Raw genomic sequence first — 57,671 nt, 5'->3', positions numbered from 1 at the left:
CCAAGATTGCAGAGGCAGAGATAAAGCCTGTGAACGAGAGCGGGGAAATCGTCTTAAGCCGCGTGGTGGTCCCCCAGACCGTGGTGGTCCATGACGGGGCGCCCACGGACCGGACGGCAAAGGATTACTATGTGCCCTACAGGGATTACATTAAAAATGTGGCCTCCAGTGAAATCTACTCCACCTGGCCCAGGGCCACCATCACGGCCAACGTGCTGGCCATCATGTCATTTACCCTGAACCGCGTTTATACGGAGTGGTACAGGAACCAGGGGTATGATTTTACCATCACATCCTCCACTGCCTTTGACCATAAATGGATATACGGCAGGAACATATTTGAGAGCATTTCCCTGATTGTAGATGAGATATTTGACAATTACCTGTCCAGGCCAGGCGTGCGCCAGCCCATCCTGACCCAGTACTGTGACGGGCGCCAGGTACAGTGTCCAAACTGGATGACACAGTGGGGGTCATGCTCCCTGGGGGAGCAGGGTTACAGTCCAATTGAAATCCTGCGGTATTTTTATGGGGACAGCATCTATGTCAACACGGCAGAGCAGATATCCGGTATCCCGGCATCCTGGCCCGGCAATGACCTGACCCTTGGCAGCACAGGCGACAAGGTCCGCCAGATGCAGGAACAGCTGGATATGATTGCAACTGTTTATACTGCCATCCCAAGGGTGACCCCTGACGGGATTTACGGCCCAAGGACAGCGGATGCGGTGCGGGAATTCCAGTCCATTTTCGGGCTTCCCCAGACCGGCGTGGTGGATTTTGCCACATGGTATCGGATATCCCATATCTATGTGGGGATTACCAGGATTGCAGAGCTGGTGTAGCAGGGATAACAGACAGATGGGCATCAGGCCGCTTATGCCGGGCGGTCTGATGCTGTTTTTAGGCCCTGCTTGCGGCCCGGCCTGTTCTAAAAAACTATTAGATTGAAACAAAAAAATTTAGCCCTTAAAGCTATTGAATAATAAATCGAAATACAGTATAATCTTTACAATTTGGGCTGAGATAACGTAGAGCATGTTTGAAAATTCATTCCCGCCATCTGCACGCCCCACATCGCGGCATATTTGGTCCCAATTCGGTCAACGTAGCCCGCTACGCCTCCCTCATCGGGACCAAATCTCCCACGAAGTGGGACGCACAGCTGACGGAAAGCAATTTTCAAACATGCTCCGGCCCATGAGCAAACACATAAGAAAGGACAGGTACCCCCATATGAAAGCATACCTCATACTGGAAGATGGAACTGTATTCACCGGGACAAGTATTGGTTCAGAACGTGAAGTTATCAGTGAAATCGTGTTTAACACATCAATGACCGGTTATCTGGAAGTGCTGACCGATCCGTCTTACGCGGGACAGGCAGTTGTCATGACATATCCCCTTATTGGCAATTACGGAATCTGCCATGAAGACATGGAATCAGCAAAACCCTGGCCGGACGGCTATATTGTTAGAGAATTATCAAGAATCCCCAGCAACTTCCGTAGCGAGGATACCATCCAGAACTTCTTAAAACGCCACGACATTCCCGGCATCTGCGGTATCGATACAAGAGCCCTTACCAAAATCTTAAGAGAAAAAGGCACCATGAACGGTATGATCACCACCAGTGAATATACCGATTTAAGCGGACCCATAAAGCGCATGAAAGAGTACGGCGTCACCGGCGTGGTCATGAAGACCACCACGAAGGAGAAGTATGTGCTTCCTGGAAAAAGCCTTGCTGACAGCGGTCCTTCAGACAACAGCAGGCTTTCCGGCAAAGACGGCCTTCCGGCTGGCAGCTTCCCGGGCGCGGGCAAGAAGGTGGCCCTTATGGATTACGGCGCAAAGAAGAACATTGCGCGTTCCCTGAACAGCCTTGGCTGTGAGGTTACCGTATATCCCGCAGACACCCCGGCAGAGGAAGTGCTGGCAGCCTGCCCTGACGGCATCATGCTCAGCAACGGCCCCGGGGACCCCAAGGAGAATACGGCTGTCATAGAAGAAATAAAGAAACTTTATGCATCGGACGTGCCGATTTTTGCCATCTGCCTGGGACACCAGCTCATGGCCCTGGCCAACGGCATGGATACTTATAAGTTAAAATACGGACACAGGGGAGGCAACCATCCGGTTAAGGATTTAGAAACAGGAAGGGTATATATCTCATCCCAGAACCACGGCTATGTGGTTGATATGGAGACAGTGACCCCGGATATCGCGGTTCCCGCTTTTGTGAATGTAAATGACGGCACCAATGAGGGGCTTAAATATGTGGGCAAGAATATTTTCACGGTGCAGTACCACCCCGAGGCCTGCCCCGGACCACTGGATTCCGGTTACCTGTTTGACCGTTTCCTGAAAATGATGGAGGTGAATGACTGATGCCAAAGAATCCTGATATTAAGAAAGTCCTTGTACTTGGCTCCGGCCCGATCATCATCGGACAGGCCGCTGAATTTGACTATGCGGGCACACAGGCCTGCCGTTCCTTAAAGGAAGAGGGCGTGGAGGTGGTGCTTTTAAACTCCAACCCGGCCACCATCATGACGGATAAGGATATTGCGGACCGGGTTTACATTGAACCCCTGACCGTGGAAGTGGTGGAACAGCTTATATTAAAGGAAAAGCCGGACAGCGTGCTGCCCACCCTGGGCGGACAGGCAGGCCTTAACCTGGCCATGGAGCTGGAGGACGCAGGCTTTTTTAAGGAACACAATGTACGCCTGATCGGCACCACGGCCCTGACCATCAAGAAGGCGGAAGACCGCGAGATGTTCAAGGAGACCATGGAGAAAATCGGCGAGCCTGTGGCTCCTTCCGATATTGTGGAGGATGTGAAGCACGGCCTGGAGATTGCGGCCCAGATCGGCTATCCAGTGGTACTCCGTCCGGCCTATACCCTGGGCGGCTCCGGCGGCGGTATTGCAGCGAACCCGGAACAGTGCGCCGAGATTCTGGAAAACGGACTCAGGCTTTCCCGCGTGGGACAGGTCCTGGTGGAGCGCTGCATCGCGGGCTGGAAGGAAATCGAGTACGAGGTCATGCGTGACGGCGCAGGCAATGTCATCACGGTATGTAATATGGAAAACATCGACCCGGTGGGCGTCCATACAGGCGACAGCATCGTGGTGGCGCCATCCCAGACCCTGGGCGACAAGGAATACCAGATGCTGCGCACCTCAGCCTTAAACATCATAAGCGAGCTGGGCATTACCGGGGGCTGCAACGTGCAGTATGCCCTGAACCCGGACAGCTTTGAATACTGTGTCATCGAGGTAAACCCCCGTGTAAGCCGTTCCTCGGCCCTGGCCAGCAAGGCAACCGGATACCCCATTGCCAAGGTGGCAGCCAAGATTGCCCTGGGTTATACCCTGGATGAGATTAAGAACGCGGTCACAAAGAAGACATACGCAAGCTTTGAGCCAATGCTGGACTACTGCGTGGTCAAGATGCCAAGGCTTCCATTTGATAAATTCATCAGCGCCAAGCGTACCCTGGGAACCCAGATGAAGGCAACGGGCGAGGTCATGAGTATCTGCACCAACTTTGAAGGAGGCCTGATGAAGGCAATCCGCTCCCTGGAGCAGCATGTGGACTGCCTGCTGTCCTATGATTTTACCGGGCTTACGGACAGTGAGCTGAGGGAACAGCTGGAAAAAGTGGACGACATGAGGATCTGGAGGATTGCCGAGGCCCTGCGCAGAGGCATTTCCTATGAAGAAATCCACGAAATCACACGGATTGACCTGTGGTTCATTGACAAGCTTTCCATCCTGGTGGAAATGGAACAGGCCCTTAAGGCGGTTGGGGAAGGCAAGGCCCGTCTGACCACGGAGCTTCTTGCAGAGGCCAAGAGGATTGAATTCCCGGACAACGTGATTGCAAGGCTTACCGGGATTGCCCAGGAAGAAATCAAGAAGCAGCGCTATGACAATGATATCCGGGCGGCATTCAAGATGGTGGACACCTGCGCGGCTGAGTTTGCGGCTGAGACGCCTTATTATTACTCCTGTTTCGGAAGCATGAACGAGGCAGAGAAGACAGAAGGGCGCAAAAAGGTCCTGGTCCTTGGTTCAGGCCCCATCCGTATCGGACAGGGGATTGAATTTGACTTCTGCTCCGTGCACAGCACCTGGGCATTCAGCCGGGAAGGCTATGAGACCATCATCGTAAATAACAATCCGGAGACGGTGAGCACGGATTTTGATATTGCGGACAAGCTGTACTTCGAGCCCCTGACCCCGGAGGATGTGGAGAGCATCGTGGACATCGAGAAGCCGGACGGGGCAGTGGTGCAGTTCGGCGGGCAGACAGCCATCAAGCTGACAGAGGCCCTGATGAAGATGGGGGTTCCCATCCTCGGCACTGCGGCAGAGGATGTGGACGCGGCAGAGGACAGGGAACGTTTTGACGAAATCCTGGAGCAGTGTAACATCCCAAGACCCGCGGGCCACACCGTATTCACGGCAGAAGAGGCCAAAAAGGCTGCCCATGAGCTGGGCTACCCCGTACTGGTAAGGCCCTCCTACGTGCTGGGCGGACAGGGCATGCAGATTGCCATCAGCGACGAGGACATTGACGAGTTCATCGGCATCATCAACATGATTGCCCAGGAACACCCAATCCTTGTGGACAAATATATCATGGGCAAGGAAATCGAGGTGGACGCCATCTGCGACGGCACGGATATCCTGATTCCTGGCATCATGCAGCATATTGAGCGTACCGGAATCCATTCCGGCGACAGTATATCCGTGTATCCGGCCATGGATATCACCCAGCACAACATTGACACCATCGTGGACTACACCGAGAAGCTGGCAAGGGCCCTTCATGTAAAGGGAATGATTAACATCCAGTTCATTGTGGACGGGGACGATGTGTATATCATCGAGGTGAATCCCCGTTCCTCGCGTACCGTGCCCTACATCAGCAAGGTGACAGGCATACCCATCGTGCCGCTGGCAACCCAGATCATCTGCGGACACACCATAAGGGAGCTGGGCTACAGGCCCGGACTGCAGCCGGCAGCGGATTACATTGCCATCAAGATGCCCGTGTTCTCCTTTGAGAAGATCAGGGGCGCGGACATCAGCCTTGGGCCGGAGATGAAGTCCACAGGCGAGTGCCTGGGCATTGCAAAGACCTTCAACGAAGCGCTGTACAAGGCCTTTGAGGGAGCCGGGATCCGTCTGCCAAAGTATAAGAAAATGATCATGAGCGTACGCCACAGCGACCAGGAGGAGGCAGTGGACATTGCCCGCAGGTTCGCGGCAGTGGGCTATCAGATATTTGCCACACGGGGAACCGCAAGGACCCTGAACAAAAACGGCGTAAAGGCATACGAAATCCGCAAGCTGGAGCAGGAATCACCCAATGTCCTGGACCTGGTGCTGGGCCATCAGATTGACCTGATCATCGACATCCCGGCCCAGGGGGCAGAGCGCAGCCGCGACGGCTTCATCATCCGCCGCAATGCAATCGAGACAGGTGTGAACGTGCTGACTTCCCTGGATACGGCGGCAGCCCTTGTGACCAGCCTGGAGAACCGGGCCAAGGAGCTGACGCTGATTGATATCGCCACGGTGAAGAACGCGTAGACAGCAGGGGCCGGAGGGAAAAACAGGGCCGTGTCCGTGAATCTAAGCACAGGAATAACCTGCACTTTTGATTCACGGACACGGCCCTGGCCCGCTTCGTGGACAGTCCGCTCCGCTATAATCCCAGATGCTCCAGCAGTATCTTGATTCCCATGAGGATGAGGATGATGCCTCCGGTCAGTTCCGCTTTTGACTTATACCTGCAGCCGAAGACATTTCCAACCTTTACGCCAACCATGGACAGGGTAAATGTGACCGCGCCGATAAAGGACACGGCGGGGACAATGTCCACGTCCAGGAATGCAAAGGTGACGCCCACGGCCAGGGCGTCGATGCTGGTCGCCACGGAGAGCAGGACCATTTCCCGGACACCCAGGGAGGCGTCGGCACATTCTGCATCTTTTTCAAGGGATTCCTTTATCATGCCGGCACCTATGAGGGCCAGAAGGATAAACGCAATCCAATGGTCATATGCCTTGATGGCCATGCTGAACCTGGATCCAAGGAAGTACCCGAACAATGGCATGGCGGCCTGGAACCCCACGAAATACAGGCCCACGATAAATGCGCCTTTCCAGTTCATCCTCGGCATGGCCAGTCCCTTACAGACAGAGACTGCGAATGCATCCATGGACAGCCCCACGGCAATGATAAACAGCTCAGTTAACGACATAGTGAATCCTCCCGTACTTGTTTAATATATGGAACGGTGTATAAAAAAAGACCCACCTACGGCCATGTACGGTATCCTCCGGGAGCCCTGTCTTCACAGACTGCCGGAATCATGGTTTCCATGCCGTAGATAAGTCTCATTATTTGAAATAAAGCCAGATAGAAACTATCAGTATGTTGACTTTATTACATGCGCCGCATGCCAACTACTCCCTTATCACTTGCTACATTTTAAGTGACCAGGAAGAAAATGTCAAGAAAAATTCTCAATTCATTGTAAAAAAACAGCCCTTGTGCTAAACTGAAAAACGTACGCATGCCTGGCGTTCCATGGATTCTTCACGCAGACACGCCCCGGTTCCTTAACCGGCAGAAGGCCACGGCGGCAGGGCGCCCTGGTTAAGATAAAAAACAGAATATACGGAGATAGTATGTGAGATGAAAAAGTCATATGAGATTGATATGTGCAATGGCCCGCTTCTGAGCAAGATCCTTTTATTTTCCGTTCCTTTGATGATGTCAGGCATCCTGCAGCTTCTGTTCAATGCAGCGGATATCATCGTGGTGGGCCGGTTTGCCGGCAGCAGCGCCCTTGCGGCGGTGGGCTCCACCTCCTCCCTTATCAATCTGCTTATCAATGTGTTTGTGGGCCTTTCCGTGGGCGTCAATGTCCTGGTGGCCAAGTATTATGGCGGCCAGAGGGAAAAGGACATGAGCGAGACCGTCCACACGGCCGTGCTGACAAGCCTGCTAAGCGGGCTTTTCCTGGTAATCCTGGGAGGGGTTGCAGCCAGGCCCCTGCTCCACCTGATGGGGACGCCGGATGACGTGCTGGACCAGGCCGTGCTTTATATGAGGATTTATTTCCTGGGCATGCCGGTGCTGATGGTCTATAACTTCGGCGCGGCCATCCTGAGGGCAATCGGGGATACCAGACGGCCCCTGTATTTCCTGTTCATGGCAGGCGTGGTCAATGTGGCGCTGAACCTGTTCTTTGTCATAGGTCTTGGAATGGGCGTGGACGGGGTTGGCTGGGCAACCGTCATATCCGAGCATGTGTCAGCCCTTCTGGTGCTGAAAAGCCTGATGGAAGCCCCGGGCGCCCTGAAGCTGAACCTCAGGGAACTGCGGATTTATCCAAAGAAGCTGAAACGGATTGTGAAGATTGGGCTTCCGGCCGGCATGCAGGGCGCCATCTTCTCCATTTCCAATGTGCTGATCCAGTCCTCGGTCAACTCCTTTGGCTCCATTGCCATGGCTGGCAATACCGCTTCCGCCAATATCGAAGGGTTTGTGTATACAGCCATGAACGCGGTGTACCAGACCAATCTCAGCTTTACCAGCCAGAATCTCGGCGGCAGGAAATACAGCCGTATTAACAGGATCATGTATATCTGCCTGGCTGTGGTGACCATTGTGGGCATCACGCTGGGGATAACAGCCGTGCTGGCAGGCGATTTGCTGCTGGGAATCTATTCCTCGGATGCCCAGGTGCTCCACTACGGCATGCTGAGGCTGGAAATCATCTGCGGCACTTATTTCCTCTGCGGCATCATGGACTGTATGGTGGGCAGCCTGCGCGGCCTTGGATATTCCATCATTCCCATGTTCGTGTCCCTGACAGGGGCCTGCGGATTCCGTGTGCTCTGGGTATTTACCGTGTTTGCGGTATACCGTTCCCTGGACGTGCTCTATCTGTCCTATCCGGTGTCCTGGGCCATCACGGCCGTTGCCCATATGATTACCTTCCGCAAGATACGCAGGAAGATACCGCGGCAGGATTCGATGCCTTTGGCGTAGGAGATGGCGCCAGGTTTCCTGATGGCGTTATCTGCGATTGGGGGCCGTTTACCCATGATGGAGGCCGTTTACCCATGATGGAGGCCGTTTACCCACAATAGAATACCGTTTTCCCATGATAGAATACGATACATAAGAAAGGTAGCAGAACCATATGCTTTTTAGTTCACTTACATTTGTATGGTTTTTCCTTCCTGCATTGGCCCTTGTCTATTACCTGGCGCCGGGCAGGAAGCTTAAAAATGCAGTCCTGCTCATTGCCAGCCTTCTGTTTTACAGCTGGGGCGAGCCAAGGTATGTAGCGCTGGTCATCTTATCCATCCTGTTCAACTACCTCTTCGGCCTTGCAATCGGAAGGCTTGGGGACAGGACGGGCCTTAAGCGGGCAGCGCTGGCCCTGTGCATCGGGGCCAACCTGTGCCTTCTGGGATATTTCAAATACTTTAACTTCTTCCTGGAGCTTGCCTATACCGTAATGGGAAAGGAGGGCTTCATACCCAGGAACATTGCGCTGCCAATCGGCATTTCCTTTTATACCTTCCAGGCTGTTTCCTATATTGCTGATATATACCGGGGCGTAAAGCCAATCCAGAAAAATATATTCCGGCTGGCCCTGTACATTTCCCTGTTCCCGCAGATCCTTTCAGGCCCCATTGTGAAATACAACGAACTGGAGCCGCAGATAGGGGAGCGCAGGGAAAGCATTTCCATGCACGCATATGGCATCCGCAGGTTTGTTTACGGCCTTGCCAAGAAAATGGTGTTTGCAAATATGTTCGGTCAGGTGGTGGACCGGATATGGGGCCTTCCCCTGGAACAGCTGGGAACGGCCGTTGTCTGGTTTACGATCCTGCTCTACAGCCTCCAGATTTATTATGACTTTTCCGGTTATTCGGATATGGCAATCGGGCTGGGGCGGATGTTTGGGTTTACCTACCAGGAGAATTTCAACTATCCGTATCTGTCCGCCTCCATCAGCGAGTTCTGGCGCAGGTGGCATATATCGCTGTCCACCTGGTTTAAGCAGTATCTCTACATTCCCCTGGGCGGCAACCGCAAGGGGCTTACAAGGACCTGCATCAACCTGTCCGTGGTGTTCTTGGCAACCGGGCTGTGGCATGGGGCCAGCATGAACTTCATCTGCTGGGGGATTTATTATGGAATCTTCATTGTGGCGGAGCGGCTGTGGCTTGGCAAGGTTCTGGAAAAGAATCCCTGCAAGGCGCTGAATCATGTGTATACCCTGCTTGTGGTCATGTTCGGCTGGCTGCTGTTCCGGGTTGGGAGCCTGCATCAGGCCAAGGTGCTGGTGACGGCCATGCTGTCGCCCAGGGCTGGGCTGTGGAACCTGAGGATTTTCATGGATAACAGGATTATTTTCCTGCTGGTCCTGGCGGTCTGCTTTTGCGGGCCTGTGCAGAAACTGTTTCCGGGGCTTACAAAGCGTCTGTATGACGAGGAACGGACGGGGGCTTTGGATGTGGCTGTCATGGCGGCCCTGCTCCTGCTCTGCACCGTCCTGATGGTCAGCAGCACCTACCAGGCGTTCATCTACTTCAGGTTCTGATACATGATTCCGATACATATAAGGGAGTACATTTATGATAAAGAAAATAATGATTGGGGGCTTCTGGGCTATCCTGCTTCTCCCGAACCTTCTGTTCCCGCTGGTAAAAGGAAATGGGGACAGCGGCAGTGCGGAGAACCGGAGCCTGGCTGAATTCCCGGTCTTTGAGGCAAAAGACTTTGAGGCATATCCTTCGGAAGTGGACAGCTATATCAATGACCATGCCGCGTTCAGGAACCGTTTCCTGAGCATTAACTCCGTGCTTAACCTGAAGCTGTTCGGTTATGCGGATTCCCAGGACGTCATACGGGGGAAAGAGGGCTGGTACTTTTTTGCAGGCGGGATGAGCCTGTTTGACGCCCTTGGCACAGAGCCTTTTTATCAGGATGACGTGGCCATGATCGGCAATGAGATCATCCGGGCCGCCAGCTATTATGAGGGCAGGGGGATTCCCTTCCTGATGATGATCCCGCCCAACAAGGAAGGCGTTTACAGGGAATATATGCCGGACTGCTATGAGCGGGTCTGGGACGGGAACCGTCCGTCCCAGCTGGAGGAATATCTTGGGGAACATTCCGGTATCACGGTGCTGGACCCCAGGGAGTATTTTAACGCCAACCGGGATTATACATGGTACTATAAGACGGATACCCACTGGAACTTTGCAGGGGGATATGTGGGTTCCCAGATGATCATAGAGGCATTGGGGGGAAATGCAGTGCCCATAGAGGATGTAACCGTGACCTATGAGGCGGCTGCGCCAGGTGATCTGGTGAACCTGTTCCATCTGCCGGAACAATACTGCAGTGATGAGAATGCAGTCATCACAGGCTTTGGCGACAATCTGGCCGTCCATGTGGAGGATGTGCTGGGGGATAAGAACATCCTCCACATGTCTACGCCGGGGGCGCCGGACGGCAGGCGCATTGCCGTGATCCGCGATTCCTTTGGCACGGCCCTGATGGACAAGCTGCCCAGGTATTTTGCCAATGTGGATTTTTACCATTGGCAGGCATTTGATTACACCATGCTGGAGGAAAATCCGCCGGATGCAGTGATTTATGAAATTGTGGAGAGGGATCTGACCAGGATTCCCCAGGATGTGGCAAAAATGGTGCCCGTGAATGCTGATTAACAGGGGCAAACTGTAAATTTTATGCAGAAAAGGTTAAGAAACACTTTTGCAAACCCATGAAATATCGTATAATCAGATGGAATGGTTTGGCATATTTTAAGTAAAGGAGAAGGACAGACATGAAGATTTTAAATTTTGGGTCATTGAATATTGATTACACCTACAGTGTGGATCATTTTGTAAGAGGCGGGGAGACCTTATCGTCAGAAACCATGAATGTGTTTTCCGGCGGAAAGGGACTGAACCAGTCCATTGCCCTGAGTAAGAGCGGGGCAGCGGTATGGCACGCAGGGGCAATCGGGACAGGGGACGGGGATTTCCTGGTAGGACAGCTTAAAAGCGCAGGGGTTAACACGGAGCTGATTGCGGTACTGGAAGGAAAGACAGGACATGCCATCATCCAGAAGGCAAAGGACGGGGGCAACTGTATCCTTTTATACGGCGGCGCCAATCAGATGATAACAAAGACAATGGTGGATGAGGTCATCAGCCATTTTGAGGCAGGGGACTATCTGGTGCTTCAGAATGAAATAAGCGAAATCGGCTATATCATGGAGAAGGCCCATGAAAGGCAGATGAAGATTGTGCTGAACCCATCGCCCATGGATGACAAGATTGCAGGATACCCGCTTGAGTATGTGGACTATTTCCTGTTAAATGAGATTGAGGCAGGGGATATCTGCGGCGAGCAGGGAGAGGGCGAGGAACTCCTTAAGAAGCTGTCCGCCAAGTTCCCATCCGCCAAGATCGTACTGACACTGGGCGGCGACGGATCCCTTTACCGGGATGGGGACCGGCTTTTGAAACAGGGGATTTACAAGGTCAAGGTGGCAGATACAACTGCGGCAGGGGATACCTTTACCGGGTTCTTCATCGGAGGACTGGTTCAGGGCATGGATGCGGCGGACGCGCTGGAATGGGCGGCCAAGGCAGCGGCCATTGCAGTGTCACGGCCAGGGGCAGCGCCTTCGATTCCTTCTAAGGAGGAAGTGGACCGGTTTTAGGAACTGGGATTGAAGAGAGTGATTAGAGGTCGGGATTAGAGGTCAGGATGAAGGGTTAGGTATTCGAGGTTAGGTATTCGAGGTTAGGTGTTAGAGGTTAGAGGCAGAGGTAGGTGGCCGGAGGCTGCGTAAACCTCTGCTTTGTTTATGTCACAAAAAAACACTTGCTCTGCAGGGGGAGGGAATATTTTCAGATAAAAGAAACTCCTGTGCTGCAATCCGTTGGGTACATGACGATATAGACGGGTATCATGGAGGACTTGAAAGAAACCCACAAAGGACAGCACCAGCGGCCGGAGAACTCCGCCACCAAGGAATTGAAATGCGATATGGAGGAAGTGGCGGACTTCAGGGGGAGCCGGGCGGAAAAGCTGATAATGCTTTTCCGCAGGCAGGCAAAGCTAAAATAAAGCCGTTTGATGGAGAAAGATTGACGGAGAAAGAAAAACAGTGGCTAACCCGTATCGCAAAAGTCCGAACTGGCGAGAAATCCGGTAAACCAGAGGGGCAGGAAGCGGTAACAAGATGGACAGATTTTCTGGGGAATGGTAGAATACGGGTATGGAAAACAGCTTCAGGCCAAGTTGGCCCGAAGTGAGATATGCGCCTTTGGATAATAAGGCGTGCATGACAAAATTTGGGGGGAGATGTATATGGAAAAATTTGTGGAAGTGAACGGCTATAAAAATTTTGTATATTGTTATGGTCAAGGCTCTATTACCCTGGTGCTTTTGTCTGGGTCGGGAGTACCTTTCCCGAGCTTGGAATACAAAACTCTGGCAAAATCATTATCCGAAACCTATCAAGTAATTGGAATTGAAAAGTTGGGTTATGGACGCAGTGACCTGGCTGAAAACAATCGGGATATTGACAGCGTTATTCATGAATATAGAAGCGTATTACAAAAATTAGGAATAAATTCACCTGTTGTGTTGGCAGCACATAGTATGGGATTTTTAGAGGCTCTCCGCTGGGGACAGCAGTACCCTTTTGAAATCGCTGGTATCCTTGGCATTGACCCTGCAACGCCAGATTGTTACAGGGAGTTTGATGTAGAAGAGGCTACAAAAAAACTGAAAGGGATGTCAGTGGATGCACTCTGCCGAAAAGCAACCGCTAGTGCCTTAGTGGAACAATTAATGGAAGAACAGGATATTTCCAATATGGAAAAGAATGAAATTGAAATTTTGGCATTTCGTAATCTGGCTAACCAAAATTGGATTAGTGAAGCTGAAAACTTGAGAAATGCGATTGGTCTAGTGGAAAGGGATGATCCATATCTGCAGGTTCCAATGTTATTCTTTTTATCGAACGGAGAAGGTACGACACTCAAAAAAGAGAATTGGATTGAATGTTCTTTACAATATTTAAATCATATAAGAGTTTCACAATACGAAGTATTTGACCTTCCACATAATTTGTATAAGTTTGCATATCAGGAAATCGCCCAATCATCGAGGACTTTTATATCGGAATATATTGAAAAAAATATAAATTAGGAAACTATGCCTTATTGGATAAAGGTGCAGGCAGCAAAATAGGGAGAGGATATCAAGGATAGTATAAGCGGTACGCGGTCCTTGACACCCTCTCCCTGGTTTGCTTATCAGTAATCAAGGCAGGAAAACCCCCGTGTGGCTTTCCTATCGCTTCAAGTGTGCTTGCCCTCCCCGGCAGCAACGACACTCGAAGCGATGATGCCGACAGTGCGTATAACACACTACACCTTGCAGGCAAGGCCGTGTGCAAAAAGGGGTGTTGCCCCCTTTGGGGCTAAGCTGGTGGTCTTGACTTTTCCGGAGACGGGCGGGGAGACAGGTGAAGGAGGCGGGGCGGCGCGTTTCCTTGGTCTGGGAATGAATGTCTGCCTATTTATCCTTCTGGCGCTGCGCCTGTTCCTGCCGTAACCTTTCTTTGGCCCCGGAAACGGTTTCGCCGTCTTTCGTAAGATAGGCGTCTATAAACCTGTCTTCAATTTTTGTGTATCCGTCTATTACACTGCGTTCGATTTTATGAAAACTCCCTGTGGCAGCTTTGGCTATTTTTTCATTTGCCTTTACAAGGTTTGATTTTGCCATCATTCATATTCCTTTCTTTAACAAAAATACCCCACACGCTGACTGCGTATGAATTTCCTGCCAGTTCCGGTTTGGGATATGGCGGAGGCGGCAGATGGAACGGTCTCATTCTTTTATGCCTTTTGTCAATGGAATCAGGCAGATCAGGATGAGGATTCCCACAAGACCGGTTGCGGTTCCGGCAATCATCCTGCCCCATACCATGGTCAGGCACATCCCCACGCCCAAAGCCAGCGTACCGGCAATCACGGCAATCATTGTAAAAATTATTTTTCCGGAAAGCCGGATGGGCTTCTTATGCTCCATTTTCCTCCATACAAGCAGTGTAATCAGGGCCATTAGCAGACCAGCGCAGCCGCACACAAGTCCGGGCCGGAAGGCCGCCCATTCCGGGATAAGAGCCATACACATACCAAGGGCAAAAAGCACACCGCTCACAGTTCCTGACATCATTGCAACAAAACTACTTTTTTTCATGTAAAAGACCTCCTGAATGTTATATTTATTAAACCAACAGTTGTTGCTTTAATCTGAATATAGTATAATGTTCCTGATAACCTAAAACAATCATCAATTTTCCAACAAGTGTTGGGATAAAGGAGATTTTTATGAATACACCCAATAATAAACGAAAGAAAGAGTCCATTGAACGGATTGAACGGGTTTTTCTTGACATGCTCCAAACCAGGGAATTAGCTGAAATCAGCATATCGGATATCTGTAAACAGGCCAAATTAAACCGCACGACTTTTTATGCAAATTATACGGATATATATGGATTGGCCGATTCAATACGGGACAAACTGGAAGCTGATTTATCCAACTTATACCGGGATGAAATCACACAGGGATTTAACAGCAACGATTATCTTAAACTGTTCCGTCACATAAAGGACAACCAGATATTCTATAAGACCTACTTCAAACTGGGGTATGACGATAACTACAAGATCATCACTTATGATATGAACCTTGCAGGACAGCATTTCCAAAACCGTTTTATTGTTTATCATATGGAATTTTTTAAAAGTGGGATAACAAGGATCATCAAATTATGGCTGCAGGGCGGCTGCAAAGAAAGTCCTGAAGATATGTTCGGAATCATAAAAAGTGAGTATCAGGGTCGTGATAAGTTATTTTCCATAAAGGAATGAATATGGCTGGACATGCCGGAACTGGCGTAAATTTGCTTAAATTTCACATAATTATCGGAAAATATAAACAATTAATAAGATTCATGCATCATCAATTGTATAAAAATAGGAACAATTGTAATTAATTGGCTATAAATATAAATAAACTAAAAAGATTATAAAAAAACGAAAAAAGCATTGACAAATGACAGGCCATTTACTATAATAAAGACAACAAAAGAACAGAGAACAAAAAGAATTCAAGGAACTGTAGACAATCAGTTCACAAGTAACTTAAATCCAAGCAAAGGAGGTACGGACCACCAAAGACTGAATTTTAGTTTCATATATAATCAAAGAAATTTATTATATATGAGACCAGGAGAAACCAATCTACTAAAAGCAAAACGCTCAAACAGTAAAGTAATTTAAGTAATTGATTTAAAGAAACAAAAGAATCCAATCGGTTGGTAAACGATTCAAAGAGTAACAAAGTTTCAATAGATTAAAGAAGTTCCAAGTGAATGGGTAAGTTCACAAAAGAAAAGTATTTAATATTATAGAAGCAAGTCAACAAATTGAAGAGTTAAAAAGCAATTGCAGTATTTAAAGAGATAATTTAAAGAAACAAGCTGTTAAGTAGAAACATTTATTATTAAGTGGTTGATAGCATTTTCAATTAGCTATCTCAAGAGTATCAATAAAAATCGTGTATCGGTTTAGTGATATGACGAGAAAGTATCATTAGAACGAAATAGATTGATACCGGATAGTATAGTAAGCAAGAAGTAAGGAAAATGAATCAGACATACTGGTAAGATGAAGTAACAGGAGCGTAGTAGCAATAGTAGAGAGGTGTAACAACTTAATATAGAAGTAAAAAGAAACAATTGTTTCAGAAAAGTGAGGCTTGGTCCAATGGACGAAATAGTCAGAAGACGGATATCGTAATCGAGAACGTGGTTAGTCAAAGATTCGATATCCGTCTTCTATGTTGTGTAGGAAGCCTTGATGATAAGGATAAGAGGGAATGTTGGGCGTTTCGGATGAAGGGGCGCTTTTTTTGTGGGTTTTACAGGCCTTCCAGGTCAAAGGGGGGCGTGTATTCCTCTTTTGCACTGCTCTTTTGCTGCATGAAACCATGGGTAAGACCAAGCTCCAGTGCGGCGTCCACCACGCGGTTGTATTCGTAGGTGGTTATGCGGCGGTTCAGGCCGGGATAGCTGCTGCTGCGGTGATAGGGCGTGTACTGGCTCAAGAGGCTGATCAGGTACTGGTCCTGGGGCAGGTTCTCTTTTATCCAGTGCAGAAGTGCAATGGAATCATCCTTATGGCCGGGAAGGACCATGTGGCGGATGATGACGCCTTTTTGCATGAGGGACGGGTCTGATTCCTGCCACACAGGGGCGCCTGTCTGGCGTATCATCTGAAGGATGGCCAGGGAGGCCCGTTCAAAGTAATCACCGGCGCGGGAATATCTGAGGGCCAGACGGTTATCATAATATTTGAAATCAGGAAGCCAGATATCCACATAACCTTCCAGGGCCTTGATGGTTTCAATGGTCTCATAGCCGCCGCTGTTGTAGACAATGGGAATGGCAAGCTCAGGGCGGACAAGGTCCAGGGCCGCCGTGATATGGGGCAGGTACTGGGTCGGTGTCACCAGATTGATGTTATGGGCGCCCTTGGCCTGCAGATCCAGGAAGATGCGGGCCAGCTGTCTGGTGGACAGCTCTTTCCCAAAGTTTTGGCTGCTCAGCTCCCAGTTCTGGCAGAAACAGCAGCGCAGGGTACAGCCTGAGAAGAACACGGTCCCGCTGCCGCCGGGGCCATTTTCCGGCCCGCTGATGCAAGGCTCCTCCCAGTGATGGAGGGCGGCGCGGGCAGCCTTCAGCTCATGGGTGCAGCCGCAGAAGCCCGCGGCCCTGGTATCTTCAGCCATGGTAGGGTCAGCCTTGGTATCTTCAGCCATGGAATGGCCGGCCCTGGTACGGTCGGCCTTACATGCCCTGGGACAAAGGCTGCAGGATGTGTAGCTGTCAAAGGAAATAGGGGTTCTGTGCTGCATGATTTGATATTCTCCTGGTTTTATATTCTCCTAAATGGTATAGTCCTGCTGTGCAGGCAGACGGTGCTGCTCCCTGTATTCTTTTGGGGAAACCCCGTATTCCTTTTTAAAGGCCCGGAAAAAGCTGGTATAGTCCTTGAAGCCATACTGGTGGTACACATGGCTGATTGGCTGGTCGGACAGGATTGCATTTTTACTGGCATGCAGGCGCTTTTTAAGGATGTACTGGTGAAGGGGGATGCCCATGTTATCCTTAAATATGTGGGAGATATGGTATTTGCTCACATAGAAAAAGGCGGAGAGGCTGTCCAGGCTTAAATCTCCTTCCAGGTGCTGGTTTATATAGTCACAGATATTGAGGTACAGGACATTTTCGTAGACCGCGGACTTCTGATGCAGGCTGTCATAGAGCAGGCGGTTGATATAGACCAGGAATGATACGGCCATGAGTTCGGATGCCAGACGGTGGAAGGCCCGCCCGCTGCCGGATTCCTCAATCAGGTCGGTCAGTTTTCCCTGAATCTCCTGGGTAGTGATGGTATCTGTGTGGAAGCGGTAGACCTGATGGCTTTCGGCATAATCAAAGCCGTAAGCCAGTTCCTCATCTGCCTGGCGCAGTTTGCGGTAATAATCATTTCCCAGCCAGAAGACAAAGCGCCGGTAGGGCTTGTCATGGGAGAGGAATTCGGGAAAATGCGGGACGCCCGGAGGAATCAGGAGACAGTCGCCGTATTCCAGCTGATAGCTTTTATCCCCCATGTGATATTCCACGTCACCTTCCAGAAAGAAGTAGAACTCATAGTAATCATGGACATGGGCGGCCACGGATTTAAGCGTGGCATCATTGTAATAGAACAGCTCAAAATCAACGGGCTGCATGTATTGCCTGGTGTTGAAATCCGAGGATATCTGTTTTTTCACGGGGAGTCTCCTTTCCGGCCGGTTTTCGTGCGGACCTGATTTATTTTACCCAATCTTAGCATGAAACAACAACATTTGCAATATGCACAACAAGTATCACTATGGACGAAAATCCTGAATCTGTTATAATAAAACTAAGTTAAGGGACAGATACCAACAACAATTCTTAAGGAGGAGTTTACACATGAAATTATCATTCAGATGGTACGGAGAAGATGACAAGGTAACCCTGGAGAACATCCGCCAGATTCCGGGCATGCAGTCAATTGTAACTGCTGTGTATGATGTGCCCGTAGGCGAGGTATGGAGCCGCGAGAGCATTGCTAAGTTAAAAAGGCAGGTTGAGGAAGCAGGCCTTGGCTTTGATGTGATTGAGAGCATCCCGGTCCATGAGGATATCAAGCTGGGTAAGCCGTCCAGGGACAAATATATTGAGAACTACTGTGAGAACATCCGCCGTGTGGCTGAAGCAGGCATCAAGTGCGTATGCTATAATTTCATGCCGGTATTTGACTGGACAAGGACCCAGTTAGACCATGAGCTGGGCGATGGTTCCACTTCCCTGGTATATTATCAGGAACAGGTAGATGCAGTGAATCCGTTAAACAGCGACAGCGACCTGACCCTTCCGGGCTGGGATTCCAGCTACACAAGGGATGGACTTAAGGCTGTTGTGGAGGAATACCACAACCTGACCGAGGATATGCTGTGGGATAATGTAAAGTATTTCCTGGAGCGCGTGATTCCGGTTGCAGCTGAGTGCGATGTGAATATGGCGATTCATGAGGACGATCCATGTTGGAGCATTTTCGGCCTGCCAAGGATCATTACCTGCGAGGAGAACCTGGACCGTTTCTTAAAGCTGGTGGACGACAAGCACAACGGCATCACGCTGTGCACCGGTTCCCTGGGCTGCTCTGCCAAGAACGACGTGGTAAGGATGGCCGGAAAGTATGCCGCCATGGGCAGGATCCACTTTGCCCACATCAGGAACGTGGCTGTGCTGGACAATGGATTTGAGGAGAGGGCACATCTGTCCTCCTGCGGTTCCCTGGATATGTTCGGCATCGTGAAGGCCCTGGTGGACAATGGATTTGACGGTTATGTAAGACCTGACCACGGACGTATGATCTGGGGCGAGACAGGACGCGCAGGATATGGCCTGTACGACAGGGCACTGGGCGCAACTTATCTGAACGGACTGTTTGAGGCAGTGGAGAAGATGAGCCGGTAGTCTGCGGACGGTTGTGGGCGGTTCTGCGGATTGGATTTTGTAAAATGATTTCATGAAAGATATGTTTCATAAAGCAATGGGAAAGGATCAGTGGGAAGATGGGCTGGTCCTTTTTCCTTATCATGCAGGTTTTTTGATGTGGCAAACGCATGGTGAGGAATGGTAATGCATGCTTAGGAATGGAAACGTATGGTGAGGAATGGAAACGCATGGTGAGGAATGGAAACGCATGGTGAGGAATGGAAATATATGGTGAGGAATGGTAACGCATGGTGAGGAATGGAAATGTATGCTGAGGAATGATAAAGCATGCTAAGCAATGGATGTAAGGAGGTATATGGATATGGAGTTTGGATTGAATCTGTCAGGACGCATGGCTGTGGTGACGGGAGCAGGAGGCATCCTGTGCGGCATGTTTGCCCGGACCCTTGCGCAGGCAGGGGCATCGGTGGCGCTGCTGGACATCAACCTGGAGGCGGCGGAGCGGACGGCCAGGGAGATACAGGCCCTGGGAGGCAATGCGGCTGCCTATGAGGTGGACGTGATGGACAAGGACAGGCTGGAAAGTGTCCATGCCAGGGTGTTGGCCGAGCTTGGACCGTGCGATATCCTCATTAATGGCGCCGGGGGCAACCAGGCATGTGCCAATACATCCAAGGAGTATTTTGAGATGGGGGATATTGAGGCGGATGTGGCTACCTTTTTTGATCTGGAATACAGGGGCGTGCAGAAGGTGCTGGATTTGAACTTTTTAGGCGCGTTCCTTACCTGCCAGGTATTTGCAAAGGATATGGTGGGCAGGGAAGGATGTAATATATTAAATATTTCCTCGGCCAGCGCGCTGCGGCCCCTGACCAGGATTCCGGTATACAGCGGCGCCGTGGCTGCGCTCAGCAACTTCACGCAGTGGCTGGCAGTGCATTTTGCCAGGGCGGGAATCCGTGTCAATGCCATTGCCCCAGGTTTCTTTGTGACAAAGCAGAATGAGGGGCTGCTGTATGAGGAGGACGGCACTCCGGCAGCCAGGACGGCCAAGGTGCTGGCCGCCACTCCCATGGGCCGTTTTGGTAAGCCCGGGGAGCTGAACGGGGCGCTGATGTTCCTTTTAAATAATGAGGCGGCCGGTTTCATAACCGGGGTAATCCTCCCGGTTGACGGGGGATTCGCAGCTAACGCAGGGGTGTGACCGGAGGCTTAACAGGCCCCGGCCCTGCTGATATACCGGGGAAGGCCGTTTTCCATGATCCGCTCCGGTTCTCCGGCAATCAAGGGAAGGGCGTATTCATGGAACGCAGGGCTGATGTCGGTGCCGCACGGGGTTATCCATTCCACCGGGAAGCCCTTTTCCTTGTTGCACACATTGCCCACATCCGTAAGGCCGAATTCCAGGCGGTAGCCAGGGCCGTCTGCGCGGGAGCAGGATACCATGCACCCGGTTGCACCGTTAAGGGACTGTTTCACGGCGGTGCGGCCTGAGAGGACGGCCTCCTCCACATCGGCGGCAGAGGCTAAGAGGCTGCTGCACCTCTGGTTCACGTTCAGTTCCACGGAACGGACCTTGACCTGGAAACGGTTGCGAACGTAGCTTTCCAGGATTTTTGCACTGCCTGTGAGCATTTTATGGCCAAATGTATCAAGCTGTGCTTCATTGGAATATTCACATATGAATTTGCCGCTTTTATCACGTATGCCTTCGGACACGCAGATTACTACATTGGGCTGCCTGTCCAGGGCTTTTTTTACGTCATCAAAAAAGCGTTCCATGGAGAACGGGACTTCGGGCATGTAGATGAGAAGCGGGTTGTCCCCCACATGCCTTCTTGCCAGGACGCTGGCAGCGGTGACCCATCCGGCGTGGCGGCCCATCAGTTCCACGATGGTGACGGCGGGCTGCTGGTACACGGAGGCGTCCAGGCAGATTTCCCGGACCGTGGAGGCCACGTACTTGGCAGCGCTTCCGTAGCCGGGGGTGTGGTCCGTGACCGGAAGGTCGTTGTCAATGGTTTTGGGGACCCCGATAAAGGATATGGTTTCATGGCGCAGGCGCGCGCACCGGGACAGCTTGTCCACCGTGTCCATGGAGTCATTGCCCCCGATGTAGAAGCAGGCGCCGATGTCCAGTGATGCGAACTTTTCAAACAGAAGCCCGTAGACAGGCGCGTCCATGTTGTTCGGGAGCTTGTAACGGCAGGAGCCTAAGTAAGCGGCGGGGGTCTGCTTTAACAGGAGCAGGTCTTCACTGTTAAGGCTTTCTGACAGGTTCATGCAGTGGCCGGAGAGGAAACCCTCAATGCCGTTTACCATGCCGTAAACCGCGCCTATCTGTTCAGGGTGGCTGCTGCCTTCTGTGATTACTCCGTATAAACTGGCGTTGATGACAGCGGTGGGACCGCCGGACTGGCCGACCAGGATATTCTTTCTCATGATGGTTCTCCTTAATTGTTATCCTTGTTGTTCTTAATGTTGTTCCTTATCTGTTCTTTCTGTTGTTCTTCTTGTTCAGGTCTTTTGAGCAAGTTTCTTTATGAGTATATAACAAACAAAAGGACAATGCAATCAGCTCTTGTTAACATGTATAGAATTCCATTCCAAATTTGTGTATATTGCCAATTGAAAACACATAAGGTCTGTGCTAATCTGTATACAGATATTAAAAGTTGTATACAAGTATGATGATTGGAATACAATCACGAAGTTAAAGGAGGATTTAAGTAATGGATATTCGTTATTCTGCAAATCAGAAAGATGTGAAGCGCTACACCACTGAGGAATTAAGGGATGAGTTCCTGATCCAGAACCTGTACGTGGCAGATGAGGTGGTTGCCGTGTATTCACATGTGGACCGTATGGTGACATTGGGATGCATGCCTGTGACAGAGACTGTTTCCATTGACAAGGGAATCGACTGCTGGAAGAATTTTGGCACCCACTACTTCCTGGAACGCCGTGAGATCGGTATCTTCAACATTGGCGGGGCAGGAAAGATCGTGGCTGACGGACAGGAATTCAACATGGGCTATAAGGACTGCCTGTATATCACAAAGGGCACCAGGGAAGTGTATTTTTCAAGCGTGGACGCTTCCAATCCAGCTAAGTTCTATATGGTAAGCGCGCCCGCCCATACATCCTTCACCACCACCTACATCCCCATCGAGAAGGCTGCCAAGAGACCATGCGGCGCTTCCGAGACAGCGAATAAGCGCGTGATTAACCAGTTCATCCATCCTGATGTGCTTCAGACCTGCCAGCTGTCCATGGGCATGACCGTATTGGAGGAAGGCAGTGTATGGAATACCATGCCGGCCCACACACATGAGCGCCGCATGGAGATATACATGTATTTTGAGGTTCCGGGTGACAACGTTGTGTTCCATATGATGGGAGAGCCAACAGAGACAAGGCATATCATCATGAAGAACGAGGAAGCTGTCATCAGCCCGTCCTGGAGTATCCACAGCGGTGCCGGTACATCCAACTATACATTTATCTGGGCCATGGGCGGAGAGAACATGGAGTTTGACGACATGGACACCATGATGCCGAACCAGATGAAATAATACAGCAGCCGGATAACACATGACGATGGCAGGGATGCCTGCCAATGAAGGAGGATAAGGATATGACAGATTATTTACAGAACTTTTCACTGAACGGCAAGGTTGCGCTGATTACAGGCGCGTCTTATGGAATCGGTTTTGCCATTGCAAAGGCCATGGCAGGCGCAGGGGCAACCATTGTATTCAATGACATTAAGCAGGAGCTGGTTGACAAGGGCATTGCGGCTTACAAGGAAGAGGGGATCAAAGCCCACGGATATGTATGCGACGTAACGGATGAGGATGCCGTGAACGGGATGGTTGCTACCATTGAGAAGGAAGTCGGCGTGATTGACATCCTGGTCAACAATGCAGGAATCATCAAGAGGATTCCCATGTGCGACATGTCTGCCGCTGAGTTCAGACAGGTAATTGACGTGGACCTGAATGCGCCGTTCATCGTGTCCAAGGCAGTCATCCCCAGCATGATTAAGAAGGGCCACGGCAAGATCATCAACATCTGCTCCATGATGAGCGAACTGGGACGCGAGACTGTTTCCGCATATGCGGCAGCCAAGGGCGGCCTTAAGATGCTGACCAAGAACATTGCGTCTGAGTACGGCGAATACAACATCCAGTGCAACGGCATCGGGCCTGGCTATATTGCCACACCACAGACAGCGCCTCTGCGCGAGGTCCAGCCGGATGGCTCCAGACATCCCTTTGACCAGTTCATCATTGCCAAGACACCAGCCGGACGCTGGGGCGAGGCAGAGGATCTGGGCGGGCCGGCCGTATTCCTGGCATCCGAGGCATCTAATTTTGTGAACGGCCTTGTACTGTACGTGGACGGCGGCATCCTTGCCTACATCGGCAAGCAGCCAAAATAAATCGAAGCAGCTGAAAGTCAGGCGGCCTTAACAGTATTCAGGCGGCTTCCTGGCGGTATGGGGGTTAAACCATGGGAGAGATGAATTTCAAGAACCGCGGCGAGCTGGTATTTGAGACCCTGAAGCGGGAGATTCTGGACCTGCGTCTGAAGCCGGGACAGATGATAAGTGAAAATGAAATATGCGACCGCTTCGGCGTGTCCAGGACTCCTGTGCGGGACGCCCTCAGGCTTTTGCAGGAACAGGGATTCGCAGAGACCGTCCCCTACAGGGGAACCTATGTGACGCTTCTGAGCCTGGATAACATCAAGCAGATGATTTACATGCGTGTTGCGGTTGAAACCATGGTGCTGCGGGATTTCATGCAGAACCGCACGCCCATGGTGATGGAAGATATCCGCCATGCAATTGCACAGCAGCGGGCGCTGATTGAGGAGGCCGGGTTTGAGCCGGAGCAGTTTTACCACATGGACGCCCAGATGCATTCCATATGGTTTGGCGCTGTAAGGCGCCAGAAGCTTTGGGAAATGCTTCAGGCACAGCAGCTTCACTATACAAGGTTCCGTATGCTGGATTTCATCACTGAGACTGATTTTACACGTATCATTGGGGAACATGAGGAACTGTTCCGGCTGATTTCAGAAGGAAATGAAAAGAAGCTGGAGGAATCGCTCAAGGAACACCTGTATTACAGCATGAAGCGTATGCGCCATTCCATAGAAGTGGATTATAAAGATTATTTTGAAGAAGAACCAGAAGAAGGGCGGTTTGTCATATGACAAGCCGTTCTATTCTTTTTTAAGATAAATCCGTTCATCCGGATTTTCTTCCAGATACGCTTCCAGGTCTTTTGGGGAGAGGTTGGAACGGACCTCCTCAAAGTAGGCTGCCCCGTCCATGGAGACGAAATCAATCAGGCGTTTTACCACCTCCTCGTCGTCCAGTAATTGTTTGATTTTTTCATCCGTAAAATAATCCATCGTCATTTACCTGCCTTTCTATTTCCAATATATGTAATTTATACATCCTAATACCTATAGTATATTCGTAATTGCGAAGATATTCAATATCTGAAATCTATTTTATGCTTAATCTATCAAACAGACCAATTACATAGGAGTAAAAGATGATAGATTATTCACCCTTTTGGAAGACTTTGGAAAAATCGGAGGAAAACTGGTATACCCTTACCAAACATCATCATGTGTCGGACAGCACGCTTCACAGACTGAAGCACAACAAGGATATTTCCATGAAGACAGTGAATGATTTGTGCAGGATACTGAATTGCGATATAGAGAATATCGCAACCTATGTGGCCTCGGATGAGGACCAGAAGCTGTAACTTGGCCGGACAAATCAGAGAACCAGACAGATGAGAACCAGACAGATGCCCTTCAGCTTGGCCCCGTGGCCGTGGCCGGCGGGCATTTTTTTGATTATCCCTTCCAAAACAGACCAAACTATTATAGAATGTTTTCAGGATGAAAGGAGGCGGGCTGTGGAGACGGAACAGAATAAGAAAAGCAATCCGGGATTCTTTGGCCGCATCTGGCTTTCCTGTTCCCTGGAACGGAAGGTGCGTTATATCGCTGGTTCGGCTGCAATTGTGGTCATCTTGTCCATTGGGGCCAATATCCTGGTTGCAGGCTTTGGCATGAAGGGATTTAACACGGTGCTTCAGAATAATTCCCAGGCCCTGTCCTTCTGGTCCGCCATGTCAGGGGAGAGCAGCGCGTTTGTGACCCTGGTCAGGGACCGGACGGAGGAAAACCAGAAGCGGTTTCATGAGGCGTGTCTTAAATCAGAAGCAGCACTTGAGGGACTGAGCTTTGATTACAGTAAGATCGGGGCGGTCCGGTATGCCAGGACCTGGTCCATTTTCAATATGTATGAAAACTATGCCAGGGAAAGGGATGGGTTCCTGGACATGCGTGAGGGCGACGAGGGGTACATGGACCGCCTGTATACCATCTACCGCGTCCAGGGATATCTGGAGAACCACGCGGGCCGCCTGGAACAGATGACGGTTGAGATGGGGAATGAGAGTTATAAAAGGCAGCAGCCCCTGCTGATCGTCGTGCCTGTGATCAGCGTGCTCTGGGGGGCGGCGGCCCTGCTCATGGTGCGGTGGCTGAAGCGTTCGGTGAACCGCAGCATCGTGCGGCCCGTGGTGGAACTGGCGGAGGATTCAAGGCGCATTGGTGAAAATGATTTTACTGGGCCGGATATCCAGGCAGAGGGACAGGATGAGATTGCCAGCCTGGTCAGGGCGTTCTGTACCATGAAGGAGTCCACAAAGGGCTATATCGAGGCGCTGACTGAAAAGCATGAGATGGAGAAGCAGCTGGACGCGGTGCGGCTTCAGATGCTGAAGAACCAGATCAATCCCCATTTCCTGTTCAATACCCTGAACATGATTGCCAGCACGGCCCAGATAGAGGACGCTGATACGACGGAGAAAATGATAACGGCCCTTGGACGGCTGTTCCGCTATAATTTGAAATCATCGGACTCGGTCATGCCCCTGGAGCGGGAGCTTAAGATAATCCAGGATTATATGTACCTGCAGAAGATGCGGTTTGGACAGCGGCTTACATTTACCTGCGACTGCCATCCGGATACGCTGGAACTATTGGTTCCCTCCTTTGCGCTCCAGCCGCTGGTGGAAAATTCCATCAAGTATGGCATCTCACCCAGAAGCCAGGGCGGGAAGATCCACATACGTTCCTGGATGGAGGGGAGACGGCTGTGGATATCCGTGGCGGATACCGGGCTTGGGATGGAAGAGGGACGGCTTCAGGAGATACGGGAAGCGCTTAGGACCGGGGATGAGAAGGCGGCCGGGGTGGGGCTTGGCAATATTTACCGGAGGCTTCACGGCATGTATAAGGATGGGGAAATGTTCCTGTACAGCTGCAAGGGCTGCGGTACGGTGGTGCAGATGGCATTCACAGGGAAAGACCTGAACGGAAAGGATGAAGTATGAACAGATATCGCATATTGCTGGCGGACGATGAACAGATTGAGCGGATGGCGCTGGCAAAACGGCTTGTGAAGCATTTTGGGGACAGCCTGGCAATCAGCGAGGCTGTCAATGGAGCGGATGCCCTGGAGGTGTTTAAGAGGGAGCGGAGCCAGATTGTGATCATGGATATTTCCATGCCGGAAATGGACGGGGCGGAGGCGGCGGAGCACATCCGGGGAATGGATGAGGACTGCGTCATCATTTTCCTGACAGCCTATGATGATTTTGCCTATGCCAAAAGGGCAATCGTAATCCGTGCCCTGGACTATCTTTTAAAGCCCTGTGACGAGGATGAGCTGGTGTCGGTGATGGAGGAGGCCATGCGTCTTACGGACCGCAGGGCGTTACAGAAGGCGCGGGAATCCGGCTTGGCTGCGGGGACGGTCCCGGATGGGCACATACCGGTGGGCCGGGGCGGGAACATGCCGGGAATCCAGGAGGGAGGTGCACTGGGAACCCAGGAGGGATTCGCGCCGGGAACCCAGGAGGGAGGTGCACTGGGAACCCAGGAGGGATTTGCACCGGGAATCCAGGAGGGAGATGCACCGGGAATCCCATTTGGGGATGCACCGGGGACTGCGGCCGGGATGGGGGATGGATCCGGGCGTTCGGACACAATCCCCCAGAGCGGTCATGGCCTGGAGGACGCGGGAGCCGCCCGCATGGCCCAGGCAGCAGAAACCATGCGGGAGTATATACGGAATAATTACATGAAGGAGATTTCCATGCAGGATGCTGCAAGGGTGATGAATTATTCGGATGCGTATTTCTGCAAATTGTTTAAACAGTGCTTTGACCAGAATTTTACCTCCTATCTGACTAATTTCCGGGTGAACGAGGCAAAGAAGCTTTTGAAGAACCGGAATATCAGCGTGAAGGATGTGGGAATGCAGGTGGGATATTATGATTCCAATTATTTTGCCAAGGTTTTCAAGCGGATTACGGGCATGATCCCTTCGGAGTACAGGGACAGCCGGACGCAGCATTAGGGCGTGTTTGGAAATGTCCCCCTGGCCTTGTTAATAAAATGACAAAATCTTCTTCCCCAATGACAAACTTTTACGGTACAAATTAAATGCCCCGGGCTATATAATTAAGAAAGTGTTAAGGAAGGCGCCAAAACCTTAATGAATTCTGGATTGTACAGCCGCGGGGTTTCTTTTTATGCGGTATGGTATGGAGGATTTCAGTCCAGAATAAGTACAGACCAGAATAAGTACAGATTGTATGGAACATTTGCCGTATAAAGGGAAAGGAATGGAAAATGGTGAGGAAATTCATAAAGAAAATGACGGCCGTCATGCTGTCTGCCGCTGTGGCGGCAGGCCTTATGGGCTGTGGTTCCGTGACTTCCGGGAAACGGATCATCCGTATATCCCATGCACAGTCGGAGACACATCCCGAGCATATAGGATTGCTTGCATTCAAGGAATATGTGGAGGAACGTCTGGGGGACAAGTACGAGGTACAGATATTCCCTAATGAGATCCTGGGTTCTGCCCAGAAGGCGATTGAGCTGACCCAGACAGGAGCCATTGATTTTGTGGTGGCAGGAACCGCCAACCTGGAGACATTTGCAGGCGTGTATGAGATTTTCAGCATGCCCTACCTCTTTGACTCCGAGGATGTGTATAAGTCCGTGATGCAGGATACGGATTACATGGAGCAGGTGTATGAGTCCACGGATGAGGCCGGGTTCCGGGTTGTGACCTGGTATAATGCGGGGACCAGGAACTTTTACGCCAAGACGCCCATCCGCACCCCTGAGGACCTTAAGGGTAAGAAAATAAGGGTACAGCAAAGCCCGGCCAGCGTTGCCATGGTCAATGCCTTTGGAGCGGCCGCGGCGCCCATGGGCTTCGGGGAAGTGTATACGGCCATCCAGCAGGGCGTGATTGACGGGGCTGAGAACAATGAGCTGGCCCTTACCAACAACAAGCACGGCGAGGTTGCAAAATATTATGCTTACAATAAACACCAGATGGTGCCGGACATGCTGGTGGCAAACCTCAAATTCCTTCAGGGCCTGGATCCTGAGGAGTACCAGATCTTCAAGGATGCGGCCCTTCTTTCCACCCAGGTCGAGATGGAGGAGTGGGATAAGAGCATTGAGGAGGCAAAACAGATTGCGGTTAATGACATGGGTGTGGAATTCATCGATGTGGATGTGGATGCATTTAAGCAGAAGGTGCTTCCCCTGCATGAGAAGATGCTGAAGGAAAATCCCAAGATTGCAGACCTGTACCTGTATATCCAGGAAGTAAATGAAAAAGCCAAGGGAGGACAGTAGGATGGAAAACATGCATAAAGTAAGAGCCGGAATCATGCGGGTCCTGGGGCTTGTGATTACCTGCCTGTTCGCCCTGATGACCCTGATCGGCACATATCAGATCGTGACAAGATATTTCTTTAACCGCCCAAGCACTGTGTCAGAGGAGCTTCTGACCTACTCCTTTACCTGGATGGCCCTGCTGGCCTCCGCCTATGTGTTCGGCAAGCGGGACCACATGCGCATGGGCTTCCTGGCGGATAAGTTTACAGGGCCTGGCCGCAGATACCTGGAGGTGGCCATTGATTTACTGACCTTTGCATTTGCAGGCGTTGTCATGGTATACGGAGGTATTTCCATTACGAAACTGACCATGATCCAGACCACGGCATCCCTGAGGGTGCCCATGGGATACATCTATGTAATCGTGCCTGTGGCGGGCGTGCTGATCATGCTGTTCAGCCTGATGAATGCGGCAGATATGCTGCACAGGGATTTCAGCGGGAAAGAGGAGGTGTAGGAGATGAATATAGCAGTTGCCTGTGGATTGATTATATTAGTGTTGCTGGTCATCATGCTTCTGGCCGGAGTTCCCATTGCAGTGGCCCTGGCCGTGTCGTCCATCTGCGCCATCCTTCCTGTGCTGAATACAGGAGCGGCCGTGCTTACCGGGGCACAGAGGATATTTTCCGGCATTTCCGTGTTCAGCCTTCTGGCCATACCTTTCTTTATCCTGGCTGGAAATATCATGAACAAGGGCGGGATTGCCATCCGTCTCATTAATTTTGCAAAACTGTTCACCGGAAATATTCCAGGCGCCCTGGCGCACACCAATGCGGTTGCCAATATGCTCTTTGGCGCCATATCAGGTTCCGGTACGGCGGCAGCGTCTGCCATGGGTTCCATCATTGGGCCGATTGAGGAGGAAGAGGGCTATGACAGGGATTTCTCTGCGGCAGCCAATATTGCCACGGCGCCCACCGGACTTCTGATCCCGCCCAGCAATGTCATGATTACCTATTCCCTTGTGAGCGGGGGGACCTCAGTGGCAGCCCTGTTCATGGCAGGGTATATCCCCGGAATCCTATGGGGACTGGCCTGTATGGCTGTGATTTTTTATTTTGCCAAGAAGAAGGGATACCGCAGTACGGTTAAATACAGCGCCGGAGAAAAGGTTAAGGTATTCTTCCAGGCAATCCCGTGTCTTCTCATGATTGTGATTGTAATCGGAGGAATCATAAGCGGCATCTTCACGGCCACGGAGGGAAGCGTGGTGGCTGTTGTGTACAGCCTGATCCTGTCGCTGTTTTTCTACAAGTCAATCAAGCTTTCCGAGCTGCCTAAGATTTTCCTGGACAGCGCGGAGATGACCGGTATCATCATTTTCCTTATCGGCGTGTCCAGTATCATGAGCTGGGTCATGGCATTTACGGGGATACCTTCTGCCGTGTCCGAGGCCATGCTGGGAATCAGCAACAACAGGTATGTGATCCTCTTCATCATCAATATCCTGCTCCTGATCATCGGCACATTCATGGACATGACGCCTGCCTGCCTGATCTTCACCCCTATTTTCCTGCCTATCTGCCAGGCCCTGGGGATGAACACCGTGCATTTCGGTATCATGATGATATTCAACCTGTGTATCGGCACCATCACACCGCCGGTGGGAACCACGCTGTTTGTAGGCGTTAAGGTGGGTAAGAGCAAGATTGAAAATGTGATTAAGCCGCTGCTTTATTATTTTGCCGCCATATTCATTGTACTGCTCCTTGTCTCCTATGTTCCGATCCTGTCCATGTGGCTGCCGGGACTGCTGGGGTATGTGTGATGGAAGGCTGATTGGGATTTGAATCTGATTCATTCGGGCTGGGAAATATTGCCGTCTGCTGCAGGTCATGTGCGGCGGGCGGCAGATTTTTTTGTGCGGCATGTTTGTAGATGGAAGGCTGTAGATGGAAGGACGCAGATGGCAGGCCAAAGCAGAGGCAGGGGTATGGCAGGCCGAAGCAGGAGGGGCAGGGGTATGGCAGGCCGAAGCAGGAGGGGCAGGGGTATGGCAGGCCGAAGCAGGGATAGGGGTATGGCAGGCCGAAGCAGGGGCAGGGATATGACAGGCCGAAGCAGGGGCAGGGGTATGGCAGGCCAATGCAGGAAGGACAGGGAAATGGAACAGCGGAAGAAAATACGGAAAAGGTGAAATTTGTGGATGAATATGGGTTGTGGTTGGGGGCGAATTCTGCTATAGTACATATCGTGCGTTCAGGCATAACTTGAAAATGGATGAGGGAAACAGGCATGACAGAGATACTTATGAAGGCAGGCTCCTTTGTGGCTATTATCATAATGGGGTATATGCTGAGAAGAAAAGGATTTTTTAAAGAGGAAGATTTTTATGTGTTGTCCAGGATTGTGCTGAAGATCACGCTTCCGGCAGCCATCGTGACGAATTTTACCGGAATTGACCTGAAACCGTCCATGCTGCTCATGAGCATGCTGGGACTGGGCGGCGGAGTCCTGCTGGTTGGCATTGCGTTCTTGATCAGCGCAGGTAAAAGCGGCGGGGAAAAGGCATTTAATATCGTCAATCTTTCCGGATATAATATAGGGAACTTCACCATGCCCTTTGCCCAGGGCTTTTTAGGACCCATGGGGGTGGTTGCCACCAGCCTGTTTGACTCAGGCAATGCGCTGGTCTGTCTGGGAGGCGCTTACAGCGTGGCTGTAATGGCTAAGGGGGAGAAGAATAAGTTCAGCGTCATGCCCATCATAAAGACCCTGTTATTATCCGTGCCGTTTGATGCATATCTGCTGATGACCATCCTGTCCTTACTGCATCTGACCCTGCCAGCGCCTGTGGTTTCATTTACCGGGATCATTGCCAATGGAAATGCATTTATGGCAATGCTCATGCTGGGCGTTGGATTTAAGATGACCTTGGATAAAAGCCGGATGGGAAAAATCATAACAATACTGTCCATTCGGTATGCTGTTTCCATAGCGCTGGCAGCGGCCTTTTATTTCCTTCTGCCCTTTGGACTGGAGTACAGACAGGCCCTGACCATACTGGCCCTCAGCCCCATCGCATCTGCAGCTCCGGCCTTTACCGCGGATTTGAGAGGGGATATCGGACTGTCAAGCGCAATTAATTCAATCTCCATTGTAATCAGTATTGTGCTGATTACGGGAACCCTGCTGGTGATTTTATAAACGGCTGCCTGAATAAATCAGACGGGACAGCAATATATATAATAAAAAAGGCTGAAAAGATGATAACTGAGCGGTATATCATTAACTTTTACAGCATAGGTGATAAAAGATTCGGCATAGAAGAAGTAAAAAGGATTTGGATTAATGCTGCTATCAAAGAAAATGAACGCTGCGGGGTGTTTATAAACGGCGTGATTGAACACCTGGAATTAATCTGTGACATAAGGGATGAGTGCGGTACGGACAGCCAAGGGCTAAGAATCATAGCTGCGCGCAATCCCGTGCTTTACGAGGACAGTGAAGCATATTTCAGCGCAATACGGAGGGTCATTCTTGATGTGAAGCAGAAGCTTGATAATCCTTATGTGACTATCAGTATATGCAGCACTAATTTTTTTTACTTTGACAGTGTCTAGTGTACTGGCATATTATGTAATGGAAGTATGAGGATAGAAGGCTTCAAGCTGATTGATATGGGCTTGAGGCTTTTTATTTTGCTTTTTCGGGACGGGGAAAGGATATATGTGCGCTGGGGAGGATGGGACGGAGGATGGAACTCATGAGGGCAGTCCATAATAAAGAAACCCCGCACACATGATGGATGCAGGGTTCTTAAAAAGGGGAGGATAAGTATTAAGAATTCTCTTAACATTTTCATTATTGCCTGTTTTTTCTTGAATATACATGTAAAAGAATTATTTTGAAAATAGATGGTTTTCCTTTATGGGTGTGGCCTATTTGGGCTGGACGGAGGAATCGCCCAGTCTTACCGTGTCGGTATGGCAGGTCTGGCGGCAGGGGAGGGAATCAATTCCTTGTACTTAAAGGAAAAAATCCAGGCCCACCGCAACCTTGCGATGAGCCTGGAAAAAAGGGGAGGATAAGTATTAATTATTTTCTCTTTCGTGTATACTCCTATTATGGACACGTTGCGGGAGAATATACACAATCATGAAAAAATATTTTATTATTCGAATGATTGCACGTCCTCATGTCCCGCCCTTTAATTCCGGAACCGGTAAATCATACTTGCTGGTTATTCAATCTTCCAGGCCTATCGGTTCAAAGAAGTCTTCCAGGCATTCTAATGCCGGGAGCAGTTTGGAAACGCCGCAGGTAAAGAAGATGATGCGGATTACCTCAAATACATCGTCCACGGTAGCGCCGTTTTCCAGGGCAAGCCCGGCATGGACCTTGGTAGTGGTGGATGTCCCTGTTGCCATGCCGATGGCCATGACAATCAGTTCGCGGTATTTTCTTGGGATTTCAACATCCCGTTTATTGCAGTTTAAGTACTGCTGCAAGAATGCATTGACCAGGTTGGGATCATTGCCCATGACCTGATGGGAGTTTAACAGGGAGCCGCCTCTGGCTTCCTTCAGTTCTTTTAAAACCTCCTGGGAACGGAGTAGTTTTTCTGGGTTCTGCTGTTTCATTGATACCTCCAGTGATGAATTGATGTTATGTATTTATGTATCACAGGTTATATTTGGACCTGAGAAAGTCAGGTGCATAGGCGGGGAAAAGGGCATAGGTAAGTACATCCTCTTCTGTGCGGGCCAGTGGCTCGGCTTCCGCTTTTGCTGCTTCGTAGCCGGGCGCCAGCATGTCCGCCGGTTTTTTGGTACCTGGCTTTTCACTGCCAAGGGCAGCCTCCAGTAGCTCCGGTGAAACCGGGCCTGGAGGCATTCCGTACATTCCGCGGCAGTAATCCTTGATTTCATTGCTGACCATCATGTAACGTTTTCCTGTAAGCACATTGGTAGTGGCCTGTGCGCCGCACATCTGGCTGGATGGGGTCGCCAGGGGAGGATAGCCCATGTCGGCCCTTACCCTGGTTACTTCTTCCAGGACCTGGGGAAGACGGTCATATAGCTTCATGGCAGTGAGCTGGCTTTCCAGATTGGACAGCATTCCTCCCGGTATCTGGTGCTCCAGGCATCCCACGTCCACGCCAATCAGTTTTGTTTCAAACTGGGCATATTTCCTGCGCAGGGCCAGGAAGCCTTCATTGATGGCCTTAAACTGGGCTACATCTATGTGGGGGTCGCGGCTGGTTCCCTTTAATGCAGTAACAAAACTTTCAATGGGAGGATGGGCCGGTCCCATGGACATGGAAGAGACGCACACATCCAGACCGTCCACGCCTGCGCGGATGGCTTCCCAATAGGCCATCTCAGCCATTCCTCCTGTACAGTGGCAGTGAAGGTGGATCGGCACCTTCAGTTCGGCTTTTAATGCTTTTATCAGGTCATAGGCAGCGGCCGGGGTCATAAGCCCTGCCATGTCTTCCACGTGGAGCAGGGAAACACCCATTTTTTCCTGCTCTTTTCCATTTTCCACAAATTTTTCTATGGTGTGGAAGGGGCTTATGTTGTACTGGATGGAGCCCTCGATTTTCTTTCCTGCTTTTTTAACTGCCCTGAATGCGGATTCGCAGTTGCGCAGGTCCTGGAGGGCATCAAATATCAGGAATACGTCAATACCAGCCGCCGCAGCTTTTTCAACAAACTTCTCAACAACATCATCAGGGTAAGCCTTATAGCCTACCAGGTTCTGGCCGCGCAGCACCATTTTAAGCGGTGTACGTTTCACATATTTCTTAAATTCCCGGATGCGGTCCCAGGGGTCTTCCTTTAGAAAACGGACCGCCACATCAAATGTGGCTCCGCCCCACATCTCCATACTGTCATATCCCACCTGATCCATGGCGCTGAGCAGGGGAACCATGTCGGCAGTGGTCATCCTTGTTGCAAACAGGGACTGCTGCCCATCCCGGAATTCCACGCTGTTGAACCTGACCGGGGAACCGGCGCCTGCGAAGTCAGAGGCAGAGTGGCCGGAGGGGAATGATCCTTTCTTTTTCCAAAACACGGATTCACGTCCTTTCGATTTAGTAGAGTTTGCTAAATCGTTAAACTAAATCGTTAAAACAAATATAAATTAAATAATATTTTTTGTCAAGAGGAAATTTGGAATTATTTATGATAACCAGGATCCTGGTTTTTTTAATGGAATGGATGTATTGGATAAAAAAGAAATGACTGGCCATATGCCGTGTCCGTCTGCCTGGTCCTTAAAAAGGGGCGCATGGCAGACTGACATCCATAACAGGCATGGCTTAAATACGGGATATCATAGCTGTCCCGTACTGCTGCAGGTTCACTGCACGGTTCAATAAATCGCTGGGCGCCACAAACAGCGCAGGTACCGGTATATCGATGCCGGAGTGCTTCAGGACCTGTTCCACAAGATCCAGGAAGTCTGCTGCCAGGTTGACCGTATTCCTCAATTCCCCTGAACCAAGGAGGGCAAGGTCGTCACTGGGTTCGTTCAGGGCGGAATAGAATTCCTGGGCCAGGACTTCCAGGTCAAGGTTACCGGGGAATAGATCGGAAGGGTACCTCAGGTTCTCTCCCCATGCATCATCTATCATATCTGCCAGACGGATTGTGCCGGGAAGGCCGGTTTCAAGAAGCCCGTCCTTCAGGATGATCCGGTAATCTGTCCCGCAGTCAGCGTAGCACTGGTATACCAGCTGGGAACATACCATGACAGGAACATTGCCTTTATGTATCACTTTATTAAGCAGCTTATCGAGTTCCCGGCATGCCATATTAAGAATCAGGTCGGTGATTTTCTGCCATCTGGGTGTGGGACGGACTGCGCGGTAAATCAATAAGCCCGCAAAGAATATCAAATCAGGATAATCGTACTGCACATCCTCATCCAGATAACGTTTGGCGGCAGCTACTAACGGGGCCGGGTCCTTTTCAGGGCACAGGCGCAAAAGGTATGCCTTCTCACCGCTAACACCCCCATTAGCGGATACAATGACCTTTCCAAAACATATGGCATTCACATTTCCCGGCATATCCGTCTGTATGCAGGGCTTATACTGCCTTGAAGGTTTCGCGCAGCATGATTTCCGGCTCAATCAGCGTATGGACAGGTTCACCGGCGGATACGGACAGGGCGTCAATGACCACGCGGATGGCGCCTTCCATAACCTCCCTGTTGGGCATGGATATGACGCTGACAGGGGGGATGGAGTACATGGTGGCCTCCGGGTCAAGGAAGCCGATGGCAAGCAGCTCCACATCCCGGGGCAGTGACAGTCCGTGCCGGTGGAAGGAGTAGAGGGCGCCCAGGGCCATGGAATCTGAATCGCAGAACACCGCCTTTGGGGCGGCAGGAAGGCTGCAGTATGCGTCCGCTCCCTTAACCCCTCCTTCCATGGTATTCTCCACCCGGATGATATGGGCAGCCTCAATACTGATTCCTATCTGGGAACATGCATTGAGGAAGGCCTGGGTGCGCTGGCCGGTGGCCAGGTATGGCTGCCTGGAGGTCAGGACCGCTGCCTCGGTATATCCTTTCTGCCGGAACAGGCGGGCGGCCAGAAGTCCCATTTCCCTTGTGTCCACTGACACCGTGGAATACTTTTCCGATGTACGGTTGATCAGCACAAGGGGAATCTGCGGTTTCAGGGTTTCCAGATATGCAATGTCCTGGGAGGATGCGCCGCCTATGATGACTGCGTGGTAGCTGTTCTTTATGATACCGTCTGAATGTTTTTCAAGTGCATTGTTTTCATAGGTCTGCACCACCAGTTCACAGTCAAAACCCAGCCTGCGTATGATTCCCTGGAAGCTGGAGAGGAATGAGGCCAGGATGTTGGTACGATAATCCATGGGCCAGTAAAAGGCAATGATGGGGCGCAGTTTTTCATTGGAGCGCAGGCGCCTGGCGCTTAGGTTGGGCTGGTAGCCCAGGGTATTCATGGCCTGCATGACCCGCTCACAGGTCAGGGGCGAGATGCGCCGTTCCTCTGCCTTGCCATTGATGATCAGGGATACCGTGGTGGGTGAGACCTGGGCAAAGCTGGCTACGTCTTTAATCGTCACCATGGACTGCACCTCCTTTCTGTCAGAATGTTTTCCTGTAAGATGTTTTTGTATGTTCAGTCTGTCTCTATCATACGGAGTGCAGGGGGATTTGTCAAGGATTGGGACATCCGGACAGAGGTAAGGGGCAGACATGGAGGCAAACCAGGACAAGGCCGCAGAATTTCCATTTATTATGAAGACACAGCATAGAAAAATTAAAATATGCACAAATAAGCAAGAAATAAATTGTATGAATGATACAAAATAAAAAGTGGGTATTGACATTTGCTAAAACGTAAAACTATAATAAAGCTAAGCTAAAACGTTAAACTAATACGATAAACCAGTTAAATATTACAATTAATTACAACGAATTCACAATAAGACAGAACCGTATGTCTGAAGAAAGGGAGAAATGGATTATGGGTAAAATCATGAAGACCATGGATGGAAACGAAGCAGCGGCATATGCCTCCTATGCATTTACGGAGGTGGCTGCCATTTATCCTATCACACCTTCATCACCAATGGCAGAGCATGTGGATGCATGGGCGGCCCATGGGAAGAAGAATATATTCGGCACACCGGTGAAGCTGGTGGAGATGCAGTCTGAGGCAGGAGCCATCTCCGCTGTACACGGCGCACTGGACGCAGGCGTCCTGGCATCCTCCTATACCGCATCCCAGGGGCTTATGCTGATGATCCCCACCATGTTCCGTATTGCAGGGCAGCTGAAACCAGGCGTGGTGCATGTGGCCAGCCGCAATGTGGCAACCAGCGCCATCTCAATTTTCGCGGAGCACTCCGATGTGATGGCGTGCCGCCAGACCGGGTTTGCCATGATGGCCAGCTCCACGGTCCAGGAAGCCATGGATTTAGGCGCCGTATCCCATCTGGCAGCCATTAAGGGGCATGTGCCCTTCCTTCATTTCTTTGACGGGTTCAGGACCAGCCATGAAATCCAGAAGGTGGAATGCCTGGATTATGATGAGCTTGGGAAGCTGGTGGATCAAAAGGAACTGAAACAGTTCCGGGATAATGGACTGAATCCTGAAAGCCCGGTACTGCGCACCACCGGACAGAATGCAGATACATATTTCCAGCAGAGGGAGGCTGCCAACCCTTACTATGAGGCGCTTCCGGATGTGGTGGAGGCCTGCATGGACCAGATTAACGGGCTTACGGGCAGGAATTATAAGCTGTTTAATTACTACGGAAGCCCGGACGCGGAGATGGTCCTGGTCGGGATGGGCAGTGTGACAGGAACCATCCAGGAGACAATTGACTACCTCAGGTCCCAGGGGAAGAAGGTGGGGTATCTGGAAGTCCATCTGTTCCGCCCGTTCAGTACGAAGCATTTTTTCCGGGAACTTCCGGAAACCGTTAAGAGGATTACGGTCCTTGACAGGGATAAGGAGGCTGGGGCTGTGGGCGAGCCGTTGTTTGAGGAAATCTGCAGCGTGCTTTTGGATGCAGGAAGCACGGTTAAGGCATATGCCTGCCGTTTCGGCCTGGCAAGCAAGGATACGACCCCGGCACAGGTTGCGGCCATGTATGGGAACATGGAGGCCCCGGACCCAAGGAATCATTACACCATCGGTATTGTGGATGATGTGACCCACCATTCCATCCCCTATGGGGAGGAGCTGGATATCATCCCGGAGGGCACGGTCAGCTGTAAGTTCTGGGGACTTGGCTCAGACGGGACCGTGGGCGCCAACAAGAATACCATTAAGATCATCGGTGACCACACCGATATGCATGTACAGGCCTACTTTGAGTATGACGGCAAGAAATCAGGGGGCGTCACCAAGAGCCATCTGCGTTTCGGCAACTCGCCCATCCGAAGCGCTTATCTGGTGAACAAGGCGGATTTTGTGGCCTGCCATAACCAGGCGTACATTGACAAGTATGATATTGTGTCGGATTTAAAGGAGGGCGGCAGCCTGCTGCTTGCCTGTGACTGGAAGGAAGAGGAGCTGGACAGCCATCTGCCCGCGTATATGAGGAAGGCAATTGCGGACAAGAAGATTAACCTTTACATCATTGATTCCGTGGGCATTGCTGCAGGGCTGGGGCTGGGAAGCCGTACAAACACCGTGCTCCAGTCGGCATTTTTCAAAATTGCAAATATCATCCCGGCAGAGGACGCGTCCAGGTATATGAAGGAAGCCATCCTTAAATCCTATGGCAATAAGGGTGAGGCAGTGGTGAACATGAACTACGCCGCCGTGGACGCGGGCGTGGGACACCTTGTGAAGGTGGATGTGCCAAAAGCCTGGTCCGGGCTTGAGCCGGACAGGACAAAGGACACCGGAGGGAAACCTAAGTTCATCACAAGGATACTGGAGCCGGTGAACAGCATGAAAGGAGATACCATTCCCGTATCCGCGTTCTACGAGGACCATGCCGACGGGACCATGCCCCAGGGAACATCCAAGTATGAGAAACGCGGGATTGGGGTTAAGGTGCCCTCCTGGAATCCTGATACATGCATCCAGTGCAACCAGTGTGCTTACGTATGCCCCCATGCGGTCATCCGCCCCCTGCTTCTCACTGAGGAGGAGGTCCAGGAGGCCCCAAAAGGGATGAAGACAGCAAAGGCCATCGGAAAGGGAGGGGAAGGGTATGTGTTCCACATGGCTGTTTCCGTCATGGACTGCTCTGGCTGCGGAAGCTGCGCCAATGTCTGCCCTGCAAAGGAAAAGGCCCTTACCATGAAGCCTCTGGAGGAAGAGAGGAAGGAGGCTGCAATCTGGGATTACACGGAAGGGCTTCCTGAAATCAGGAATCCATACGGCACTGCCAATGTAAAGGGAAGCCAGTTTGAACAGCCGCTGCTGGAATTCTCCGGCGCATGTGCGGGCTGCGGGGAAACGCCTTATGCCAAACTTGTAACCCAGTTATTCGGCGACAGGATGTATATTGCAACTGCCACGGGATGCAGCCAGGTATGGGCGACCAGCTTCCCAAGTTTCCCCTACACCACGAATAAGCAGGGGCAGGGCCCGGCCGTTGGCGGTTCCCTGTTTGAGAACAATGCGGAGTTCGGCATGGGTATCTATCTTGGGGCCGACCAGCAGAGGAACAGCCTGTGCCTGAGGATTGAGGAAATTGCAGGGAAGTCGGATGATGGGAGGCTGAAGGAAGCAGCGGTCCAGTGGCTGGCGCATTTTGATGATAAAGAAGCCACCAAGGAGGTAAGCCAGGCGTTAAAGGCGGCGCTTCACAGCTATAAAGGCAGCGCCGTGGCGCAGGAGGCAGCATTTGCCCTGGAAAATGAAAAACATCTGGTGAAGAAATCCGTCTGGATGTTCGGAGGCGATGGCTGGGCATATGATATTGGCTACGGCGGCCTGGACCATGTGCTGGCATCGGGAGCGGATGTGAATGTGATGGTATTTGACACCGAGGTATATTCCAACACAGGCGGCCAGGCATCCAAGGCAACGCCCACCGGCGCTGTTGCCCAGTTTGCGGCGGCAGGCAAGCGCACCAAGAAAAAAGACCTGGGAATGATGGCCATGAGCTACGGGGATGTATATGTTGCCCAGGTTGCCATGGGGGCAGACCAGGCCCAGCTGCTAAAGGCAGTGAAGGAGGCTGAAGGCTACAACGGACCGTCCCTGATCATCGCATACGCGCCGTGCATCAACCATGGACTGCGCTGCGGCATGGCAAAGGTACAGGACGAAATCAAGCGGGCGGTCAAAGCCGGCTACTGGCACCTCTACAGATACAATCCGACGCTGGCTGAGGAGGGCAGGAATCCATTCCAGTTAGACAGCAAGGAGCCGGACGGCAGTTACAAGGAGTTCTTAAGGGGCGAGGTACGCTATTCCTCATTGGAGCGGGCTTTCCCTGAAGAAGCAGATGCCCTTTACCGGAAGTCAGAGGCAGAGGCCAGATCAAGGTATGAGGCATATAAGGGGCTGGCGCTGAAATAGGCCGGGGAGGAAAGGATGGATGACATTGTGTCCTTAAGGAATGGCAGCAGGATTTATACCATTGCCCTTATTCCCGGTGACGGCGTTGGACCTGAAATCACCAGGGAGGCAGTGCTGACCCTGAAACGGGCAGGGGAAGTATACGGCCGCAGCTTTCAGTTCACGGAAGCCATAGCCGGAACCGCGGCCCTTGACCGGGGACAATGTCCCCTGCCGCGGGAGAGCCTTAAAACCTGTCTGGAAGCGGACAGCATACTTATGGGCAAGCTTGCAGTGGGAAGGCATCCGGGACTGAAGTTTGAGGAAAGGCCGGAAAGCATCCTTGGACTTCTGAGGACAGGACTCTGCCTGAGAAGCGACATACGCCCCTGCTTTTTTGCAGAAGCCCTCAGGGAACTGTGTCCGCTTAAGGAGGAGATACGCAAGAAAGGAATGGATATCCTGATTATACGGGACATTGCGGGAGGCATGTTCACCACGGAGGGAAAATCCTCCAACCTTTGCAATGTAAGGGCTGCATGGGATACGGAAAGCTACGATGAGACCCTCATACGGGATTCTGCCAGACTGGCCTTCCAGCTGGCCGCGTCCAGGAAGAGGAAGGTCACAAGCCTGGACAAGGCAATCCTGCTGTCCAGCAGCGTCCTGTGGCGCCAGATACTGGAGGAAACCCACAGGGATTACCCGGAGATTGAACTGGAGCACATGCTGGTGGATCATGGGGCATTTAAGCTGGTAAGCTCGCCCGATGCGTTTGATGTGATCGTGGCATCCAATGTGTTTGGCGACATCATTGCAGATGAGGCTGCCGGGCTTACCGGTGCAGGGGAATTCCTTCCGGCCGGCAGCCTGAATGCGGAAAGGAAAGGGATTTACTGTCCCAACCAGCTTCACCAGGTGCATGAGGAACTGGCAGGTACGGGCAGGGCCAATCCCGTGGGGATGATCCTGGCAGCGGCCATGATGCTTGAGTATTCCTTTGGACTTGTCCGGGAAGCAGAAGGCATGAAACGGGCGGTGTCCATTGTGATGGAACAGGGGATTCATGGACGCCCGTGCTGGTCCGGCGGGGAACAGACAGCGGACACGGCCGCCATCGGGGAAGCTGTCAGGGAATGTCTATAAAATCATATGAGGTGACAGGAAAATGGGAGAAAGAATGATAGAAAAGCTTCTGGGGGCGGCAAAAGGCGAAATCGCCACCGTTTCCCCGGATATGATACTGATTACCAACGGATTCCCACATGGGGTAACGGAATACGTCACCCAGGTGGCTGAACCTGAAAAGGTACTGGTCATGTATGACCACAACGTACCTTCGGGTTCGCCTGAGGATGCCAGGATTTTTGGGGAAATCCTGGGATTTTCAAGAAAATATGATACCCGTTTCCTCCAGGCAAAAGGAACCGCGCTCCGGTATCTGATGGAGGAAGAGATAAAGCCGGGCCAGATTGTGGTCACCGGTACCAGGCACAGCTCTGTATTAGGCGCCATGGGGGCCTTGGGAATCGGCATCAGCAACACGGAGCTTTCCAGGGTGCTGGCATCGGGAAAATACCATGTGGAAGTCCCGGATACCGTGGGCGTACAGGTGATAGGAAGCCTTGCGCAGGGATGCGGCATCATAGATGCGGCCCTCTGTTTCCTAAAGGAGCAGGCGGATATACAGGGCAAGGCCATTGAATTCATTGGCGGCAGCCTGACGGACCATGAAAAAACCGTTCTGTGCCATATGGCATGTGACACGGGTGCGTATACCGCGTTCTGGACAGAAGAGGGAACAGCTGACTGCGTCCTTGATCTGGGGCAGGTAATCCCCATGCTGAGGATGCCGTGCAGTGACAGGAATTCCCAGATAAAGGCAGGGTTCCAGCCTGCTTCGGCGCTGGAAGGCCGCCGCGTCCACGCCGGACAGATAGGGGGCTGCAATGGCGGGACCATGGACAGCCTGCGGATTGCGGCAAAGATGATGGAAGGACGGAAACTGAAGCTGGGCTTTCGTCTTACGGTCTGCCCGGCCACAAGCGCAGATTACATAAAGGCCATGGAAGAGGGAATCATCACAGCATTCATTGATTTTGGCGCCCAGATCAGTGCGGCAGGCGACCACAGCGTGGTTCCCCAGGGCGCGGGCGCCATGGGGCCGGAAGAACTGCTGCTCACAACCGGGCTATATACATTCGCAGGCGCCATGGGATGTGAGGATGCCCAGGTGATGACAGCTTCCGTGGAAACCATCATGGCGGCATCATTTGATACAGAGGCGGCCATGGATGATCCATCAGGCGGCCAGGCATAGGAGGGCAGGGACAATGGAAAAGGAATTCAAAGGAAAGATATGGAAATTTGGGGATGACATTGATACAGATACCATCATTCCCGGAAAACGCGGCACCATCCCAACCATTGAAGAGATGAAAAAGTACGCGTTTGAACTTTTAAAGCCTGAGTTTGGCTCCACGGTACAGCCGGGTGATATCCTGGTGGCCGGAAGCAACTTTGGCTGCGGCTCCTCCAGGGAACAGGCTGCAACGGTCCTGTCCTCCAACGGTGTCCGCTGCATCATTGCCAAAAGCTTTGCCAGGATATTCTTCCGCAATGCATTCAACAGCGGAATCCTGCTGATTCAGTGTGATGGAATCCAGGATTACTGTGAGGGCGGGGACATGGTCACGGTGGAAGTGGGAAAATGTGTCCGGGTCAACAAAAAGGCATTCCCTGTGGGAACCGTACCGGAAAACCTGCTGGCCATCGTGGAGCATGGAGGTCTCATAGAAGACACCAAGATGAGGATCCGGGCCGGTATTAAGAAGCCGGTCCGCAGGGAGCTGGATGATGCACAGAAACGTAAAAGCGGTTATACCATGGCGGAAAAACTGCTTAAGAACAATGCTGGCCTGGACCATGTGCAGCCGGGTGACATCGTGATTACCCATCCGGACATGTTCATGATCCATGACATCTACACCCCCTATCTCTATGATACCCTGGAGAAAATGGGGGCAGGGAAAATAGACGATCCGGACAAGGTGACCATCATATTCGACCACTGCATGCCCACGGCGGTTGCTAAGAATGACTATGCCCACTACAACGCAGGCATTGCCCTGGCAGGGAAATACGGAATTAAGAAACTCCATATCGGCCAGGGAATCTGCCACAGCATCATGCATGAGGAAAGATATGCAAAACCGGGCCAGATTGCCACTGCAACGGACAGCCACACCACCACATACGGAGGCGCGGGCAACTTCTGTTCCGGAATCGGCACGGCTGAGATGGCGGCTGCCCTGATAACAGGTGAACTGTGGTTCAAGGTGCCGGAAGCCATTAAGATCGTGCTGAACGGGCACCTTAAGGACGGCGTCCTTTCAAAGGATGTAATCCTTAAAATCCTGGGTGACATACGTGCGGACGGCGGACAGTACAAGAGCCTGGAATTCACCGGGCCGGCTGCCAGGGAAATGAGCATGATGGCCAGGTTCACGGTTGCCAACATGGCCTTGGAAGCAGGTGCAAAATGCGGCCTGTTCGAAGCAGATGAAAAAACAGCCGAATATTATGGCATGGCCCTTGAGGAGATTGACTGGGTGAAGGTGGATGAGGATGCTGTCTATGAAAAGGTACTGGTCTACGATGTCAGCGGACTGGAACCCCAGCTATCCTGTCCCCAGGGGGTTGACAATGTCCATTCTGTCAGTGAAGTCAAAGGCACGAAGATAGACGAGGTCTATATCGGAAGCTGTACCAATGGTTCCCTGGAGGATATGAGGATTGCAGCGGAAATCATGGAAGGAAAAAAAGTGCCGGATGATCTGAGGGTGATTGTGGTACCAGCCACCAACAAGGTGTTTAAGGATGCCATCGCAGCCGGATACATAAGGACATTCATCGAAGCCGGATGCGTCATCAGCCATCCGTGCTGCGGACTGTGCTGCGGGATGCCCTACGGCCTGATGTATGACGATGAGCGCATCCTGTCCACTGCAAACCGTAACTTCATCGGCAGACAGGGAACCAAGAAGACCTTAAGCTACCTGTCAAGCCCGGCTGTGGCGGCTGCCACGGCGCTGGCCGGAGTTGTGACCGACCCAAGGGAAGCAGCACGGCAGATTACAGTGAGAGGAACAGGAGGCATTGGATGATAAAGGATTTTGAACAGTTAAAACAGATGCTTAAGGAGAAACCGGTTAAGCGTACCGTTGCCGTGGTGGCTGCCCAGGATGGACATACCCTGGAGGCGGTCGTCCATGCGGCAAAGGACGGCATGATAAACCCCATCCTGATTGGCAGGGAGGATGAGATACGGGATATCTTAAGGAACCTGGATTACGATGCATCCCTGGCCAGGATCATTTCCGTGGACGACCCAGTGGAATGTGCAAAGAAGGCGGTAGAGCTTGCAAAAGAGGGAAAAGCGGACTGTATCATGAAGGGCAGGCTGGAGACAGGCACCCTGATGAAGGTTCTGGTCAACAGGGAGACAGGAATCCGGAAGAACGATGTGATGAGCCTGCTGGCCTTCATGGAAAGTCCCCATTACCACAAGGTATTCGGAATAACGGATGTAGGACTTCTGACCTACCCCACCAAGGACCAGAAAAAGGCAGCCATACAGAACGCGGTTGCCGCATTCCACAGCCTGGGGGTGGAAACTCCCAAGGTGGCTGTCATAGCCGCGGTGGAAAAGGTGAACCCTAAGATGAAGGAGAGCGTGGAGGCAGATGCCATTAAGGCGGAAGGTGTGGAAGGCTGTATCATCGAAGGCCCTATCAGCTACGATTTGGCCATGGACCCGTCCTCAGCCGGTATCAAAGGATATGAAAGCCCGGTTGCCGGGGATGCGGATCTGCTGGTAATGCCTGATATCGTAAGCGGCAATGTGGCTGCCAAGACCATTACCTGTATCGGAGGCGGGCGCACGGGAGGAACCGTGCTGGGCGCCATGGTGCCTGTACTTCTTGTATCCAGGGCTGCTTCTGCGGATGATAAATACATGTCCATTGTTATTTCCGCTTTGATAGGGAAGGGGAACCAGGAGGTAGACAGACAATGAACCCATATAAGATATTTGCAATCAACCCGGGATCCACATCCACCAAGATTGCGTTGTTTGAAGGCGGGGAGGCCGTATTTTCCAGCAATGTGTCCCACGATTCCCGGGCACTGAAACAGTTTAAGGAAATCAGCGCCCAGTTTGATTACAGGAAGGAGACAATCCTGGAAGAACTTAAGAAGGCCGGGGTTACTTTGGAAGGTGTGGATGCCTTTTCCGCCAGGGGAGGCGGCCTGGCCAGCGTGGACGGCGGGGTTTATGCAATCAATGAAACGCTTCTGGAACATGCCAGGGCCGGGTTTTCGGTAAAGCATCCGGCCATGCTGGGTGCGCAGCTGGCAGATGCATTTTCAAAAACATATGGCGGCAGCGCGTTTGTGGTGAATCCGCCGGATGTGGATGAGTTCAGTGATCTGGCCAGGGTAACCGGATGGAAGGGGGTATACAGGGAAAGCAGGATCCATGCCCTGAACCAGAAGGAAATCGGCATCCGCTATGGGGCATCGGTGGCAAAGAAGTATGAGGAAATGAACCTGATTATCTGCCATATCGGAGGGGGCATATCAGTCACGGCCCATAAAAAGGGGAAGATGGTGGACTCTAACGATATTGCCCAGGGGGACGGCCCCATGGCACCCACCAGATGCGGCGCCATCCCGGTCAAGGATGTGGTGAAGGCCTGCTTTAGCGGGAAGTATACGGAGGGGGAACTGTATGAAAAAATCACCAAAACAGGCGGTCTGGTTGACCATCTTGGGACCTCCGACGCAAGGGAAGTGCGCGCCATGATGGAACAGGGGAATACATATGCAAAGCTGGTATATGATGCCATGATATACCAGATTGGAAAATACGCCGGTTCCATGGCAGCGGTGCTGGAAGGGAATGTGGACGGGATTATTTTCACAGGAGGTATTTCCCATGACGGATATCTGGTGGAAAAACTTTCCGGTATGCTTAAGTTTATCGCGCCCATTACCGTGATGGCAGGGGAATTCGAGATGGAGGCCCTTGCGGCAGGCGCCCTGCGCGTCCTGAATGGGGAGGAAAATGCAAAGGAATATACGGGAATCCCGGTATGGAATGGATTTGATGTGCAGTAACAGTTGAAGTTATGGCAAAGATAAAATACAATCTCTTTATGGAGGGAGAACAATGAGCGAAAAAAAGCGTGTGGATTTTAGTGTGTGCGGTTTGAATTTAAAATACTTCCTGCCATTTTTCATAGTGGTAATGGTTGTCACCTACGGCGGGTTCATGCCTACGGTAAAGATTTATTCCAATGATGCAGGCACCTATATGGCGACCAGTTTTATCCAGACATGGGCGTTCCTTATGGCAATCGGCGGGATTTTCTTCTGGCTGGGCAATACGATTCCCATTGTCAGCAGTTATCTGGGCGGCGCCTGTCTGCTTCCGCTGTTCGGGGCTTCCCTGATGAACCATCTGGGATTGATACCTGAGGTGCTGGTGAACGGCGCCAAGGTGTGGATGAAGGGCGGGTTCCAGGACATGTACATTGCGCTGCTTTTAGTCGGTTCCATCCTGGTCATGGACAGGAAGGTACTTTTAAGCGCAACCGCCAGGTATATGCCGGCCATCCTGGGAAGCCAGGTATTTGCCCTGGGCGCATGTGTGCTTGGCGGCATGCTTACCGGCTTCGGCGGGGCTGACGGCCTGTTCTATGTAGGCGCCCCCTGTATGTCCGGCGGTTCAGGCGGCGCAATCACCACGCTTCCGGCACTTTATTCCAGCCTTGCAGGCGCGGACATGACCGGTCTTGCAGGACAGTTCCTCTGTTATGCGTCCATTGCCAATGTGCTGGCTGTATTATTTGCTGCCATTGGAGGCGCCGTTACTGAGAAGATTCCTGGATGGAACGGCAAGGGCAAGATCCTCAAGGCCGGATCCCAGGCATCTGAGGAGGCGATGAAGGAAGTGAAGCGCCCTGCAACCAGTGCGAATTATGTGAATCTGGGAAGCGGGATCTTCATGTCCCTGTGTTTTTATCTGGCAGGTAATGTATTGGGAAGCCTTCCGGTATTAAACAACATAGCCGGACTTGCATGGACCATCATCCTTGCAATCATTGTAAAATGTACAGGCATCATTCCGGATGAGTTTGCTGATAACTGCGTGTATTCCATGAACTTCGCACTGAAGGCCCTCCTTCCCATGCTGATTGCAGGTATCGGGATCTGTTCCCTGAACATCACCGACCTGACCAAGTTCTTCAGCCTTGGAGTGCTGGTGGTCATTGTGCTTGGTGTGCTTGGGGCATTTATCGGAGCCATGATCTTCGGGCGTCTGGCAGGACTGTATCCGTATGAGGCAGGCATCACGGCCGGGCTCTGCTGCTGTAACATCGGCGGTTCCGGAGACATAGCGGTACTGACAGCCGGAAACCGTATGAACCTGCTGGCATTTGCATCCATCTCCACCCGGATTGGAGGGGCGTTGATGGTCATATGGATTGGTCTGCTGTACCCGCTGTTCATGCGGTAAAACAGATGCACCATCTGACAAGGATGGAAGCAGGGACGCTGGGTCCGGCATGACAGCCGTTCCGGCGTCCTTTTTATGGGATGGATTTTATATTATGATGGATGTATAGTATATTTTGGGAAGGAGAAATGAACACCATGTCAAGACAAGGCAATGAAGGGGAAGCCGGGACTGTCCCCAAATTAAATAACGGAGGAAAAATCCGCTGGATCAACACCGCTGGGTTTGAAATCGTCATGTCCAATGGGAAACACATCCTCCTGGACCCGTTTCTGTCAGGGGAGGTTGACGGGGTGGTGTGCCATCCAATGGATATAGAGGCAATTGAACGGTGCGATTACCTTTTTCTGAGTCATATCCATATTGACCATGCGGCAGATGTGGCAAGGATCCAGAAGAAGTTCCCGGAGGTCATTCTTTTCGTGGGGGATCTGTCCGCGGACCCGCTGTGCGAATGGCAGGATATTAACTGCGCGCGTATCTTCCGGGTGAGAAGCAGCGAGGTTTATGAAATGGATGATTTGAAAGTGGAGGTGTTTGCAGGCCGCCATACGGAGTCGCCAAGGGGGTATTACCGGGCAGGAAGGAAATTCCGTAATCCGGACGGAAGCCTGAGCCTGTCGGACTGGTATGGAAACCTGGAGCTTAACAATTACCGTCTGACCCTTTGTGACGGAACGCGGATCATGGTATGGGCCGGTATGACATCGCCGGACCAGAAGAACCGGCTCAGAGGAATACGCTCCGATATTTCCCTGATGCATGTCAGTCCGAAGCAGGATTTTAGGGAATTTGCAGAACTGGTGGAGGCAATGGGAACAAAAATCGTGGTTCCCCACCACTATGATTTTACAGAAGAATTTTTCAGGATGGTTCCAGAGGCAATGAAGGATATGAGTGAGGAGAACCAGAAGGATTTTATTGAAGACGGTGTGTTTCAGATGGATAAGTATCTGAGGGCATTGGGGAATGCGGTCCGGGAACAATCCCCAAGCACGGAACTTATGATGCTGGAACACCATAGATGGTATGATTTTGGCTTTGCACTTTCATAGGAAGGTCAGAAGTGGGAAGGAGGTGGGAAAATGATGTCTGATATGACAATCATGACAAGGGCCGTGATGCCGTCCATGACAAATTTCAGAGGGGTGCTGTTTGGCGGTATGCTGATGGAATGGATGGATGAGGTGGCAGGAATCGCGGCAAAGCGGTTTGCAGGTCCCGAGGTCACCACGGCGGCGGTGGAAGGGATGAAGTTTTTAAGACCCATTCCAGTGGGGGCATTCATAGAGGTGGCCGGAGCTGTTACGGCAGTGGGGAATACATCCCTGAGGGTAAAGATAGATGTCAGCATGGATTCACAGCACAGAGGCGTCAAGGGAGATGAAAAGGTGGATAAGGTCCTTGTGGCAGAGGCGTTGTTTGTCTATGTGGCTCTGGATGAAATGGGGAAGCCCAGGACAATTGAAAAGGAAATTTCCAATACTTAGTACCGCATTGCGCAGTTTGGATGAAACAAGGTATGGCGCCAACCCATTCCCTGTGATATGATATCAGCAGTATGATACAGGCCTCCGGCCAGTCCGGGGCTGGATCAATCTTTTCTGTAATCAGGAGGGACATCCGTGGAGGAGAGCAGGGAAAAGGAAGTAATGGAGGCCGCGCTGCAGGCCGGCCATCTGCTTCTGGAAAATGGGGCTGAGATATCCAGGGTAGAGGAGACAATGGAGCGTATCTGCCAGTACTATGGGGTACATTCCGGCAATGCCTTTGTGCTGACCAACGGTATATTCGTAACCGTGGGAAACAGGAATGAGCCTGTATTTGCAAAGGTGGAGCATATACCGGTCAGCGGCACCCACCTGGACCGTGTGGCGGCGGTGAACCAGCTGTCCAGGGAGATAGAAGAGGGCAGATACACCATCGGCGAGGTGGCAGGAAGGCTGGATGATATCAAACGGATGCCTGGTAAGACAAAGCACATGCAGGTGTTGGCATCCGGCTGCGGCAGCGCAGCGTTCTGTTATCTGTTTGGAGGTAATGCAGCGGACAGTGCGGTTGCATTTACAGCCGGGTTCCTTCTGTATCTGTATGTGCTGTATATAAGCGGGCCGCACCTGTCTAAAATCGTGGGCAATATTAGCGGCGGTGCCCTGGTCACGGCCATATGCATCCTTTTGTATTCGGCGGGAATCGGGAATCATCTGAATTTCATGGTCATCGGTTCCATCATGCCGCTGATACCGGGTGTTCCCTTTACTAATTCCATCAGGGATATTGCGGACGGGGATTATATCTCGGGTTCGGTAAGGATGCTGGATGCCCTTCTGGTGTTTTTCTGCATTGCCATTGGCGTGGGTGTGGGATTTGCACTGGCGGGCTGGATGACAGGAGGGGCGCTGTTATGATATCTCAGGTATGTGCAGCAATGATTGGGACCATTGCTTTTTCCCTGTTATTCGGGGTTCCGAGGAAATACTATCCATGGTGCGGTGTGATTGGGGGCGCGGGATGGGCCGTATATGTGCTGGCGTCCGGCCGGTGGGGGATTGTAGGCTCTTCCTTTGCTGCCACGGTAGTGGTCATTTTCCTGTCCAGGGCATCCGCTGTCATAAACCGCTGTCCGGTTACTATTTTCCTGATATCCGGTATATTCCCCCTGGTGCCCGGAGCCGGGATTTACTGGACCGTATATTATCTTGTCACGGACCAGCTGGGGCTGGCCGTGCATACCGGGTATGCGGCTGTCAAGGCAGCGGTCGCCATCGTGCTGGGGATTGTGGCTGTGTTTGAACTGCCTCAGGGCATGTTTGCCTGGACAGCCGGGAAACTGAGGCGGATTCCGGGATTTTGCAGCAGAAGCCGCGGGTGAAAGGAACAAATTATGAAAAAGTCTTTCGTTTCATTTTAGGAAATATTTCAACAAATGTAATAAGTTTGCTCTATCTATATAGCCGCCTGTGTTTTACAATAATAGTAGAAGGAGGCGGCGGATATGAAGTGGAAAGAGATTGGGCAGGAGGAAGAACTGTTAAAGGAATTCCAGTGGGCAGAAGAACATGTAAGGGATGAAGACGTACCACAGCCAGCCCCGGACGAGTTTGAGATGATCATAAAACGGATTGAGGAAGAGTGCAGAAGGTAACGGCCCTGATGTGATGGTGCATCAGGACCGTTACTTTTTATATGTGGTCATGGCTGCTGTCAGAGCCAGATATAGGCCCTTACACCTACTGCAGTCATCAACAGAAGGAACATGAACGCCAATCCCATTAAATCCTCTCTTGTCTGTTTTTTCATAGTGGATTCGCCTCCTTTCATCTCTTTGGCTGATATTATGATAATGCCAAACGGAATAAAGATTCCATTGGAAAGCAGGGGAACTGGCATAAAGATTCCATCTATTTGAAGATTCCATGTTTTGGGAGTGTAGGATGTCCGCACTGGGAAGAAATCCGCATTGGAAAGAAATCCGCATTGGGCACCCTGGCATAAAACAGCAAGAATGATTAAACGCCGTCTTCCGGATCTTTGTATAATGGTAGTCCGGAAGGAGGATGACAATGAGTAATGACCAGATAACAGAAAAGGGTATTATATTTCCTGAAGAAGCCGCCTATCTTTCTGAAATCAGCCAAAAGCTGGATGAAGCGCTGGAAAAAGCCCGGGACGATGTAAGACGCATAGACAGGGAGTACCGGGATGAGAAACGCTACATGGCGGAAAACAGGGGTGAGATTGACCCTCATGAAATGTTTCAGAATGAACTGCTTCTCAAACAGACAGACCAGACCGGCGCATTTGCCGTGGACATACGTGACAGGCTTGCCAGGCTCAGGGAATCCCCCTATTTTGGCCGGATTGATTTTAAGGGCGGGGACAGCGCGGCGCCTGCCAGGATTTACATTGGGCCATCTGCATTTAATTATGGAAATGAGCCTTTGATTTTTGACTGGCGTGCGCCGGTTGCCAGTATGTTCTATGATTATGAGGTTGGCCCGGCGGGATATGATGCCCCCATGGGACGGATTGAGGGTGAACTGACCAGGAAACGGCAGTTCAAGATCAGAAACGGCGTCATGGAATATGCCCTTGAGAGTTCTGCCCATGTGCAGGATGATATCCTGCAGAGGGAACTGTCCCATACATCGGATGAAAAGATGAAGTCCATCATATCAACCATCCAAAAGGAACAGAACCAGATCATACGAAGGGAGAAGACCGGGACCATAATCATACAGGGCGTGGCCGGTTCCGGCAAGACCTCAATCGCCCTGCACCGGATTGCATTCCTGCTCTACCGGTTCAGGAACCAGCTAAGCGCCCGGAACGTGACAATCCTGTCCCCCAACAAAGTCTTTGGCAGCTATATATCCAACGTGATACCGGAACTGGGGGAGGAACCTGTCTATGAAATGGGCTTTTTGGATATTGCGGAAATACAGCTGGAGAAGGTAATCAATTTCGAACCGGACAAGGACCCTCTGGAAATGGAGGATGGAAAATGGATGGAACGGGTACGCTTTAAATCCACGCTGGATTTTGTGGGGCAGATGGATGCGTACATAAGTGGCATGGAGGATTGGATTTTTGTGCCAGAGGATTACTGCTTTGGCGGTTTTACGGCAGATGCCCGATGGATACGGGACCGTTTCCATGCTTATGGGAAATATCCTGTCAGGCAGAGGATTTCCATGACAGCAGAGGATATCCATAACCGGTTCAAGAATGAAAATATATGGGAGGATGAACTGCCAGGCCCGGGAAGGATTGCAAAGAGCCTGGCCTCCATGCTGGCTGTTAAGAGTACACTGGCCCTGTACAAAAACTTCTACCAATCCATTGGAAAACCCCATCTGTTCGTGATGCCTGCCAGAAAAACTTTGGAATGGTCTGATGTGTTTCCATTTTTATATCTCCATGCAGCCTTTGAGGGCGTTAAGGAGAGCGTCATTACAAAGCACCTGGTTATTGACGAGATGCAGGACTATACGCCCATCCAGTATGCCGTGATGAACCGGCTGTTCCCATGCCAGAAAACCATACTGGGTGATTGTGGACAGAACCTGAATCCATATCATCCGCATACCCTGGAGGATATCCTTAGGATTTACGAAGGCGCTGATTATGTGGAACTGAACAGAAGTTACCGTTCCACCTTTGAAATCATGAATTTCGCAAAACACATCCGGGATGTTGCAGGGCTTGACGCGGTGGAACGCCATGGGGAGGAACCGTCCATGGTAGCCTGTGAGGATGAACAGGATGAAATCCGGCAGATAAAGCAGGCAATCCTGGAATTTGAAGCCGGGGAAAACGCTTCACTGGGCATCATCCTGAAAAACAACAGGGCTGCAAGGGAATTCCATGACCTGCTTTCCTGTGGTCCAACATCCGGCGGGGACCGTATAAAACTGATATCGCCGGACAGCACGCACTATGAGGGAGGCGTATCAGTCACCTCCATTCAGATGGCAAAGGGACTGGAATTTGACGAGGTCATCGTTCCGCAGGCGGACAGAGGGACCTATTCAGATGATTATGACCGCAGCCTGCTCTATATTGCCTGCACAAGAGCCATGCACCGGCTGACACTCTTTTACGTGGGGGAGGTGTCTGGTCTGCTCATATAGGCGGGATGGAAATCCGGAACTGGTGGGGATATAGGGAAGTTGGGGATGTATGGTGGAGGGGGAAATGCCATCAGGATTCATTAACTATTTCATAAGATGTAAGGAAAGATACATACAAATATTTATATCTGCATGATAAAATAGAATAATCAAATTAAGTATTGAAATCGGAACGTGTCTTATAAAAAGAAACGTAAACTGGTATTTGTAAAGGAGGCAGTGGATGAATCATATGTGGATAATCCTGGTTGCTTTGATTGCAGCTGCTTTTTCCGTACTTATAGGAAAGATTTTTGATAGAGGGAAAAGAATTGATAAAGGATTTGCATATTGTTATTGGCATCTGAGTTATAGAAGAAGATTCAAAAGGACCCTTTGGACACTGCCAATACTTATAATTGTTTTGTTTCTCCTGCAGATTACATATGAATCATATTTTTTAACAATTGTGATGGCGGTTGTGCTGGGGATGATATTTATGATCCAGGCTGTTGTTAATTATAGGAAATGGAAGGAAGAGGAGCAATGGGGTCCGAAAACTGGGATGAATCCATGATTTAATGATAAAAAAGTGCCGGAAATCTTGAAAATCAAGGCTTCCGGCACTTTTAGAACCAGTGGGGACACAGGCACCGAACTTTTGTTTGGCTCAAAGAAGTACGTAAATACGTTTTTTATCTATGTCAAAATAGTATGTCTTCAAAATTAAGAAAAGGAGTAAACAGTACAGTATCTAAATATTTGAACATCTGATTAAGTCCATGGGCATGTAATCTCATCGCATGCCCCTGGACTTATTTTTAGTGTGTAAGAATTTTTAAAACGCTTGTATACGGGATTGGGTTATCAGGCGCAGAACAAATAGCTTACACGTTAAAATTTATTCTCGCCCATCCTGGTGTATTACAGGTCCATAATACAATGCTGTCTAAGAGATAACTTGAGGGCGAATGGGCTAGAAGAAACAGGAAATAGAAGCGTGGAAGCTGGCGGTAAAAGAATTTATCGTCAATTATGATATTGCTAATAATCTATATTGCTGGCACACTGGGAACGAAAAGAAAGATACATACTACAGGCACATTTACCCGCTCAATTAATATCAATACGAGGCTGTCAGCAGATATTATGAGGATACGGGGAGTGATTTAGAGGGGGATATACTTGATATCATGAACAGTGTTGATTACAGGCGGATGGATGGGAACCGTTCCAAATGAAGAAATCCATGTTCGGTATTGGATATTTAGGATGTGGCGATGCTGATGTGAGGGGAGCAATCTATATCAAATGAGTGAATATGATGCAACGGTGTTGTGGCGAAGTTACCCATAGATTAAAAACATATTATATGGATTGCAGGGTGTTTGAGGAATGGTGGAATTTCTCCAATTTCAGGAAATGGTATTGGACCATACCATTGAGGGGAGGAAATTTGATTTAGATAAGGATATCCTGGTACAGGGGAATAATGTTTATGGCCCTGATACATACTCATTGGTCACGCATTATGTTTCCGTACGTATTCTTGGTAAGACAAAACAGATAGGTGAATATGATAGCCCTGAGGAGGCAGGGAAATCATTGCTTCTATATCGGATGGAACTGATTAATAAATTTGCAAAGAGGAACAAGTATAAGATTCCTTACAAGGTATATAAGGCAATGATGAGATGGGATATTGAGGTAGCGGGTTAAAGTAAAGGCGTATCGAATAGAGATTATATGGTATGTGTGATTTTGTTGAAATATTAATCTATAGAATGTATAATATAAAAGGTTTGGAGTGGGTTTAAAATAATAATTAATTTGATATTTACTATAAAGTGATATGAGAAAGGAGATGGGGATTGTGGGATTAGATTTTGTATTTCCAGGGGTAAGAGACGAAATAAAAAATGCAGTATTTGAGGTTGAATTTATATTAAAAGGTACAAATTTAAGGTATCCTGGACAAGGAGAATTTAGGATTAACGGTTTTACTGAAAAAGGAATAGAGGGGTTATCAATTACTTATCTATCAAAGTTAGACTTATCACAGATAGCAGATAGTATTTTGTCATACCTTAAGACACAATTAACCATATACAATCATAGAATTGTCTATTATACAGTGTTTGAATCTTTTATAAGTGATTTATGTGATTGTATTAGTAAGGAAAGCGATTATTACTGTTTTAATGGGAGACAATCCATTAATGATATTTCGTTATCGTATATTTTTGTGTTAATGAATAAACAATTATATTATGATTACTTCAAAGAACAATATAGTATATATGATAAAGGTATGAAAAGATTTCCAGTAATAGATTTGTTAGTTAAAAATTCAAAAGAAATCAATATGGCGGAATTGACAGCAGAAGAAATTATGAGATTACATCAATTACCAACAGTAGAAGAAATCATAGAATATTCGGAATTACCTTATGAAGGTGCAGAAAATAAATCTACTTTAGTTTTTAGTAATAATGATGAGTGTTATAAATCAAAATCTATAATATTTCAATCTGTTATTGAATTAAGTCTTAATAATAAACGACAGGTAAGAAAAATTATGGAAATGTCAGATGAAAGCCACGTTCTGTTGGTGGAGGATAAGAAAATAAAAGCATTAAGTTATATAAATGATAATTTGTCTGGCTGTATGATAAAATTCCATGGGGATAAATATTGGTCATTAATTATTGATAAAGAATTAATATTTTCATATAAGGAAAATCAGATTTTATTTACCAATGTAAATAAACCAGATACAGATTTGATGAAAATATTGAAATTACAATTTCCTGATTTAAATAAACAAGAACATGAAAGAATAGAGGATGTAGTGAAAATTGCTTGTACACAAAAACACGGCACTTCCATTATTATATTTAAAGACGCTACGGCCGAAAGTGAACGTTTGTGCAAACTTGGTAGAGGGATAAAAATAGAGAAAGTTAATCTATATAAAAATTTTGAATTCATACCACATATTACGTCTATAGATGGTGCGGTTTTTATGGATAGTAATTGCAATTGTGTCGCAATTGGTATTATAGTAGATGGCATAAGCGTGACGAAAGGTGATTCATCAAGAGGGGCTAGATATAATTCAATTTATAATTACATTGCTTTGAAAAGTATAGAAAACATTGCTTGTTTGGGAATTATTATCTCGGAAGATGGTATGACTAATATAGTTAGTTCCAATTGTTTTAAAAGAGAATTATTAACAAAGAGCAGTTCTGATGATAATTAAGTCCAAGTGGTAATAACCGCTAATCTATCGGTCTATATTAGGAGAGCGTCTGTAGTTTTGATAGCACGTCTATAATACTGGGAATTGTGAGGGAGTAAATAATATGAGTATGGTTTTGATAGTTTTTCAATCAATAGTTCTAGTGTAATGACTAGTTGTTATTAGCAGTTTAGTTATGTGAAGTATCCTTTTTATGAAAGCACAATTTTAGGATAAAGAGACTTCAAATTGATTCTTGCATCT

Annotated in this window: 53 protein-coding genes and 1 pseudogene (1 of these 54 running past the window's edge); 42 read left to right on the top strand and 12 right to left on the bottom strand. The window is 50.2% G+C overall.

Annotation, left to right across the window (positions count from 1 at the left end; genetic code table 11):
- Positions 1 to 845, top strand: partial view of a peptidoglycan-binding protein gene (locus LK536_RS43140; RefSeq protein WP_008718279.1) — the 3' portion only. 418 nt of this gene lie to the left of the window's left edge; 845 of the gene's 1,263 nt are visible here — the last part of the coding sequence; its start codon lies beyond the left edge, outside the window; the stop codon is at positions 843 to 845.
- Between the two features lie 164 nt (positions 846 to 1,009).
- On the opposite strand, the pseudogene LK536_RS43135 reads toward LK536_RS43140, so the two are convergent.
- Positions 1,010 to 1,126: pseudogene (locus LK536_RS43135) on the bottom strand (DUF6783 domain-containing protein); the annotation flags it as partial.
- Here LK536_RS43135 and LK536_RS43130 point away from each other — a divergent pair.
- Genes LK536_RS43130 through carB form a run of 3 tightly spaced genes read left to right on the top strand, consistent with a single transcriptional unit; the run spans position 1,085 to position 5,609 of the window.
- Positions 1,085 to 1,204: a DUF6783 domain-containing protein gene (locus LK536_RS43130; RefSeq protein WP_329602241.1), complete on the top strand. Its 120-nt coding sequence runs from the start codon at positions 1,085 to 1,087 to the stop codon at positions 1,202 to 1,204. The pseudogene LK536_RS43135 and the gene LK536_RS43130 overlap by 42 nt on opposite strands.
- Positions 1,205 to 1,236: 32 nt before the next feature.
- Positions 1,237 to 2,391, top strand: a complete 1,155-nt coding sequence (locus LK536_RS43125) for a carbamoyl phosphate synthase small subunit (protein ID WP_008718277.1) — start codon at positions 1,237 to 1,239, stop codon at positions 2,389 to 2,391.
- Positions 2,391 to 5,609: a carbamoyl-phosphate synthase large subunit gene (gene carB / locus LK536_RS43120; protein WP_120056915.1), complete on the top strand. Its 3,219-nt coding sequence runs from the start codon at positions 2,391 to 2,393 to the stop codon at positions 5,607 to 5,609. Before LK536_RS43125 ends, carB begins: the two co-directional genes overlap by 1 nt.
- Before the next feature lie 115 nt (positions 5,610 to 5,724).
- Here carB and LK536_RS43115 read toward each other — a convergent pair whose 3' ends face one another.
- Positions 5,725 to 6,282: a manganese efflux pump MntP gene (locus LK536_RS43115; RefSeq protein ID WP_227796145.1), complete on the bottom strand. Its 558-nt coding sequence runs from the start codon at positions 6,280 to 6,282 to the stop codon at positions 5,725 to 5,727.
- A 437-nt stretch (positions 6,283 to 6,719) separates the two neighbouring features.
- Here LK536_RS43115 and LK536_RS43110 point away from each other — a divergent pair, with 437 nt between their 5' ends.
- The 6 genes from LK536_RS43110 to LK536_RS43085 all read left to right on the top strand — a co-directional run bounded on the left by LK536_RS43110 (position 6,720) and on the right by LK536_RS43085 (position 13,286).
- Positions 6,720 to 8,081 carry an MATE family efflux transporter gene (locus LK536_RS43110; RefSeq protein WP_227796146.1) on the top strand — a complete coding sequence of 454 codons (1,362 nt, stop codon included), beginning with the start codon at positions 6,720 to 6,722 and terminating at the stop codon, positions 8,079 to 8,081.
- Between the two features lie 154 nt (positions 8,082 to 8,235).
- Positions 8,236 to 9,648: an MBOAT family O-acyltransferase gene (locus LK536_RS43105; protein ID WP_025486384.1), complete on the top strand. Its 1,413-nt coding sequence runs from the start codon at positions 8,236 to 8,238 to the stop codon at positions 9,646 to 9,648.
- 34 nt (positions 9,649 to 9,682) lie between these two features.
- Positions 9,683 to 10,783, top strand: a complete 1,101-nt coding sequence (locus LK536_RS43100) for an alginate O-acetyltransferase AlgX-related protein (RefSeq protein WP_120056913.1) — start codon at positions 9,683 to 9,685, stop codon at positions 10,781 to 10,783.
- A 119-nt stretch (positions 10,784 to 10,902) separates the two neighbouring features.
- A complete protein-coding gene (locus LK536_RS43095; protein WP_008718267.1) occupies positions 10,903 to 11,787 on the top strand; it encodes a ribokinase in 885 nt (294 codons plus the stop codon).
- A 251-nt stretch (positions 11,788 to 12,038) separates the two neighbouring features.
- On the top strand, positions 12,039 to 12,197 hold the full coding sequence (locus tag LK536_RS43090) for a hypothetical protein (protein ID WP_155858485.1): 159 nt from the start codon (positions 12,039 to 12,041) through the stop codon (positions 12,195 to 12,197).
- A gap of 243 nt (positions 12,198 to 12,440) precedes the next feature.
- Positions 12,441 to 13,286: an alpha/beta fold hydrolase gene (locus LK536_RS43085; protein ID WP_227796147.1), complete on the top strand. Its 846-nt coding sequence runs from the start codon at positions 12,441 to 12,443 to the stop codon at positions 13,284 to 13,286.
- Positions 13,287 to 13,655: 369 nt separating this feature from the next.
- Here the strand turns inward: LK536_RS43085 and LK536_RS43080 are convergent, their stop codons facing one another.
- Positions 13,656 to 13,865 carry a hypothetical protein gene (locus LK536_RS43080; RefSeq protein WP_227796173.1) on the bottom strand — a complete coding sequence of 70 codons (210 nt, stop codon included), beginning with the start codon at positions 13,863 to 13,865 and terminating at the stop codon, positions 13,656 to 13,658.
- A 105-nt stretch (positions 13,866 to 13,970) separates the two neighbouring features.
- Positions 13,971 to 14,342: a PilN family protein gene (locus LK536_RS43075; protein ID WP_008718258.1), complete on the bottom strand. Its 372-nt coding sequence runs from the start codon at positions 14,340 to 14,342 to the stop codon at positions 13,971 to 13,973.
- 131 nt (positions 14,343 to 14,473) lie between these two features.
- Here LK536_RS43075 and LK536_RS43070 point away from each other — a divergent pair, with 131 nt between their 5' ends.
- A complete protein-coding gene (locus LK536_RS43070; RefSeq protein WP_025486389.1) occupies positions 14,474 to 15,019 on the top strand; it encodes a TetR/AcrR family transcriptional regulator in 546 nt (181 codons plus the stop codon).
- Positions 15,020 to 16,070: 1,051 nt separating this feature from the next.
- On the opposite strand, the gene LK536_RS43065 is transcribed toward LK536_RS43070, so the two are convergent.
- Positions 16,071 to 17,066 (bottom strand): radical SAM protein, encoded by a 996-nt coding sequence (locus tag LK536_RS43065; protein WP_025486390.1) that lies wholly within the window; start codon positions 17,064 to 17,066, stop codon positions 16,071 to 16,073.
- A 30-nt stretch (positions 17,067 to 17,096) separates the two neighbouring features.
- Positions 17,097 to 17,987 carry a helix-turn-helix domain-containing protein gene (locus tag LK536_RS43060; protein ID WP_025486391.1) on the bottom strand — a complete coding sequence of 297 codons (891 nt, stop codon included), beginning with the start codon at positions 17,985 to 17,987 and terminating at the stop codon, positions 17,097 to 17,099.
- 184 nt (positions 17,988 to 18,171) lie between these two features.
- Here LK536_RS43060 and LK536_RS43055 point away from each other — a divergent pair, with 184 nt between their 5' ends.
- On the top strand, positions 18,172 to 19,221 hold the full coding sequence (locus LK536_RS43055; RefSeq protein ID WP_227796148.1) for a mannonate dehydratase: 1,050 nt from the start codon (positions 18,172 to 18,174) through the stop codon (positions 19,219 to 19,221).
- A 337-nt stretch (positions 19,222 to 19,558) separates the two neighbouring features.
- Entirely contained in the window at positions 19,559 to 20,407 is an 849-nt protein-coding gene (locus LK536_RS43050; RefSeq protein ID WP_040379871.1) for an SDR family oxidoreductase, read from the top strand.
- A gap of 8 nt (positions 20,408 to 20,415) precedes the next feature.
- On the opposite strand, the gene LK536_RS43045 is transcribed toward LK536_RS43050, so the two are convergent.
- Positions 20,416 to 21,645, bottom strand: coding sequence for a 6-phosphofructokinase (locus tag LK536_RS43045; RefSeq protein WP_227796149.1), 1,230 nt, complete (start codon positions 21,643 to 21,645; stop codon positions 20,416 to 20,418).
- A 290-nt stretch (positions 21,646 to 21,935) separates the two neighbouring features.
- On the opposite strand from LK536_RS43045, the gene kduI reads away from it, so the two are divergent.
- From kduI to LK536_RS43030, 3 genes are all read left to right on the top strand, one after another.
- Positions 21,936 to 22,778, top strand: coding sequence for a 5-dehydro-4-deoxy-D-glucuronate isomerase (gene kduI, locus LK536_RS43040; RefSeq protein ID WP_227796150.1), 843 nt, complete (start codon positions 21,936 to 21,938; stop codon positions 22,776 to 22,778).
- 62 nt (positions 22,779 to 22,840) lie between these two features.
- Positions 22,841 to 23,647, top strand: coding sequence for a gluconate 5-dehydrogenase (locus LK536_RS43035; protein ID WP_227796151.1), 807 nt, complete (start codon positions 22,841 to 22,843; stop codon positions 23,645 to 23,647).
- Between the two features lie 71 nt (positions 23,648 to 23,718).
- Complete coding sequence (locus tag LK536_RS43030) at positions 23,719 to 24,426, top strand: GntR family transcriptional regulator (protein WP_008718242.1); 708 nt, start codon at positions 23,719 to 23,721, stop codon at positions 24,424 to 24,426.
- 9 nt (positions 24,427 to 24,435) lie between these two features.
- Here the strand turns inward: LK536_RS43030 and LK536_RS43025 are convergent, their stop codons facing one another.
- Positions 24,436 to 24,633, bottom strand: coding sequence for a hypothetical protein (locus LK536_RS43025; protein WP_008718241.1), 198 nt, complete (start codon positions 24,631 to 24,633; stop codon positions 24,436 to 24,438).
- A 140-nt stretch (positions 24,634 to 24,773) separates the two neighbouring features.
- Between LK536_RS43025 and LK536_RS43020 the strand changes: the two genes are divergently transcribed.
- From LK536_RS43020 to LK536_RS42975, 10 genes are all read left to right on the top strand, one after another.
- A complete protein-coding gene (locus LK536_RS43020; protein ID WP_025486394.1) occupies positions 24,774 to 24,992 on the top strand; it encodes a helix-turn-helix domain-containing protein in 219 nt (72 codons plus the stop codon).
- A 156-nt stretch (positions 24,993 to 25,148) separates the two neighbouring features.
- Complete coding sequence (locus LK536_RS43015) at positions 25,149 to 26,636, top strand: sensor histidine kinase (protein ID WP_227796152.1); 1,488 nt, start codon at positions 25,149 to 25,151, stop codon at positions 26,634 to 26,636.
- Entirely contained in the window at positions 26,633 to 27,664 is a 1,032-nt protein-coding gene (locus LK536_RS43010) for a response regulator transcription factor (protein ID WP_227796153.1), read from the top strand. The genes LK536_RS43015 and LK536_RS43010 overlap by 4 nt, the downstream gene beginning before the upstream one ends.
- A 275-nt stretch (positions 27,665 to 27,939) precedes the next feature.
- Positions 27,940 to 28,965: a TRAP transporter substrate-binding protein gene (locus LK536_RS43005; protein ID WP_008718237.1), complete on the top strand. Its 1,026-nt coding sequence runs from the start codon at positions 27,940 to 27,942 to the stop codon at positions 28,963 to 28,965.
- 10 nt (positions 28,966 to 28,975) lie between these two features.
- A complete protein-coding gene (locus LK536_RS43000; RefSeq protein WP_331472186.1) occupies positions 28,976 to 29,464 on the top strand; it encodes a TRAP transporter small permease in 489 nt (162 codons plus the stop codon).
- A 3-nt stretch (positions 29,465 to 29,467) separates the two neighbouring features.
- Positions 29,468 to 30,775 (top strand): TRAP transporter large permease, encoded by a 1,308-nt coding sequence (locus LK536_RS42995; protein WP_008718235.1) that lies wholly within the window; start codon positions 29,468 to 29,470, stop codon positions 30,773 to 30,775.
- A 124-nt stretch (positions 30,776 to 30,899) separates the two neighbouring features.
- Positions 30,900 to 31,058 (top strand): hypothetical protein, encoded by a 159-nt coding sequence (locus LK536_RS42990; RefSeq protein ID WP_227796155.1) that lies wholly within the window; start codon positions 30,900 to 30,902, stop codon positions 31,056 to 31,058.
- Between the two features lie 184 nt (positions 31,059 to 31,242).
- A complete protein-coding gene (locus LK536_RS42985) occupies positions 31,243 to 32,154 on the top strand; it encodes an AEC family transporter (protein ID WP_008718233.1) in 912 nt (303 codons plus the stop codon).
- A 59-nt stretch (positions 32,155 to 32,213) separates the two neighbouring features.
- A complete protein-coding gene (locus LK536_RS42980) occupies positions 32,214 to 32,570 on the top strand; it encodes a hypothetical protein (protein ID WP_025486399.1) in 357 nt (118 codons plus the stop codon).
- Between the two features lie 294 nt (positions 32,571 to 32,864).
- Positions 32,865 to 33,038, top strand: a complete 174-nt coding sequence (locus tag LK536_RS42975; RefSeq protein WP_506092153.1) for a hypothetical protein — start codon at positions 32,865 to 32,867, stop codon at positions 33,036 to 33,038.
- Positions 33,039 to 33,194: 156 nt separating this feature from the next.
- Here the strand turns inward: LK536_RS42975 and LK536_RS42970 are convergent, their stop codons facing one another.
- From LK536_RS42970 to LK536_RS42955, 4 genes are all read right to left on the bottom strand, one after another.
- Positions 33,195 to 33,590: a carboxymuconolactone decarboxylase family protein gene (locus LK536_RS42970; protein WP_227796156.1), complete on the bottom strand. Its 396-nt coding sequence runs from the start codon at positions 33,588 to 33,590 to the stop codon at positions 33,195 to 33,197.
- 40 nt (positions 33,591 to 33,630) lie between these two features.
- A complete protein-coding gene (locus LK536_RS42965) occupies positions 33,631 to 35,028 on the bottom strand; it encodes a pyruvate carboxylase subunit B (protein ID WP_227796157.1) in 1,398 nt (465 codons plus the stop codon).
- 247 nt (positions 35,029 to 35,275) lie between these two features.
- Positions 35,276 to 36,028: a hypothetical protein gene (locus LK536_RS42960; protein WP_227796158.1), complete on the bottom strand. Its 753-nt coding sequence runs from the start codon at positions 36,026 to 36,028 to the stop codon at positions 35,276 to 35,278.
- 19 nt (positions 36,029 to 36,047) lie between these two features.
- A complete protein-coding gene (locus LK536_RS42955) occupies positions 36,048 to 37,064 on the bottom strand; it encodes a LacI family DNA-binding transcriptional regulator (RefSeq protein WP_227796159.1) in 1,017 nt (338 codons plus the stop codon).
- A gap of 401 nt (positions 37,065 to 37,465) precedes the next feature.
- Between LK536_RS42955 and nifJ the strand changes: the two genes are divergently transcribed.
- From nifJ to LK536_RS42875, 16 genes are all read left to right on the top strand, one after another.
- Positions 37,466 to 40,990, top strand: a complete 3,525-nt coding sequence (gene nifJ / locus LK536_RS42950; RefSeq protein ID WP_227796160.1) for a pyruvate:ferredoxin (flavodoxin) oxidoreductase — start codon at positions 37,466 to 37,468, stop codon at positions 40,988 to 40,990.
- A 15-nt stretch (positions 40,991 to 41,005) separates the two neighbouring features.
- Positions 41,006 to 42,115, top strand: coding sequence for an isocitrate/isopropylmalate family dehydrogenase (locus LK536_RS42945; RefSeq protein WP_008718214.1), 1,110 nt, complete (start codon positions 41,006 to 41,008; stop codon positions 42,113 to 42,115).
- 22 nt (positions 42,116 to 42,137) lie between these two features.
- Positions 42,138 to 43,289: an aconitase family protein gene (locus tag LK536_RS42940; protein ID WP_227796161.1), complete on the top strand. Its 1,152-nt coding sequence runs from the start codon at positions 42,138 to 42,140 to the stop codon at positions 43,287 to 43,289.
- Positions 43,290 to 43,302: 13 nt separating this feature from the next.
- On the top strand, positions 43,303 to 45,135 hold the full coding sequence (locus tag LK536_RS42935; protein ID WP_329602237.1) for an aconitase/3-isopropylmalate dehydratase large subunit family protein: 1,833 nt from the start codon (positions 43,303 to 43,305) through the stop codon (positions 45,133 to 45,135).
- Positions 45,132 to 46,046, top strand: a complete 915-nt coding sequence (locus tag LK536_RS42930) for a phosphate acyltransferase (protein ID WP_120056899.1) — start codon at positions 45,132 to 45,134, stop codon at positions 46,044 to 46,046. The genes LK536_RS42935 and LK536_RS42930 overlap by 4 nt, the downstream gene beginning before the upstream one ends.
- Positions 46,043 to 47,149 (top strand): butyrate kinase, encoded by a 1,107-nt coding sequence (buk, locus tag LK536_RS42925; protein ID WP_227796162.1) that lies wholly within the window; start codon positions 46,043 to 46,045, stop codon positions 47,147 to 47,149. The genes LK536_RS42930 and buk overlap by 4 nt, the downstream gene beginning before the upstream one ends.
- Before the next feature lie 52 nt (positions 47,150 to 47,201).
- Complete coding sequence (locus LK536_RS42920; RefSeq protein WP_034577865.1) at positions 47,202 to 48,551, top strand: 2-hydroxycarboxylate transporter family protein; 1,350 nt, start codon at positions 47,202 to 47,204, stop codon at positions 48,549 to 48,551.
- 137 nt (positions 48,552 to 48,688) lie between these two features.
- Positions 48,689 to 49,606 carry an MBL fold metallo-hydrolase gene (locus LK536_RS42915; protein ID WP_227796163.1) on the top strand — a complete coding sequence of 306 codons (918 nt, stop codon included), beginning with the start codon at positions 48,689 to 48,691 and terminating at the stop codon, positions 49,604 to 49,606.
- A gap of 30 nt (positions 49,607 to 49,636) precedes the next feature.
- The gene (locus LK536_RS42910; RefSeq protein ID WP_025486409.1) at positions 49,637 to 50,041 is read left to right on the top strand and encodes an acyl-CoA thioesterase; all 405 of its coding nucleotides are present in this window, start codon (positions 49,637 to 49,639) and stop codon (positions 50,039 to 50,041) included.
- Between the two features lie 135 nt (positions 50,042 to 50,176).
- Positions 50,177 to 50,959 carry a threonine/serine exporter family protein gene (locus LK536_RS42905; RefSeq protein ID WP_331472187.1) on the top strand — a complete coding sequence of 261 codons (783 nt, stop codon included), beginning with the start codon at positions 50,177 to 50,179 and terminating at the stop codon, positions 50,957 to 50,959.
- Entirely contained in the window at positions 50,956 to 51,423 is a 468-nt protein-coding gene (locus LK536_RS42900; protein WP_025486410.1) for a threonine/serine exporter family protein, read from the top strand. The genes LK536_RS42905 and LK536_RS42900 overlap by 4 nt, the downstream gene beginning before the upstream one ends.
- Before the next feature lie 123 nt (positions 51,424 to 51,546).
- Positions 51,547 to 51,696, top strand: coding sequence for a hypothetical protein (locus LK536_RS42895; RefSeq protein WP_227796164.1), 150 nt, complete (start codon positions 51,547 to 51,549; stop codon positions 51,694 to 51,696).
- 418 nt (positions 51,697 to 52,114) lie between these two features.
- A complete protein-coding gene (locus tag LK536_RS42890; RefSeq protein ID WP_331472188.1) occupies positions 52,115 to 54,184 on the top strand; it encodes a HelD family protein in 2,070 nt (689 codons plus the stop codon).
- Positions 54,185 to 54,407: 223 nt separating this feature from the next.
- Positions 54,408 to 54,740, top strand: coding sequence for a hypothetical protein (locus LK536_RS42885; protein WP_227796166.1), 333 nt, complete (start codon positions 54,408 to 54,410; stop codon positions 54,738 to 54,740).
- 845 nt (positions 54,741 to 55,585) lie between these two features.
- Complete coding sequence (locus LK536_RS42880; protein WP_506092152.1) at positions 55,586 to 55,882, top strand: hypothetical protein; 297 nt, start codon at positions 55,586 to 55,588, stop codon at positions 55,880 to 55,882.
- Between the two features lie 154 nt (positions 55,883 to 56,036).
- Positions 56,037 to 57,428, top strand: coding sequence for a hypothetical protein (locus LK536_RS42875; protein WP_227796168.1), 1,392 nt, complete (start codon positions 56,037 to 56,039; stop codon positions 57,426 to 57,428).
- Positions 57,429 to 57,671: the final 243 nt, after the last annotated feature.

The sequence above is a fragment of the Clostridium pacaense genome (genome assembly GCF_020709765.2).
Lineage (GTDB): Bacteria > Bacillota > Clostridia > Lachnospirales > Lachnospiraceae > Enterocloster > Enterocloster hominis.
This window is presented reverse-complemented; position numbering and strand designations above follow the sequence as displayed.

Bases quoted from the DNA above. Each gene is read 5' to 3' on its own strand.
- LK536_RS43055 (WP_227796148.1), top strand. From the start codon at position 18,172: ATGAAATTATCATTCAGATGGTACGGAGAAGATGACAAGGTAACCCTG.
- LK536_RS42955 (WP_227796159.1), bottom strand. From the start codon at position 37,064: ATGGTGACGATTAAAGACGTAGCCAGCTTTGCCCAGGTCTCACCCACC.
- LK536_RS43065 (WP_025486390.1), bottom strand. From the start codon at position 17,066: ATGCAGCACAGAACCCCTATTTCCTTTGACAGCTACACATCCTGCAGC.
- LK536_RS42930 (WP_120056899.1), top strand. From the start codon at position 45,132: ATGATAAAGGATTTTGAACAGTTAAAACAGATGCTTAAGGAGAAACCG.
- buk (WP_227796162.1), top strand. From the start codon at position 46,043: ATGAACCCATATAAGATATTTGCAATCAACCCGGGATCCACATCCACC.
- LK536_RS42935 (WP_329602237.1), top strand. From the start codon at position 43,303: ATGGAAAAGGAATTCAAAGGAAAGATATGGAAATTTGGGGATGACATT.
- LK536_RS43045 (WP_227796149.1), bottom strand. From the start codon at position 21,645: ATGAGAAAGAATATCCTGGTCGGCCAGTCCGGCGGTCCCACCGCTGTC.
- LK536_RS43070 (WP_025486389.1), top strand. From the start codon at position 14,474: ATGAATACACCCAATAATAAACGAAAGAAAGAGTCCATTGAACGGATT.
- LK536_RS43010 (WP_227796153.1), top strand. From the start codon at position 26,633: ATGAACAGATATCGCATATTGCTGGCGGACGATGAACAGATTGAGCGG.
- LK536_RS43090 (WP_155858485.1), top strand. From the start codon at position 12,039: ATGGAGGACTTGAAAGAAACCCACAAAGGACAGCACCAGCGGCCGGAG.
- LK536_RS43025 (WP_008718241.1), bottom strand. From the start codon at position 24,633: ATGACGATGGATTATTTTACGGATGAAAAAATCAAACAATTACTGGAC.
- LK536_RS43125 (WP_008718277.1), top strand. From the start codon at position 1,237: ATGAAAGCATACCTCATACTGGAAGATGGAACTGTATTCACCGGGACA.
- LK536_RS42900 (WP_025486410.1), top strand. From the start codon at position 50,956: ATGATATCTCAGGTATGTGCAGCAATGATTGGGACCATTGCTTTTTCC.
- LK536_RS42885 (WP_227796166.1), top strand. From the start codon at position 54,408: ATGAATCATATGTGGATAATCCTGGTTGCTTTGATTGCAGCTGCTTTT.
- LK536_RS43050 (WP_040379871.1), top strand. From the start codon at position 19,559: ATGGATATGGAGTTTGGATTGAATCTGTCAGGACGCATGGCTGTGGTG.
- LK536_RS42975 (WP_506092153.1), top strand. From the start codon at position 32,865: ATGGTTTTCCTTTATGGGTGTGGCCTATTTGGGCTGGACGGAGGAATC.
- LK536_RS43115 (WP_227796145.1), bottom strand. From the start codon at position 6,282: ATGTCGTTAACTGAGCTGTTTATCATTGCCGTGGGGCTGTCCATGGAT.
- LK536_RS43075 (WP_008718258.1), bottom strand. From the start codon at position 14,342: ATGAAAAAAAGTAGTTTTGTTGCAATGATGTCAGGAACTGTGAGCGGT.
- LK536_RS42995 (WP_008718235.1), top strand. From the start codon at position 29,468: ATGAATATAGCAGTTGCCTGTGGATTGATTATATTAGTGTTGCTGGTC.
- LK536_RS42940 (WP_227796161.1), top strand. From the start codon at position 42,138: ATGGGAGAAAGAATGATAGAAAAGCTTCTGGGGGCGGCAAAAGGCGAA.
- LK536_RS42890 (WP_331472188.1), top strand. From the start codon at position 52,115: ATGAGTAATGACCAGATAACAGAAAAGGGTATTATATTTCCTGAAGAA.
- LK536_RS43100 (WP_120056913.1), top strand. From the start codon at position 9,683: ATGATAAAGAAAATAATGATTGGGGGCTTCTGGGCTATCCTGCTTCTC.
- LK536_RS43080 (WP_227796173.1), bottom strand. From the start codon at position 13,865: ATGGCAAAATCAAACCTTGTAAAGGCAAATGAAAAAATAGCCAAAGCT.
- LK536_RS42945 (WP_008718214.1), top strand. From the start codon at position 41,006: ATGGATGACATTGTGTCCTTAAGGAATGGCAGCAGGATTTATACCATT.
- LK536_RS42970 (WP_227796156.1), bottom strand. From the start codon at position 33,590: ATGAAACAGCAGAACCCAGAAAAACTACTCCGTTCCCAGGAGGTTTTA.
- LK536_RS42915 (WP_227796163.1), top strand. From the start codon at position 48,689: ATGTCAAGACAAGGCAATGAAGGGGAAGCCGGGACTGTCCCCAAATTA.
- LK536_RS43030 (WP_008718242.1), top strand. From the start codon at position 23,719: ATGGGAGAGATGAATTTCAAGAACCGCGGCGAGCTGGTATTTGAGACC.
- LK536_RS43110 (WP_227796146.1), top strand. From the start codon at position 6,720: ATGAAAAAGTCATATGAGATTGATATGTGCAATGGCCCGCTTCTGAGC.
- LK536_RS43020 (WP_025486394.1), top strand. From the start codon at position 24,774: ATGATAGATTATTCACCCTTTTGGAAGACTTTGGAAAAATCGGAGGAA.
- LK536_RS43000 (WP_331472186.1), top strand. From the start codon at position 28,976: ATGCATAAAGTAAGAGCCGGAATCATGCGGGTCCTGGGGCTTGTGATT.
- LK536_RS42980 (WP_025486399.1), top strand. From the start codon at position 32,214: ATGATAACTGAGCGGTATATCATTAACTTTTACAGCATAGGTGATAAA.
- LK536_RS42920 (WP_034577865.1), top strand. From the start codon at position 47,202: ATGAGCGAAAAAAAGCGTGTGGATTTTAGTGTGTGCGGTTTGAATTTA.
- LK536_RS43085 (WP_227796147.1), top strand. From the start codon at position 12,441: ATGGAAAAATTTGTGGAAGTGAACGGCTATAAAAATTTTGTATATTGT.
- LK536_RS42895 (WP_227796164.1), top strand. From the start codon at position 51,547: ATGAAGTGGAAAGAGATTGGGCAGGAGGAAGAACTGTTAAAGGAATTC.
- LK536_RS42960 (WP_227796158.1), bottom strand. From the start codon at position 36,028: ATGCCGGGAAATGTGAATGCCATATGTTTTGGAAAGGTCATTGTATCC.
- LK536_RS42880 (WP_506092152.1), top strand. From the start codon at position 55,586: ATGGTATTGGACCATACCATTGAGGGGAGGAAATTTGATTTAGATAAG.
- LK536_RS43095 (WP_008718267.1), top strand. From the start codon at position 10,903: ATGAAGATTTTAAATTTTGGGTCATTGAATATTGATTACACCTACAGT.
- LK536_RS42910 (WP_025486409.1), top strand. From the start codon at position 49,637: ATGATGTCTGATATGACAATCATGACAAGGGCCGTGATGCCGTCCATG.
- LK536_RS43105 (WP_025486384.1), top strand. From the start codon at position 8,236: ATGCTTTTTAGTTCACTTACATTTGTATGGTTTTTCCTTCCTGCATTG.
- LK536_RS42990 (WP_227796155.1), top strand. From the start codon at position 30,900: ATGGAAGGACGCAGATGGCAGGCCAAAGCAGAGGCAGGGGTATGGCAG.
- LK536_RS43035 (WP_227796151.1), top strand. From the start codon at position 22,841: ATGACAGATTATTTACAGAACTTTTCACTGAACGGCAAGGTTGCGCTG.
- LK536_RS43005 (WP_008718237.1), top strand. From the start codon at position 27,940: ATGGTGAGGAAATTCATAAAGAAAATGACGGCCGTCATGCTGTCTGCC.
- kduI (WP_227796150.1), top strand. From the start codon at position 21,936: ATGGATATTCGTTATTCTGCAAATCAGAAAGATGTGAAGCGCTACACC.
- carB (WP_120056915.1), top strand. From the start codon at position 2,391: ATGCCAAAGAATCCTGATATTAAGAAAGTCCTTGTACTTGGCTCCGGC.
- nifJ (WP_227796160.1), top strand. From the start codon at position 37,466: ATGGGTAAAATCATGAAGACCATGGATGGAAACGAAGCAGCGGCATAT.
- LK536_RS42985 (WP_008718233.1), top strand. From the start codon at position 31,243: ATGACAGAGATACTTATGAAGGCAGGCTCCTTTGTGGCTATTATCATA.